Source organism: Streptomyces africanus, assembly GCF_030816955.1.
In the GTDB taxonomy this organism is placed as follows: domain Bacteria; phylum Actinomycetota; class Actinomycetes; order Streptomycetales; family Streptomycetaceae; genus Streptomyces; species Streptomyces africanus.
This window is the reverse complement of sequence record NZ_JAUSYP010000001.1, coordinates 8,081,333-8,137,938: the sequence shown is the minus strand read 5'-3', so window position 1 is coordinate 8,137,938 and position 56,606 is coordinate 8,081,333. Positions and strand designations below refer to the sequence as shown.

49 protein-coding genes and 8 pseudogenes (2 of these 57 running past the window's edge) are annotated in these 56,606 nt (G+C 71.8%); 30 read left to right on the top strand and 27 right to left on the bottom strand.

What is annotated here, in order from left to right:
• On the top strand, positions 1-337 hold the 3' portion of the coding sequence (locus QF034_RS37065; RefSeq protein WP_307179028.1) for an SH3 domain-containing protein. It extends 38 nt beyond the left edge of the window; 337 of the gene's 375 nt are visible here — the last part of the coding sequence; its start codon lies beyond the left edge, outside the window; it ends in the stop codon at positions 335-337.
• Positions 338-389: 52 nt separating this feature from the next.
• Complete coding sequence (locus QF034_RS37060) at positions 390-767, top strand: peptidase M23 (protein ID WP_307179027.1); 378 nt, start codon at positions 390-392, stop codon at positions 765-767.
• A 258-nt stretch (positions 768-1,025) separates the two neighbouring features.
• Here the strand turns inward: QF034_RS37060 and QF034_RS37055 are convergent, their stop codons facing one another.
• Positions 1,026-1,475, bottom strand: a complete 450-nt coding sequence (locus tag QF034_RS37055) for a hypothetical protein (protein WP_307179026.1) — start codon at positions 1,473-1,475, stop codon at positions 1,026-1,028.
• 264 nt (positions 1,476-1,739) lie between these two features.
• Here QF034_RS37055 and QF034_RS37050 point away from each other — a divergent pair, with 264 nt between their 5' ends.
• On the top strand, positions 1,740-2,927 hold the full coding sequence (locus QF034_RS37050; RefSeq protein WP_307179025.1) for a hypothetical protein: 1,188 nt from the start codon (positions 1,740-1,742) through the stop codon (positions 2,925-2,927).
• Here QF034_RS37050 and QF034_RS37045 read toward each other — a convergent pair.
• From QF034_RS37045 to QF034_RS37030, 4 genes and pseudogenes are all read right to left on the bottom strand, one after another.
• Positions 2,903-3,184 (bottom strand): hypothetical protein, encoded by a 282-nt coding sequence (locus QF034_RS37045; protein ID WP_307179024.1) that lies wholly within the window; start codon positions 3,182-3,184, stop codon positions 2,903-2,905. The genes QF034_RS37050 and QF034_RS37045 overlap by 25 nt on opposite strands.
• A pseudogene (locus QF034_RS37040) lies at positions 3,184-3,642 on the bottom strand (FHA domain-containing protein); the annotation flags it as partial. The gene QF034_RS37045 and the pseudogene QF034_RS37040, both read right to left, overlap by 1 nt.
• A gap of 88 nt (positions 3,643-3,730) precedes the next feature.
• Positions 3,731-4,468 (bottom strand): class I SAM-dependent methyltransferase, encoded by a 738-nt coding sequence (locus tag QF034_RS37035; protein ID WP_307179023.1) that lies wholly within the window; start codon positions 4,466-4,468, stop codon positions 3,731-3,733.
• Between the two features lie 14 nt (positions 4,469-4,482).
• A complete protein-coding gene (locus tag QF034_RS37030; protein WP_307179022.1) occupies positions 4,483-5,469 on the bottom strand; it encodes an SCO2400 family protein in 987 nt (328 codons plus the stop codon).
• 370 nt (positions 5,470-5,839) lie between these two features.
• Between QF034_RS37030 and QF034_RS37025 the strand changes: the two genes are divergently transcribed.
• A complete protein-coding gene (locus QF034_RS37025; protein ID WP_307179021.1) occupies positions 5,840-6,289 on the top strand; it encodes a spore-associated protein in 450 nt (149 codons plus the stop codon).
• A gap of 111 nt (positions 6,290-6,400) precedes the next feature.
• Here QF034_RS37025 and QF034_RS37020 read toward each other — a convergent pair whose 3' ends face one another.
• Positions 6,401-7,762: an APC family permease gene (locus QF034_RS37020; protein ID WP_307179020.1), complete on the bottom strand. Its 1,362-nt coding sequence runs from the start codon at positions 7,760-7,762 to the stop codon at positions 6,401-6,403.
• Positions 7,763-7,958: 196 nt separating this feature from the next.
• On the opposite strand from QF034_RS37020, the gene QF034_RS37015 reads away from it, so the two are divergent.
• Complete coding sequence (locus QF034_RS37015) at positions 7,959-8,741, top strand: DUF899 domain-containing protein (protein ID WP_307179019.1); 783 nt, start codon at positions 7,959-7,961, stop codon at positions 8,739-8,741.
• Positions 8,742-8,744: 3 nt separating this feature from the next.
• On the opposite strand, the gene QF034_RS37010 is transcribed toward QF034_RS37015, so the two are convergent.
• Entirely contained in the window at positions 8,745-9,641 is an 897-nt protein-coding gene (locus QF034_RS37010) for a helix-turn-helix transcriptional regulator (RefSeq protein ID WP_307179018.1), read from the bottom strand.
• 118 nt (positions 9,642-9,759) lie between these two features.
• Here QF034_RS37010 and QF034_RS37005 point away from each other — a divergent pair, with 118 nt between their 5' ends.
• The 3 genes from QF034_RS37005 to QF034_RS36995 are packed head-to-tail and all read left to right on the top strand — an operon-like array spanning position 9,760 to position 12,123.
• Complete coding sequence (locus tag QF034_RS37005) at positions 9,760-10,359, top strand: non-oxidative hydroxyarylic acid decarboxylases subunit B (RefSeq protein WP_503167808.1); 600 nt, start codon at positions 9,760-9,762, stop codon at positions 10,357-10,359.
• 57 nt (positions 10,360-10,416) lie between these two features.
• Entirely contained in the window at positions 10,417-11,841 is a 1,425-nt protein-coding gene (locus tag QF034_RS37000; protein WP_307179016.1) for a non-oxidative hydroxyarylic acid decarboxylases subunit C, read from the top strand.
• A gap of 36 nt (positions 11,842-11,877) precedes the next feature.
• Complete coding sequence (locus QF034_RS36995; RefSeq protein ID WP_307179015.1) at positions 11,878-12,123, top strand: non-oxidative hydroxyarylic acid decarboxylases subunit D; 246 nt, start codon at positions 11,878-11,880, stop codon at positions 12,121-12,123.
• A gap of 2 nt (positions 12,124-12,125) precedes the next feature.
• Here QF034_RS36995 and QF034_RS36990 read toward each other — a convergent pair whose 3' ends face one another.
• Positions 12,126-12,665, bottom strand: a complete 540-nt coding sequence (locus QF034_RS36990) for a phenolic acid decarboxylase (protein WP_307179014.1) — start codon at positions 12,663-12,665, stop codon at positions 12,126-12,128.
• 108 nt (positions 12,666-12,773) lie between these two features.
• On the opposite strand from QF034_RS36990, the gene QF034_RS36985 reads away from it, so the two are divergent.
• Together QF034_RS36985 and QF034_RS36980 are read left to right on the top strand one after the other, a co-directional pair.
• On the top strand, positions 12,774-20,816 hold the full coding sequence (locus tag QF034_RS36985) for a type I polyketide synthase (protein WP_307179013.1): 8,043 nt from the start codon (positions 12,774-12,776) through the stop codon (positions 20,814-20,816).
• The gene (locus QF034_RS36980; RefSeq protein WP_307179012.1) at positions 20,813-22,306 is read left to right on the top strand and encodes a tryptophan 7-halogenase; all 1,494 of its coding nucleotides are present in this window, start codon (positions 20,813-20,815) and stop codon (positions 22,304-22,306) included. The genes QF034_RS36985 and QF034_RS36980 overlap by 4 nt, the downstream gene beginning before the upstream one ends.
• Before the next feature lie 38 nt (positions 22,307-22,344).
• Here the strand turns inward: QF034_RS36980 and QF034_RS36975 are convergent, their stop codons facing one another.
• Complete coding sequence (locus QF034_RS36975) at positions 22,345-22,758, bottom strand: (R)-mandelonitrile lyase (protein ID WP_307179011.1); 414 nt, start codon at positions 22,756-22,758, stop codon at positions 22,345-22,347.
• 50 nt (positions 22,759-22,808) lie between these two features.
• Positions 22,809-23,129 (bottom strand): carboxymuconolactone decarboxylase family protein, encoded by a 321-nt coding sequence (locus tag QF034_RS36970; protein WP_307179010.1) that lies wholly within the window; start codon positions 23,127-23,129, stop codon positions 22,809-22,811.
• A gap of 150 nt (positions 23,130-23,279) precedes the next feature.
• Between QF034_RS36970 and QF034_RS36965 the strand changes: the two genes are divergently transcribed.
• From QF034_RS36965 to QF034_RS36955, 3 genes are all read left to right on the top strand, one after another.
• Complete coding sequence (locus QF034_RS36965; RefSeq protein ID WP_370880985.1) at positions 23,280-24,161, top strand: helix-turn-helix transcriptional regulator; 882 nt, start codon at positions 23,280-23,282, stop codon at positions 24,159-24,161.
• A 75-nt stretch (positions 24,162-24,236) separates the two neighbouring features.
• Entirely contained in the window at positions 24,237-25,349 is a 1,113-nt protein-coding gene (locus QF034_RS36960) for an ABC transporter substrate-binding protein (protein WP_307179008.1), read from the top strand.
• 183 nt (positions 25,350-25,532) lie between these two features.
• A complete protein-coding gene (locus QF034_RS36955; RefSeq protein WP_307179007.1) occupies positions 25,533-26,261 on the top strand; it encodes a leucine-rich repeat domain-containing protein in 729 nt (242 codons plus the stop codon).
• Positions 26,262-26,267: 6 nt separating this feature from the next.
• Here the strand turns inward: QF034_RS36955 and QF034_RS36950 are convergent, their stop codons facing one another.
• The 3 genes from QF034_RS36950 to QF034_RS36940 all read right to left on the bottom strand — a co-directional run bounded on the left by QF034_RS36950 (position 26,268) and on the right by QF034_RS36940 (position 28,692).
• Complete coding sequence (locus QF034_RS36950; protein ID WP_307179006.1) at positions 26,268-26,804, bottom strand: hypothetical protein; 537 nt, start codon at positions 26,802-26,804, stop codon at positions 26,268-26,270.
• 101 nt (positions 26,805-26,905) lie between these two features.
• Positions 26,906-27,568, bottom strand: a complete 663-nt coding sequence (locus QF034_RS36945) for a response regulator (RefSeq protein WP_307179005.1) — start codon at positions 27,566-27,568, stop codon at positions 26,906-26,908.
• Positions 27,565-28,692 (bottom strand): sensor histidine kinase, encoded by a 1,128-nt coding sequence (locus QF034_RS36940; RefSeq protein ID WP_307179004.1) that lies wholly within the window; start codon positions 28,690-28,692, stop codon positions 27,565-27,567. Before QF034_RS36940 ends, QF034_RS36945 begins: the two co-directional genes overlap by 4 nt.
• Positions 28,693-28,911: 219 nt before the next feature.
• On the opposite strand from QF034_RS36940, the gene QF034_RS36935 reads away from it, so the two are divergent.
• Positions 28,912-29,274: a DUF6223 family protein gene (locus tag QF034_RS36935; protein WP_307179003.1), complete on the top strand. Its 363-nt coding sequence runs from the start codon at positions 28,912-28,914 to the stop codon at positions 29,272-29,274.
• Positions 29,275-29,298: 24 nt separating this feature from the next.
• Here the strand turns inward: QF034_RS36935 and folE are convergent, their stop codons facing one another.
• Positions 29,299-29,985 (bottom strand): GTP cyclohydrolase I FolE, encoded by a 687-nt coding sequence (gene folE / locus QF034_RS36930; protein ID WP_307179002.1) that lies wholly within the window; start codon positions 29,983-29,985, stop codon positions 29,299-29,301.
• Between the two features lie 53 nt (positions 29,986-30,038).
• Positions 30,039-30,740 (bottom strand): helix-turn-helix transcriptional regulator, encoded by a 702-nt coding sequence (locus QF034_RS36925; RefSeq protein WP_307180069.1) that lies wholly within the window; start codon positions 30,738-30,740, stop codon positions 30,039-30,041.
• 86 nt (positions 30,741-30,826) lie between these two features.
• Between QF034_RS36925 and QF034_RS36920 the strand changes: the two genes are divergently transcribed.
• A complete protein-coding gene (locus QF034_RS36920) occupies positions 30,827-31,264 on the top strand; it encodes a DoxX family membrane protein (RefSeq protein WP_307179001.1) in 438 nt (145 codons plus the stop codon).
• Between the two features lie 83 nt (positions 31,265-31,347).
• Here the strand turns inward: QF034_RS36920 and secD are convergent, their stop codons facing one another.
• From secD to QF034_RS36905, 3 genes are all read right to left on the bottom strand, one after another.
• Positions 31,348-33,606 (bottom strand): protein translocase subunit SecD, encoded by a 2,259-nt coding sequence (gene secD / locus QF034_RS36915; protein ID WP_442480578.1) that lies wholly within the window; start codon positions 33,604-33,606, stop codon positions 31,348-31,350.
• 991 nt (positions 33,607-34,597) lie between these two features.
• On the bottom strand, positions 34,598-35,281 hold the full coding sequence (locus QF034_RS36910; protein ID WP_307178999.1) for a response regulator: 684 nt from the start codon (positions 35,279-35,281) through the stop codon (positions 34,598-34,600).
• 2 nt (positions 35,282-35,283) lie between these two features.
• Positions 35,284-36,237 carry a HAMP domain-containing sensor histidine kinase gene (locus QF034_RS36905; RefSeq protein ID WP_307178998.1) on the bottom strand — a complete coding sequence of 318 codons (954 nt, stop codon included), beginning with the start codon at positions 36,235-36,237 and terminating at the stop codon, positions 35,284-35,286.
• 262 nt (positions 36,238-36,499) lie between these two features.
• Here QF034_RS36905 and QF034_RS36900 point away from each other — a divergent pair, with 262 nt between their 5' ends.
• Entirely contained in the window at positions 36,500-36,814 is a 315-nt protein-coding gene (locus QF034_RS36900; protein ID WP_307178997.1) for a TraR/DksA C4-type zinc finger protein, read from the top strand.
• Positions 36,815-36,873: 59 nt separating this feature from the next.
• Entirely contained in the window at positions 36,874-37,248 is a 375-nt protein-coding gene (locus QF034_RS36895) for a TraR/DksA family transcriptional regulator (protein WP_307178996.1), read from the top strand.
• A gap of 69 nt (positions 37,249-37,317) precedes the next feature.
• Here QF034_RS36895 and QF034_RS36890 read toward each other — a convergent pair whose 3' ends face one another.
• From QF034_RS36890 to QF034_RS36875, 4 genes and pseudogenes are all read right to left on the bottom strand, one after another.
• The gene (locus tag QF034_RS36890; protein ID WP_307178995.1) at positions 37,318-38,184 is read right to left on the bottom strand and encodes a potassium channel family protein; all 867 of its coding nucleotides are present in this window, start codon (positions 38,182-38,184) and stop codon (positions 37,318-37,320) included.
• A 158-nt stretch (positions 38,185-38,342) separates the two neighbouring features.
• Positions 38,343-38,504: pseudogene (locus tag QF034_RS41760) on the bottom strand (universal stress protein); the annotation flags it as partial.
• Between the two features lie 434 nt (positions 38,505-38,938).
• Positions 38,939-39,976, bottom strand: coding sequence for an SPFH domain-containing protein (locus QF034_RS36880; RefSeq protein ID WP_307178994.1), 1,038 nt, complete (start codon positions 39,974-39,976; stop codon positions 38,939-38,941).
• A gap of 4 nt (positions 39,977-39,980) precedes the next feature.
• Positions 39,981-40,412, bottom strand: a complete 432-nt coding sequence (locus QF034_RS36875) for an NfeD family protein (RefSeq protein WP_086558451.1) — start codon at positions 40,410-40,412, stop codon at positions 39,981-39,983.
• Between the two features lie 288 nt (positions 40,413-40,700).
• Between QF034_RS36875 and QF034_RS36870 the strand changes: the two genes are divergently transcribed.
• The 4 genes from QF034_RS36870 to QF034_RS36855 all read left to right on the top strand — a co-directional run bounded on the left by QF034_RS36870 (position 40,701) and on the right by QF034_RS36855 (position 44,649).
• Positions 40,701-41,585, top strand: a complete 885-nt coding sequence (locus QF034_RS36870) for a LysR family transcriptional regulator (protein ID WP_307178993.1) — start codon at positions 40,701-40,703, stop codon at positions 41,583-41,585.
• Between the two features lie 72 nt (positions 41,586-41,657).
• Positions 41,658-42,716 carry a tartrate dehydrogenase gene (locus tag QF034_RS36865; protein WP_307178992.1) on the top strand — a complete coding sequence of 353 codons (1,059 nt, stop codon included), beginning with the start codon at positions 41,658-41,660 and terminating at the stop codon, positions 42,714-42,716.
• A gap of 39 nt (positions 42,717-42,755) precedes the next feature.
• Entirely contained in the window at positions 42,756-43,892 is a 1,137-nt protein-coding gene (gene solA / locus QF034_RS36860; RefSeq protein ID WP_307178991.1) for an N-methyl-L-tryptophan oxidase, read from the top strand.
• A 76-nt stretch (positions 43,893-43,968) separates the two neighbouring features.
• Positions 43,969-44,649 (top strand): haloacid dehalogenase type II, encoded by a 681-nt coding sequence (locus QF034_RS36855; protein ID WP_307178990.1) that lies wholly within the window; start codon positions 43,969-43,971, stop codon positions 44,647-44,649.
• A gap of 62 nt (positions 44,650-44,711) precedes the next feature.
• Here QF034_RS36855 and QF034_RS36850 read toward each other — a convergent pair whose 3' ends face one another.
• Positions 44,712-45,449, bottom strand: a complete 738-nt coding sequence (locus tag QF034_RS36850; protein WP_307178989.1) for a flavodoxin family protein — start codon at positions 45,447-45,449, stop codon at positions 44,712-44,714.
• Positions 45,450-45,695: 246 nt separating this feature from the next.
• Here QF034_RS36850 and QF034_RS36845 point away from each other — a divergent pair, with 246 nt between their 5' ends.
• Both QF034_RS36845 and QF034_RS36840 read left to right on the top strand, forming a co-directional pair.
• A complete protein-coding gene (locus QF034_RS36845) occupies positions 45,696-46,400 on the top strand; it encodes a YqjF family protein (RefSeq protein ID WP_307178988.1) in 705 nt (234 codons plus the stop codon).
• A gap of 4 nt (positions 46,401-46,404) precedes the next feature.
• Positions 46,405-47,058 (top strand): hypothetical protein, encoded by a 654-nt coding sequence (locus QF034_RS36840; protein WP_307178987.1) that lies wholly within the window; start codon positions 46,405-46,407, stop codon positions 47,056-47,058.
• Here the strand turns inward: QF034_RS36840 and QF034_RS36835 are convergent.
• The 4 genes and pseudogenes from QF034_RS36835 to QF034_RS36820 form a co-directional block, all read right to left on the bottom strand.
• Entirely contained in the window at positions 47,042-47,485 is a 444-nt protein-coding gene (locus tag QF034_RS36835) for an SRPBCC family protein (protein WP_307178986.1), read from the bottom strand. The genes QF034_RS36840 and QF034_RS36835 overlap by 17 nt on opposite strands.
• 2 nt (positions 47,486-47,487) lie before the next feature.
• The gene (locus tag QF034_RS36830) at positions 47,488-47,838 is read right to left on the bottom strand and encodes an ArsR/SmtB family transcription factor (protein ID WP_307178985.1); all 351 of its coding nucleotides are present in this window, start codon (positions 47,836-47,838) and stop codon (positions 47,488-47,490) included.
• Positions 47,835-48,293 carry an SRPBCC domain-containing protein gene (locus QF034_RS36825; protein ID WP_307178984.1) on the bottom strand — a complete coding sequence of 153 codons (459 nt, stop codon included), beginning with the start codon at positions 48,291-48,293 and terminating at the stop codon, positions 47,835-47,837. Before QF034_RS36825 ends, QF034_RS36830 begins: the two co-directional genes overlap by 4 nt.
• Positions 48,294-48,389: 96 nt before the next feature.
• Positions 48,390-48,940 (bottom strand): annotated as a pseudogene (locus QF034_RS36820) (acyl-CoA dehydrogenase family protein); the annotation flags it as partial.
• Positions 48,941-49,108: 168 nt separating this feature from the next.
• On the opposite strand from QF034_RS36820, the pseudogene QF034_RS36815 reads away from it, so the two are divergent.
• From QF034_RS36815 to QF034_RS36785, 7 genes and pseudogenes are all read left to right on the top strand, one after another.
• Positions 49,109-49,189 (top strand): annotated as a pseudogene (locus QF034_RS36815) (hypothetical protein); the annotation flags it as partial.
• Between the two features lie 79 nt (positions 49,190-49,268).
• A pseudogene (locus QF034_RS36810) lies at positions 49,269-50,211 on the top strand (PDR/VanB family oxidoreductase).
• Between the two features lie 83 nt (positions 50,212-50,294).
• A pseudogene (gene icmF / locus QF034_RS36805) lies at positions 50,295-53,523 on the top strand (fused isobutyryl-CoA mutase/GTPase IcmF).
• Between the two features lie 56 nt (positions 53,524-53,579).
• Complete coding sequence (locus QF034_RS36800; protein WP_307178983.1) at positions 53,580-54,440, top strand: 3-hydroxybutyryl-CoA dehydrogenase; 861 nt, start codon at positions 53,580-53,582, stop codon at positions 54,438-54,440.
• Between the two features lie 13 nt (positions 54,441-54,453).
• Positions 54,454-54,858 (top strand): MarR family winged helix-turn-helix transcriptional regulator, encoded by a 405-nt coding sequence (locus QF034_RS36795; RefSeq protein ID WP_503167807.1) that lies wholly within the window; start codon positions 54,454-54,456, stop codon positions 54,856-54,858.
• A 141-nt stretch (positions 54,859-54,999) separates the two neighbouring features.
• Positions 55,000-56,432, top strand: a pseudogene (locus tag QF034_RS36790) (MFS transporter); the annotation flags it as partial.
• Positions 56,433-56,578: 146 nt separating this feature from the next.
• Positions 56,579-56,606: pseudogene (locus QF034_RS36785) on the top strand (MSCRAMM family protein) (its annotated part continues 403 nt past the right edge of the window); the annotation flags it as partial.

Genomic DNA, 56,606 nt, shown 5'->3' with positions numbered 1-56,606 from the left:
CGCCGGGGCGCTCGCACTGCTCGGCCCGCTCACCGCGGGGACCGCCGCCGCGTCGACCGCCGGCGAGCAGGGCGGCGCCCGCGTCATGGCCGCGCCGTACGCCGTCGTGCCGTACGAGACCGTCAACGTCCGCTACGGACCGGGCACTTCCTACGGAATCCTCGCCACCGTTCCGGCGGGCCGGCCGCTCGGCGCCTACTGCTGGACCCGCGGCGAGCGCATCACCGACAACGGCTACTCCAACGACGTCTGGGTGAAGCTCCTCGAGGGCTACGTCAGTGCCGTGTACCTCAAGGGCAACGAGTACGGCGACCTGCCCGCCTCGGCGCACTGCTGACCCGGACCATGACCACGCCCGACCACACCATCGTCCCACGGGGGACAGACACATGAAGCGAATGATCAGCCGTACCGCCATGGGCCTCGCCGTTGCCGCGCTCGCCGTCGGCGGCCTCGCCACCACCGCCCAGGCGGCCCCGGCCGCCGCTGCCAACAGCGGCGACCCGACCCTGACCGACGTCTACGTCTGGGCCACCGACGTCAACCTGCGCCAGCAGCCGACCTCCGACTCCCCTCGTCTCGCGGTCCGTTCGAAGTGGTGGGCGGACGCCGTGTGCCAGACGCAGGGCCAGACCGTGCACGACCCGGCCGTCGGCACCAACAACTGGTGGACGGCGGTGCAGGAGTTCGCCGGCAGTGACATCGCCTGGGTGAACAACCTCTACATCCGGGGCGGCCAGAAGATCGCCGGAGTCCCGGACTGCTGACGCCCCGTCCCCTCCACACGCCCGCGGCGGGCCACCGGGAAACCGGTGCCCCGCCGTGGGCTCGTGCCCGGTGGGCCGTCAGGTAGACCCAGTGGCCCGTCGGCGTTCCAGCAGTGCGCGGTGAACGTCTCGCGGAAGTAGCCCTGGCTACCTGCTGCGTGTCCGCCGCCGAAGCGGGCGCCTGCCCCTGCGCGCGGGCGGGTGCGCGAAGGGGGGCCGTCGGTGCTCCCGTCGGCCCCCCTGTGGCGTGTGTGCGGCTCAGTACCAGCCGGTCTCGGTCAGGTCGTGGCCGTCGCACGCGAGCAGGGCGCGCGAGACGCGGCCGTTGAGGTTGTTGCCCATCTGCGTGTAGGCGTAGGTGATGCCGGGGTCGACGGTCTCGGAGACCCAGCCGTCGACACGTCCCACGCCGCTGTCGGAACGCTGGAGCACGGCGGCGCAACCGGGCCGGGAGTTCTCGATCCGGGCGAAGGAACCGCACTTGTCGGAGTAGAAGTACTTCAGGGCCATGCCTTCGGCGTACTTGGTGGCCCCGACCTGCCGGAACGTGCCCGAGCAGTAGTTGGTGGTGGGGTACTGCCCCTCGTTACCGTAGGCCCCGTAGTCGCCGCCCGAGTGCGGCGCGGCGTGGGCGGCGGTCGGGAGGAGCGCCATCACCGCGGCGGCGCCCCCGGCGGCCAGCAGTGTCCTGAGCGATCGGCGGCTCATGAGCCCCCTCTTTCGTGTGTGTCGGCGGGTGTTCTGCTGGTGCGCGAGCCGGCCGGCGGTCCGTCCGGCACATCGCTCACCGGGGTGACCGTACGGGCGGTCACGAGGCCGGCGACACCTGACACTTATCAGGGTCGAACTCCCAGGTCGTCCCGTTTCGGCGGAGCCCTGACATCCGTCAGGACCGCCCGTACCGCCCTGGCTCCTACCGTGTTCGCGCGGGGCGGCGCTCCGCGTCCGGCCGGGTGATCGGAAAGGGCAACCATGCGCATGCTCCCGCGCGGCGCCGCCGCGCTCGCGACCCTCGTGACGGTCGCGTCGCTCACGGGCGGTGCGGCCGCGGCTCCCCGGCCGGGGACGGCCGCCCCCTCGGCACAGGCCGCCCGGATCCCGGACGGCGTCACCGCCGGGATCGCGGTCTTCGATCGCCGGACGGGCACGTTCACCGAACAGGTCGACGAGAGCGCGCGGTTCCGGTCCGCCTCGGTCGTCAAACTCCTGCTGACCCTGGACTTCCTGTGGGACCGCGGCCCCGCGTACACGGTCCCCGAGGCCGACCGGGCGCTGCTGGAGCCGATGCTGCGCGGCAGCGACGACGATGCCGCGAACCACTACTGGTCGGAGTACGGCGGCCCGGCGATCATCGACCGGATGACGGCCCGGCTCGGTCTGCGCGACACCGCGCCGCCGCCCGCCGGGTACGAGGGCTACTGGGGCTACACCGCCCTGTCGGCCCGGGACACCGTCGCCGTCTACCGCTACCTCCTGGACAAGGCGCCCGCCCCCGTCCGCGACTTCGTCATGGACAACCTGCGCCGCTCCACGCGCTGCGCCTCGGACCACTTCGACCAGCACTTCGGCATCGCGGGCTCGTTCGACCGCCCCTGGGCGGTGAAGCAGGGCTGGTCCGGTCAGTACGCGAAGGGGACGTGCGGCGCCTCGGAAACGGCGGCCGACACGCAACCGGCCGCCGCTCCCGCGACCAAGGCCGCCGCCGGCGTGGACCTCACCCGCCCGGCACTGCACACCACCGGCACGGTGGGCGCCGACGACCGCACGATCGTGGCCGTGCTGACGCTGCATCCGGTCGGTACTTCGTACGGGAAGGCGTACACCGACCTCGGCCGGCTGACCCGCTCGCTGAACGTGCCGGGCGGGGCGCGGCCCGCGGGGGCGTGGTTCGGCACCTGGGGCGAGTTCGTGAACGTGCGCAAGGGCCCGGCCACCGCTGACGCCCGGGTCACGCAACTCCCGGCCGGCGTCGAGGTGCTGGTGGGCTGCCAAGCCCGGGGCCAGGTGGTCAGCGTGCCGCCCTACACCAACGAGTGGTGGGCCTATCTGCCCCAGTACGGGGGCTACATCTCCAACATCTACATCAGCTCACCCGAGAACCGGGTGCCGGACGTCCCGGAGTGCGGGTCGGGAGGTCAGCGCTCGTATTCGGCGAGGTAGCCCAGCACCTTGTCCACGTGCGGGCGTACCCGTGCGGGGACGCCGCGATCCTCGATGACCGTGCGGTCGCTGGTGCGGTAGCCGGCCGCCACCAGCGCGGGCAGGTCCTTCTTCGGCAGTCCCGCCTGTTTGAAGCGCTGGTCGAGCCAGCACACGTACAGGCTCATGGTGGCGATCGCGTCCGGCGGCGACATGTGGTCCTTGTCGCCGTCCCCGTCACCGTCCACCGCCCAGACCCGGAACACCGACGGCGTCACTTCGATGTCGGGTCCAGGGCGAAGGGGTGGACGGTCAGCTCCCCGCCGCCCGGCGCGGACCGCTCGCCGAGGTAGGCGTGCTGGGGTGCGAACACCTTGAAGGCCGCTGTGCCGGAGAGGGCCGGAAGCACCACGCGGGAGAACTCGAACGGCACGGGCGCGCCGAGCCGCCCCGGGGCGACGGTCAGGTACTCGCCGGCTCCCTCCAGGTTCTCCACGACGTACGAGATGCTGCTGCTGAAGTTGGAGAGCCGCCATTAGTCCCCGGCCGCCTCCAACTGCCCGGCACGGCGCGAGACCCCGGGGTCGGGCAGCACGATGGGCACCCCGGCCGCACCGGGCGTGCCGCGGCCGAAGTCGGCGATGTCCCCGGGGCCCAGATGGATCAGGTCGGGCCTGCCCGGCTCGTCCCCGCCGCACTGGGCGGCCCCGGGCAACTGCACGATGATGGTTTCCACGCGGACTCCCCCGCTGCTGACGCCCCCGATTTGGTCGCCAGGATTGTACGGGCGGACTCCGCTTGTACGGAGGCGGCAGGGCCCCGCGTCAGCGGGCTGTTCGCAAACGCCGTGCGACGAACACGAACTCCCGGCCCGGCCGGTCGGGCGCGTCGCGCACGTCCTCCACCGCGTAGCCCTGCGCGACGAGTTCCGCCTCGACCTCGTCCCGCTCCCGGAAGCGCAGTGTCGAGTCGGACGTCAGCACCTGCCCGTCCGCGGCGAACACATAGGTCCACCGGAACGTCACCAGCGGCCCGCGCACCTCGAGCAGATCGACCCAGGACTCGACGGCGCCGACGCCGGGGACGTCCGTCACGGAGTGCGTGGCCTCGCGGTTCCACTCCTCCCAGGCGCGGCGGGCCGGCACCCGGGTCTCGAACACGAAACGGCCGCCGGGCCGCAGGGCCGCACGGGCCCCTCGCAGGGTCCTTCGCCAGTCCTCGGGATCGACGACCGCCTGGGCGGCGTTGCCCGTCATCGTGGCGAGGTCGGCGGTCAGGGGCGGAAGGGTCGTCGCATCACCGTGGATCCACCGCACCCGCTCGCCGCCCGGCTTGCCGCGGGCCACGTCCAGGGACGCGCCGGCGGGATCGACGCCGACGACGTCGGCACCGCGTTCCGCCAGGAGCAGCGCCAGCACGCCCGTGCCGCAGCCGATGTCGAGCACCCGGCGCGCCCCGAACTCCTCCGCCATGCGCAGGTACGGTTCGAGGTCGGCGCGGTCGGGGTCGAGCCGGTCGTAGACCGCGGCGAGCCGCGGATGCCGGAAGCACTCGTCTGCCATGCGTCCGAAGCTACTCAGCCCAGGCAGATGACCAGCAGGCAGAGCTCCTTGGAGTCGGAGCCGGAACCGGAGTTCGAGGGCGGCGTCGCGGACGGCGTGGGGCTCGCCGTGGACGGGGTCGTCTCGGGGGACGTGGCCTGCTGCGAGTCCTTGCCGGTACCGGCCGCGGGCGGGGTCGTCTGCTGCTCGGTCACCGTCGACGTGGGCTTGCCGGCGCCGCCGGTGGCGGTGCCGACGGTGTCCGGGACGCTGGTCCTCGGCTGCGTCGTCTTCGGCAGCTCGCGGGGCGCCGTGGCCGCGTCCGTCCGCGGGTCCGCCGGCGTGCTGCGGGGGGCGGTGGACCGGGGCTGCTCGCGCTGCGCGGTGCGGTCGGCGTGCGGCGGGGTGGTGGGCGTGCGCGAGGACCGCTGGGTCTCGCGCCGGGTCGACGTCGGTTCGGTGTACGTCGGCGCCTGACCGTCGGCGCCGCCCATGGTCGTGTCCCCGGGCGCCGTGGCCGACTGCACGCCGTTCGTCGAGTCGCCCTTCATGGCGGCGACGGTGAGACCGCCTCCGACCAGCGCGACGGCGGTCGCCACCACGGCCCGGCGCTGGTTCTTCTTCCAGCGGGCCATCTGACGGCGCCGTGCCGCGCGCCCCTGCTGCGGGGCCTGGTAGCCGTCGCTCCCGGTGGCGCCTGCGGCGTCGTGGCCGTCGGACGGGTCCGTGGCCGGCGTCTCCTGACCGTCGGACGGGCTGGGGCCCAGCGGCTCGCGGCGGCCGCCGGACGATCCGGTGTATGCGAGGGGCAGCTCGCGCGTGCCGGCGCGGTCCGTCTCCCACACGCTGCCGTCGTCCCACACGTTCCCGTCGCGCCATGCGCCGGAGGCGGCCGGGTACTCCCCTGCGGCCGGGCCGGTACGGCCGTCGGCGGCGGGGTCTATGTCCGGGGCGTAGGCGCCGCACCCCGGGCAGACCAAGGCGCCGTTGAGGTGCCTGCGGCACGAGGAGCAGTAGTCCATGTGTGGTCTTCCCGATCTGGCTGTGTCGGCGGCTCACCGGCCGCGGCTGGGTCACGATCGCACGTGGGATCGAGCCGTAACGCTAACGAGACTTTGGAAGGGGGATGTGCAGCATGTGTGACACCCCTGAGCAGATCCTCGGGATCTCGCGTGCACTGTAAGTGACTCGCGAGTAAAGACGCCGGAACCTGGGCATCCTCGGGCACCGGCCGCCGACGACGAGACACCGGCCCCCGGCCCGCCGAGCGGGATTCGCGCGCTCGCACCCCCAACTCCCCGAATTTTCCCGCGAACTGACGCACAACCCTTTGAGTGTCCGGCGGGTCACATCATGCAGGAGCAACCACTCGAAGAGTTGCAAGGGGGAAATATGCGATTCACCCGTTCCGTCCTGGCCGCGTCGGCCTTGGCGGCGCTGACCGTGGGGACCACGACCGCCCTGGCGTCACCCGCCTCCGCCGCGCCCAACACCACTCCGCAGAAGGTCTGCGGAAGCGCCTACAAGACCGTGAACTCGGCGGCCGTAGGCTCCCTGGGCACGGTCTACCTGACGTACAACGCCGCCAACGGACTCAACTGCGTCACGACCATCCGCAACAACCCGGGCACCGCCGTGGACATGTCCGCGTGGGTCTCCGTGCCCGACACCGAGGAGTTCCACGAGGACGCCGGGCGCTTCTCGTCCTTCGCCGGACCGACCTACGTCTACGGCAAGGGCCACTGCGTCGACTGGGGCGGCAGCATCAAGAACGTGTACGTGCAGGTGTACGGCTCGAACTGCGGCGCCCTGAAGGAACACCGGGTCACGTTCACCCGCTGACCGGACCGCCGTGAAACACCCCCTGCCGGGCCATCACGCTCCCTCCGCGGTCGCGCGGGAGCCGTGGTGGCCCGGCGCGGTTCGCGGCACACCGCCGGGCGGTCGCGCTGCTCACGCCTCGCCGCGTACCTTCAGCACCGCCTTGTTGAGCACCCACAGCCCGATGCCGATGGCCACCAGCACGCCCGCCCGGATGTAGACCTCCGCGGGCCGGTCGGACAACGGGCTGGCCAGGATCAGGGCGGTGATCGCGCCGAGCACCGGCAGGGCGGTCGGCGTACGGAAGTGCCGGTGCTCGACGCGGTCGCGGCGCAGGACGAGGACCGCGATGTTGACGACGGCGAAGACGCACAGCAGGAGGAAGGCCGTGGTGTCGCCGAGGCCCTCGATCTCCCCGGTGGAGACCAGGCCGATGGCCAGGAGCGAGACGAAGACGATGCCGACGACCGGGGTGCGGCGCCGGGGCAGTACCCGGCCCAGGGCACGCGGCAGGATGCGCTCGTTCGCCATGCCGTAGCAGAGGCGGGACGCCATCATGATGTTGATCAGTGCCGAGTTGGTGACCGCGAACAGCGCGATGAGGGCGAAGAGCTTGGGCGGGAAGTCGATCCCGCCGGCCTTGACGACCTCCAGCAGCGGGCCGCTGGAGTCCTCCAGTACGCGGTAGTCGACGAGGAGCGAGGAGACCAGGGCGACCAGGACGTAGATGGTGCCGGTGACGGCGACGCCGGTGAAGATGGCGCGCGGGAACGTCCGCACCGGATCCTTGGTCTCCTCGGCCATGTTGACGGAGTCCTCGAAGCCCACGAAGGCGAAGAAGCCGAGGGCCGTCGCCCCCAGCACGCTGGTGAGCAGTGTGTAACCGGTGCCGTCCGCCTGGAACTCACCGAGCCGGGAGGGTTCACCGTCACCGGTCAGGACGGCCCAGGCGCCGATCGTGAGGATGACGAGCAGGCCGGTCAGTTCGACCACGGTGAGGACCACGTTGGTCTTCACGGACTCCGACACGCCTCGCAGGTTCAGGCCCGCCAGGGCGAGGATGAACAGGATCGCGACGAGGGTGGGCGGGAGGAAGTCCGTGAACTCGGACAGGTAGTCGCCGCTGAACGCACGGGCCGCCGCGCTCGCCGAGGACAGGCCCGAGCACATGACCATGAAGGCGACGATGAACGTCAGGAACGGGACCTGGAACGCCTTTTGGGTGTAGAGCGCGGCTCCGGCGGCCTTCGGGTACTTGCCGACGAGTTCGACGTACGAGGCGGCTGTGAGGATCGCGACGACGAACCCGATGACGAACGGCAGCCACAGCGCCCCGCCGACCTTGCCGGCGACCTGACCGGTGGTGGCGTAGATGCCGGTGCCGAGGATGTCGCCGATCACGAACAGAATAAGGAGTTTGGGGCCTATGGCGCGCCGCAGCGGGGTGTCGTCCCCTCTCTCCGCGGCGGCTGCATCCCTGTCGGTTGTGGACACGAAAGCTCCCTGAGGCGTTCGACACGGACCGGAACACCGTCTCCCTGCCCGGAAGACCGGGAGTGATGCCTCGGTGACCGGGCGGGGGTGCCGGACCGGCCCTGCGATGAGTTCCGGCGGGGCCCGGAGTCTGTTCCGGTGAGCGTCGCAGGACGTCGTACGACGCTGCCCGGCACCCGACACCACGGAGGACACCATGACGACCACACCGGACGACCCGACCACCGCGCTGCCCGGCCGCCCGCCCGTCGTCGACCCGGCCACCTGGCAGGCCGCCCGTGACGAGCTCCTGGTCCGCGAGAAGGCCCACACCCGTGAGGGCGACGCCATCGCCGCGGCCCGCCGCCGGCTGCCCATGGTGGAGTTCGACGGGACGGTCGAGGTCGTCGGACCCGACGGCCCGGTCCCGTTCCTGGACCTGTTCCAGGGCCGCGACGAGCTCGTGGTCTACAAGCACATGTGGCACGACGGCGCGCCGCACCAGGGGCAGTGCGAGGGCTGCACCACCACGGCCTGGCATCTGAAGGACGCCGTCTATCTCAACGCCCGCGGCGTCTCGTTCGCCGTCCTGACCACGGGCCGCCCGGACGAGGTGGCCTCCTACGTCGAGTTCATGGGCTACACCCAGCCCTGGTACTCGGTGCGCGAGGTGGACGCGCCGGTCGGCGGAGACATGGGGTACCTCACCTGCTTCCTGCGCGACGGCGACCGCGCCTTCCTCACCTACTCCACGACGGGCCGTGGCAACGAGCGGGTCAACGGCTCCATGGGCCTGCTCGACATGACGCCCTACGGCCGCGGCGAGGCGTGGGAGGAGTCCCCCGAGGGCCGGCCGAAGGGGCGCGAGGCGTGCTGGTCCTGGCGCTCGGACGCGGACGGGAACGCGACCTGGGGCCCGACCAGCCGCCCGGTGCCGCAGTGGACCCGCCCCGGCGCGACGCCCGTGGAGACCCTCGGCCGGCAGGGCCACCACCACTGACGACTACTCACCCCGGGCGCCCCGGGCCCGGTCGCGGAAGGCTGCCGGGGTCTCCCCGGCCCGCTGCCGGAAGAAGCGGGCGAAGGCCGTGGGGCCGGGGAAGCCGACGCGTTCGCCGACGGCGGTGGTGGGCAGGTCGGTGTGTACCAGCAGGCGCTTGGCCTCCAGCAGCACCCGGTCGTCGATCAGGCGCTTGGCGCCGGACCCGGTCACGGCCCGGGTCGCGCGCGTGAGGGTGCGCACGCTGTAGCCCAGCTGCCGGGCGTAGTCCTCCACCCGGTGGCTGCGGGCGAAGTCACGCTCCACGGCCTGCCGGAAGCGCCGGAACGCCGCGCTGCCCGCCTCGTCGCCGTCCTGGGCGCCGCGCAGGTGGGCCAGGCGCAGCACGAGGACGGCGAGCAGCTGCCGGACCACCTCGATGTGCACGTCCAGGGGCAGTTCGGCGAGCCGGCGGTGCTCGCTCTCCAGCAGGTCGAGGACGCGTCGGACGGCCTGCCGCTGGTCGTCGTCCCGGGGCACGAGCGGCTGCCGCGGGGCCGGCTGGTCGACCCGGGCCGCCTCGACCGTGGGGCTGCCGAGGAAGCCGGACGGGAAGAGCACGACGGTGCCCCGGGCTTCGGCGAGGCCGGCGCCGAACTGGAGGATCTGGCCGGGCCGCGCCCAGAGCCAGTCGCCCGCGGACAGCGTGTGGTCGGTGAAGTCCAGCGAGCAGCGCAACGCACCGGAGCGCACCGTGATCAGGTGGTGGAAGGCGGGGCGCAGGGGGGCGAAGGCGTCGACCCCGTGGCCGTGCGCCCGGGCGAGCAACCCGGCGAAGTCCAGCACCTCGACTCCCGGCGGGGCGCCGACGGAGGGCCGGAACGGGAGGTCGGTGACGTCGTCATGTCCGTTTCTGTTCATAGCCTGTCGCCAGGATAGGCGCTTGAGCCTCACCTACGCACCTAGCGTGGAGTGGTCGGAGGTGAGCGGTGACCGAAAATGACACGCCGGTCGCCGTCGCCGCATCGCTGCGAGGGAGCTGACCGCTGTGCGACTGATCGTGGGAATGACGGGCGCGACGGGTGCCGCCTTCGGCGTCCGCCTGTTGGAGAACCTGCGCGAGCTGCCCGGGGTGGAGACCCACCTGGTGCTCTCCCGCTGGGCGCGCACCACCATCGAGCTGGAGACCGGGCTCTCCGTCGCCGAGGTCGGCGCACTGGCCGACGTCACACACCCGCCCGAGGACCAGGGCGCGACCATCTCCTCGGGCTCCTTCACGACCGACGGCATGGTGATCGTCCCCTGCTCGATGAAGACACTGGCCGGGATCCGGGCCGGTTACGCGGAGGGGCTGGTGGGCCGCGCCGCCGACGTGGTCCTGAAAGAGCGCCGAAAGCTGGTCCTCGTCCCGCGGGAGACCCCGCTGAGCGAGATCCATCTGGAGAACATGCTCGCCCTGGCGCGGCTCGGCGTGCAGATGGTGCCGCCGATGCCCGCCTTCTACAACCACCCGGCCTCCGTCGACGACATCGTCGACCACATCACCGCCCGCATCCTCGACCAGTTCGAGCTTCCCGCGCCCGCCGCCAAGCGCTGGGAGGGCATGCGCGCCGCCCGCGCCCTGAGGACCGCGGTCTGACCACCGCCCTCCCCGCCCCACAGACACACCCCGCCCATAGACAAGGACATCCTCGCCATGGCCTATGACGACCTGCGTTCCTTCCTGGAGACCCTCGACAAGGAGGGCCAACTGCTGCACATCGCCGAGGAGGTGAACCCCGAGCCGGACATCGCCGCCGCCGCCAACGCCGCCCCGCGCCTGGGCGACGCGGCCCCGGCCCTGTACTTCGACAACGTGAGGGGCTTCACCGACGCCCGGATCGCGATGAACGTGCACGGTTCCTGGGCCAACCACGCGCTCGCCCTCGGCCTGCCCAAGGAGACGGGTACCAAGGAGCAGGTCGAGGAGTTCATCCGCCGCTGGGCGGAGTTCCCCGTCGCCCCCGAGCGGCGGGACGACCCGCCGTGGTCCCGGAACACCCAGGAGGGCGACGACGTCGACATCTTCCAGGTGCTCCCGCTGATCCGGCTCAACGACGGCGACGGCGGCTTCTACATCGACAAGGCGGCGGTCGTCTCCAAGGACCCGGAGGACCCCGAGCACTCCGGCAAGCAGAACGTCGGCATCTACCGCATCCAGGTCAAGGGCAAGCGCAAGCTCGCCCTCCAGCCGGTCCCGATGCACGACATCGCCCAGCATCTGCGCAAGGCCGAGGAGACCGGCGAGGACCTCCCCGTCGCCATCACCATCGGCAACGACCCGGTGATCTCCATCGTGGCATCGACTCCGATGAAGTACGACGAGAACGAGTACGAGCTGGCCGGTGCCCTGCGCGGCGCCCCGGCGCCGATCGCCGAGGCCCCGCTGACCGGGCTGCCCGTGCCGTGGGGGTCGGAGGTCGTCATCGAGGGCGTGATCGAGGGCCGCAAGCGGGAGGTCGAAGGCCCCTTCGGCGAGTTCACCGGCCACTACTCCGGCGGCCGCAACATGACCGTCATCCGCATCGACCGGATCTCCTACCGCACGGACCCGATCTTCGAACACCTCTACCTCGGCATGCCGTGGACCGAGGTCGACTACCTGATCGCCGCGAGCACCTGCGTGCCGCTGTACGAGCAGCTCAAGAAGGACTTTCCCGAGGTCCAAGCCGTCAACGCCATGTACACCCACGGGCTGGTCGTCATCGTCTCGACGAAGAAGCGCTACGGCGGCTTCGCCAAGGCCGTCGGCACGCGCGTGCTCACCACCGCGCACGGCCTCGGCTACGCCGCCACGGTCATCGTGGTCGACGAGGATGTCGACCCCTTCAATCTCCCGCAGGTGATGTGGGCGCTGTCCACGAAGATGAACCCGTCCGGCGACCTGATCACCATCCCCAATCTGCCTGTGCTGGAGCTGGCCCCGCAGGCGCAGTCCCCGGGCATCGTCGACAAGCTCGTCATCGACGCCACCACGCCCGTCGAGCCCGACCGCCGCGGCAACTACAGCACCCAGGTCCACGACCTGCCCGAGGCCGCCGAGTGGCTCACCCGGCTGCAGCGGCTCTCCGCCCGCCGCTGACCACCGCCCGACCAACCCCCGGAAAGGACACCGGCCATGGCCGACCCGACCGCCACCATCTGCCCTCGCTGTGCCCACCAGAGCGTCGACCTGGTCTTCAGCTCGCCCGTCCCGGGTGTCTGGGACGTGTTGCAGTGCCCGCAGTGCCTGTACATGTGGCGCACGAGCGAGCCCGACCGCCGCACCCGGCGCGACGCGTACCCCGAGCCGTTCCGCATGACCGCCGAGGACATCCGCAACGCTCCCGAGGTACCCGCCGTCCCGCCGCTGAGGACGCCCTGAGCTCAGTTGGTGCGGTCGGACCAGCCCCGCGGGAGGTCTCCGGGGGCCGTGGAGACGACCGTGTCGTCGTCGGGGCCGACGTACTCGAAGAGCGTGATCTTGGCGAATTCCGGGACGACGTAGATCGGATAGGTCGGGCCCTCGTCGCGGTACTTGCGCATCTCGTCGAGGTGGTCGTTCTGGTAGACGACGGTGCGTTCGCCGTGTTCCTCCACCCAGCGCGGGAAGAAGATCACGCCGTGCAGCCGGCGCTTGCCGGGCATGACGTTGACGGAGACCGACGTCCCGGTCGGCTCGTTCCAGGAGATCTTGTAGTGGTCGTCGTCCAGTTGGACGAGGTCGACCGGCTGGTCCTTGACCCAGCGGCCGCCCACCATGCCGGAGTGGATCCGGTAGTCGATGGTGGTCGGGTTCTTCACGTACATCTCGTACTGCCAGCCGTTGGCGTAGGTGTAGATGAAGCGGTGGCCGACGATCCCGGCGAGCTCCTGCGCGGGGACAGGGTTCTCGACGGTGGTCACGTGTGCTCCGTTGCTGGCCATGGTGGTACCTCCTTGCTGCCGCGCGGTGCCCATGCGGCGAACCGTACGAGTAGCCACGTTCGCATAGGCTCAACATCGTTGCGGAGCGGGGATTCGGAAGGCGGAGACATGAGGCGTGACGAGCTGATACGGCCGGTGCCGGAGCTGTTACGGCGGCACGCCGAGGCGGCCGGGCAGCGGGTCGCCTACTCCGACTCCGCGCGCAGCGTCACCTACGCCGAGCTGGAGCGGCGCACGCGCTCACTGGCCGTGTACCTCACCGGGACAGGGCTGCGGCGCGGCGACCGGGTCGCGATCTGTCTCGGCAACCGCGTGGAGACGGTGGAGAGCTGCCTCGCCGTCCTGCGGGCCGGGATGGTCGGCGTCCCGCTCAACCCGCGGTCCTCCGACGCCGAGTTGGCCCACTTCCTCCAGGACAGCGGCGCCGCGTTCGTCATCACCGACGCCGCGCACCTCGCACAACTGCGGCGCCTGGGACGGCCGTACGACGACTTGGGCGCCCTGGTCACCGGGAGCGGACCGGTCCCGGACGGCGCCCGGTCGTTCCGGGACGCGGCCGAGAGCGGCCAGGACGTGGAGACCGGCGGGGCGGCGGAGATCGACACGCTCGGTCTCGACGATCCGGCCTGGATGCTCTACACCTCCGGCACCACGCACGGTCCCAAAGGTGTGCTGTCCACGCAGCGGGCCGCGCTGTGGTCCGTGGCCGCCTGCTACGCCCCGATCTTCGGTCTCTCGCCGGACGACCGGCTGCTCTGGCCGCTTCCGCTGTTCCACAGCTTCAGCCACTCGCTGGCGATCCTGGGCGTGACGGCCGTGGGCGCGAGCGCCCGGATCGCCGGTGACCTGCTGCCGCCGGGCGGTCTGCGGCAGGAGCTGCTCGCCGCGCACGCCGGGCTCGGCGGGCCCTTCACCCTGCTGGCCGGCGTCCCCGCGACATATCACCGGCTGCTCGACTCGGGCGGCGGTACCCCGCCGGCGCTGCGGCTGTGCCTCGTGGCCGGCGCGCCGAGTGGTCCCGCTCTGCGCGCGGCCGTGGAGGAGACCCTGGGGGCGCCGCTGCTGGACGCGTACGGCAGTACCGAGACGTGCGGCATGATCGCGGTGAACCGTCCGGACGGGCCGAGGGTCGACGGTTCCTGCGGGCCGCCCGTTCCGGGCACGGACGTACGCCTCGTCGATCCGCGGAGCGGCGAGGACGTCCCGGACGGGGCCGAGGGCGAGGTCTGGGTGCGGGGGCCGGGCCTGATGAGCGGGTACCACGGGCAGTCCGAGGCGACGGCCGCCGCGCTGCGGGACGGCTGGTACCGCACGGGCGACCTCGGCCGCCGCGTCGAGCACGGCCATCTCCGGCTCACCGGCCGGGTCAGCGAGCTGATCATCCGCGGCGGCGAGAACATCCACCCGACCGAGATCGAGCAGGCGCTGTCGCAGTGCCCCGGCGTGTCCGAGGCCGTGGTCGTGGCGGTGCCGCACGACGTGCTCGGCGAGGTGCCGGTCGCCTACGTCGTACCGGGTCCGGACGGGTTCGACGCCCGGCAGGTGCTCGCCGCGTGCCGGAGCCGGCTGGCCGACTACAAGGTGCCGGCCGAGATCCGCGAGATCGCCGCCGTCCCGCGCACCGCGTCCGGCAAGATCGCCCGGCACGAGCTGACCGCCCCGGCCCCGGCCGCGGCCGGCACCGCCCCCGCCGCCCTGCGTGAGCGGCTTGCACCCCTCTCGCGCGACGACCAGGAGCGCGCGTTACGCGAAACGGTGCTCGCCGAAACGGCCGAGGTCTGCCGGCGCGCACCGGGCGATCTGCCCGACGCGGACAGCCCCTTCACCGATCTCGGCATGACCTCCGTCGGCGTCGTCGAGCTGGTGGACCGGCTCGGCGCGCTGACCGGTCTGAGCCTGCCGTCGACGCTGGTCTTCGACCACCCGACACCGGCCGAGGTGGCCCGGCACCTGCGCGAGGCGCTCTTCGAGGGCGGGCCCGTCGGGCATCCGCAGGCGTACGGCGGACCGGGCCGGTCTCCCGAGGACGACGATCCCGTCGTGATCGTCGCGATGAGCTGCCGGTACCCCGGTGGCGTCGACTCCCCCGAGGACCTGTGGGAGTTGGTGTCACAGGGGCGGGACGCCATCTCGGAGTTCCCGGCCGACCGCGGCTGGGACCTGGACGCCCTGTACGACCCCGATCCCGACCGGACCGGCACGTCGTACACGCGACACGGCGGCTTCCTGCACCGGGCCGCCGAGTTCGACGCCGGGCTGTTCGGGATCTCGCCGCGCGAGGCGCTCGCGATGGATCCGCAGCAGCGGCTGCTCCTGGAGACGTCCTGGGAGGTGTGGGAGCGGGCCGGGATCGACCCGGCGTCGGTGCGCGAGAGCGACACCGGTGTCTTCGTGGGCGTGATGTACGGCGACTACTCCGCCCGCTTCACGCGCCCCCACGAGCTGGAAGCGCACCTGGGGCTGGGCTCGGCGGGCAGCGTGGCCTCCGGGCGGATCTCGTACGTGTACGGTCTGCGCGGGCCCGCGATCACGGTCGACACCGCCTGCTCGTCCTCACTGGTGGCACTGCACTGGGCGGCGCGTGCGCTGCGCTCGGGCGAGTGCTCGCTGGCGCTGGCCGGCGGGGTCACGGTGATGGCGACGCCCAAGCCGTTCCTCGCCTTCAGCCGGCAGCGCGGGCTGTCGCCGGACGGGCGCTGCAAGTCGTTCTCGGCGGCTGCCGACGGTACGGCCTGGGGCGAGGGCGTGGGACTCGTCCTGCTGGAGCGGTTGTCCGATGCGCGACGCAACGGCCATCCGGTCCTGGCCGTGCTCCGCGGCTCCGCCGTCAACTCCGACGGCGCGTCCAACGGGCTCGCCGCGCCCCACGGACCGGCCCAGCGGCGGCTGATCGCGCAGGCACTGGCGGACGCGGGGTTGCGCGCCGGTGACGTGGACGCGGTGGAGGCCCACGGTACGGGCACCCGGCTGGGCGACCCCATCGAGGCGCAGGCCCTGCTGGCCACGTACGGGCAGGGCCGCGAGCGGCCGCTGTGGCTCGGGTCGGTGAAGTCCAACCTCGGGCACACGCAGGCGGCGGCCGGAGTCGCCGGCGTCATCAAGATGGTGCAGGCCCTGCGCCACGGCGAACTGCCCCGGACCCTGCACGCCGACTCGCCCACGCCGCACGTCGACTGGTCCGCCGGCCGCGTGGAACTGCTGACCGCACCCCGGCCCTGGCCGGCCTCGGACCGGCCGCGACGTGCGGGGGTCTCGGCCTTCGGGATCGGCGGGACCAACGCGCATGTGATTCTGGAGGAAGCGCCGGAGCAGGAGACCGCGGTCTTCCCTGAGACAGCCGCGGCGCCGCCCGTTCCGTGGCTGCTCTCCGGCGCCGACGAAACCGCTCTGCGTGCCCAGGCCCAGCGGCTCGCAACCGCCGGAGTGGTGAACCGGCCGACCATACCGCCCTCCGACGTCGCCCACTCGCTGGCGGTGTCGCGCTCCGCCCTCCCCCACCGCGCGCTCGTACCGGCCGGTGACCGGGCCCGGATGCTGGACGCGCTGAACGCTTTCGCGCAGGGCCGGGACACCCCGGGAGTCGTCCGGGGACTGGCCGATCCGGAGATCCGTACGGCCTTCCTGTTCACCGGGCAAGGCGCACAGCGTCCCCGGATGGGCGCCGAACTGCGCGCCGCCTTCCCCGTCTTCGCCGACGCCTTCGACGAGGTCTGCCGGTACCTGGACGACCGTCTCCCCCAGCCGCTGAGCGCGATGCTGTCGGCCGAGCCGGGCTCGCCGGAAGCGGCTCTGGTGGACCGTACGGACTTCACCCAGGCGGGACTGTTCTCCTTCGAGGTGGCACTGTTCCGGCTGCTGGAGTCGTGGGGCGTGCGGGCCGACCGCCTTGTGGGCCACTCCGTCGGTGAGCTGACGGCCGCGCATGTCGCCGGCGTGCTCGATCTGCCCGACGCCGCGAGACTCGTCGCCGCTCGCGGCCGGCTGATGCAGGCCTTGCCCGACGGGGGTGCGATGGCGGCGCTGGACGGGACCGAGGAGGAAGTCGCCACCGCGCTCGCGGAGTCAGGGGCACAGGTGACCGTCGCGTCCGTCAACGGGCCCCGTTCGGTGGTGATCTCCGGGGAACGGGACGCCGTGCTCGCGGTCGCGGCCGGCTTCGAGGCGCGCGGCCGCAGGGCCGTCCGGCTGCGGGTGAGTCACGCCTTCCACTCGCCCCTGGTGACGCCGATGCTCGACGAATTCCTGGGCGTGGCCCAGTCGTTGACCTTCCGACCGCCGCGCATTCCGATCGTCTCCACCGTGACGGGCCGGCTCGCCGAGCCCGCGGAACTGTGCTCGCCCGAGTACTGGGCGCGGCACGCCCGGCTGCCCGTGCGCTTCGCCGACGCCGTGCGCCGGCTCGCGGACGACGGGGTCTCGGCCTACCTGGAACTCGGCCCCGGGCCCGTACTCACCGCGGCGGCCGCCGACTGTCTTCCCGACGCGCCCACGAGCGGCTCCGTTCTCGCCGTGGCCACACGCGGCGGTGCGTACGAACCGGAGACGCTCCTGTCGGCCGTGGCACGGCTGCATGTGGCCGGGGCCGCTGTCGACTGGGCGGCGGTGTACGCGGGTTCCGGCGCACGCCGCGTGGATCTGCCGACGTACGCCTTCCAGCGGCAGCGGTACTGGCTGGACGCGCCGCGCCCGGGGACGGCCGACGCCGGGGCCCTGCTGGGGCCGGCCTTCCCGGTGCCGGACACCGGCCGGACGGTGCTGACCGGGCTGTTGTCCCTCGCGTCTCATCCGTGGCTCGCGGACCATGTCGTCGCCGGAAGGGTCGTCGTGCCGGCGACGGTGTTCGTGGAGATGGCCCTGCGGGCGGGCGAGGAGGTGGGCTGCGGGACGGTCGACGAACTCGTGATGCTGTCGCCGCTCGCCCTGCCCGGTTCCCCGGGGGTACGGGTCCAGGTCGTGGTGGGTGCGAGGGACGACGACTCGGGCCGGAGGCCGGTGGACGTCTACTCGCGACCGGAGGAGCCGGAGCCGGAGGAGTCCGCGGCCACATGGACCCGGAATGTCTCCGGGCAGCTCGGCCGGGTCCGCGCTCCGCGGGAGGAGCCGGCTCAGTGGCCGCCCCAGGGCGCCGAGGCGGTGGAGCTCACCGGCGCGTACGCGGCCCTCGCCGACGCCGGGCTCGCCTACGGGCCCGCCTTCCAGGGGGTCGGCGCGCTGTGGCGGCGCGGCGACGACGTCTTCGCGGAGGTCCGGCTGCCCGCGTCGCACACGCCGGAAGCGGGCCGTTTCGGACTCCATCCGGCGCTGTTCGACGCGGCGTCGCACGCGCCGCTGCTGGCCGCGTCCGCCGGCACGGGCACGGTCCGGGTGCCGTTCGCGTGGAGTGGGGTGAGCCTGCACGCCTCGGGAGCCACGGAGGTGCGGGTCAGGGTGACGCCGAAGGGCCCGGACACGGTTTCGCTGACCCTGGCCGACCCGTCCGGCCGGCTCGTGGCACGCGTGGACTCGCTGACCACCAGGGAACTCCCGGCCGACCGGGCAGAGCGGGCCGACATGCCGGACGGCCTCGTCGGAAGGGCCCTGCTGCGTCCTGAGTGGGACCGCCTCGACGTCTCCGGCGACGCCGATCGGCGCGCGTGGGCCGTGCGCGGACCGGACGAGCTGGACCTCGCCGCGTTCCTGCCCGGCGGCACGGATCCCGAAGTCGTCGCCGTCACAGCCGTCGCCCGTGTGACCGGCTCCGATCCGCTGTCGGCCACGCACGAGTTGACGGGGCGCGTCCTCAAGGCGCTCCAGGACTGGCAGGACGACCCGGCCACGGCCGGCTCACGGCTGGTCGTGGTCACGCGGGACGCCACCGGCCCAGTGCCGGACCTGGCCGGCGCGGCGGTCTGGGGGCTGGTGCGCACGGCGCAGTCGGAGCTGCCCGGTCGTGTCGTCCTGGTGGATGTCGACGGGCGGCCCGAGTCACTGCGGATGCTGCCGTCGGCCGTCGCCACCGGCGAGTCGCAACTCCGGGTGCGGGGCGGTCAGGTGACGATTCCGAGGCTGGCTGCGGCCGGTGATGCCTCGGGCACCGGGGCCTTCAGCGGCCCGGACGGTACGGTGCTGATCACCGGAGGCACCGGCGCGCTGGGCGCGGAGCTGGCTCGTCACCTGGTCGCCGAACACGGCGTACGGCATCTGCTGCTGACCGGACGCCGCGGGCCGCAGGCGCCCGGAGCAGCGGAACTGCGCGACGCCCTGGAGGAGTTGGGGGCCCGGGTCGGCATCGTCGCCTGTGACGCGGCCGACCGTGCCGCGCTGGGAGAAGTGGTCAAGCGCTGCGAGCCGACGCTGACCGCTGTGGTGCACGCCGCCGGGGTTCTCGACGACGGCGTGCTGGACGCACTGACCCCCGAACGGCTCGCGGCCGTGCTGCGGCCGAAGGCCGACGCGGCCTGGAATCTGCACGAACTGACCCGGGACATGGGTCTTTCGGCGTTCGTCCTGTTCTCCTCCGTCTCCGGTCTGCTGGGCCGGGCGGGACAGGGCAATTACGCGGCCGCGAACTCGTTCCTCGATGCCCTCGCCCTCCGCCGCACCGCCGAGGGGCTGCCGGCGCTCTCGCTGGCGTGGGGTCCGTGGGAGCACGCCGGGGGCATGGCGGCGGGGCAGCCCTCACAGCGCCCACAGGCACGTGATGTGTTGATGCCGCTGTCCACCCAGCAGGGCCTGGCCCTGTTCGACGCGGCGCTGCGCTCGGCGGAGCCGGTCCTGGCGCCGATGCTGTTGGACCGGGCGGCCCTTCGGTCCGGCCGGACCGGTGCGGGGCACCTGCCGCCGCCGTTGCGCGGCCTCGTCCGGCAGCGCCGGCCGACCGCAGCGGCGACGCCCTCGGGTTCCGCCGCCTCCCCCGGTTCCCCCGGCCAGATGCTGGAGCCCGGAGCCTGGCGGAAGCGGCTGGCCCCGCTGCCCCCCGGCGAACGGGAGCCGGTGCTCGTGGAGTTGCTGCGGGCCGACGTGGCGGCGGTGCTCGGCTACCCGCACGCCGACGCGCTCCCGGCCGGTAAGTCCCTCGCCGACCTGGGGTTCGACTCCCTCACCGCCGTGCAGATCCGCAACCGGCTGAGCATGGCGCTGAAGCTCCGGCTGTCGGCCGCGGTGGTGTTCGAGCACCGTACGGCCGAGGAACTGGCACGCCACCTGCTCGGCCTGCTGGACGGCGAACCGGCCGCCGCAGCCGCCCCTGAGGCCGCAGGAGCCGTTGGGGCCACGGGGCCCGAGCGGCCCGCGTACACCCTCTCCTCGCTGTTCCGGACGGTCAGTGCCGCCGGGCAGCCGGTGGCGGCGATGCATCTGCTCGTCACCGCGTCCTGGGCGCTGCCCACCTTCACGGCCGCCCGGGGGCGCGAGCATGCGCTGCCCCCGATCCGCCGCTCCCCCGGCCGCTCCGGTTCCGGAGGGCCGACGGTCGTCTACTTCCCGGCCTACCATCCGTCGCTCGCGTCGGACGGCGGGGACTTCCCTCGCTTCCACCGCGCTTTCCAGGACGATCTGGAGGTCCTGGAGTTCCCGCACCCCGGGATCGGCGCCGGTGCGGCCGTACCGCAGGACCGCGACGCGCTGGCGCGTACGCAGGCCGAGAACGTGCTGCGGCACGTCGGGGGCGGGCCCTTCGTGGTCGTGGGACGGTCGGCGGGCGGCAACGTGGCGCACGTGGTGGCCCACGAGCTGGAGAACATGGGCCGGGCACCGGCGGGTCTGGTGCTGCTGGACACCTACCACATCACGCCGGACAACAGCGGCAAGGACTGGCTGCTGTCCCTGGCCGCCCCACCGCCGGGGGACAGTCGGCCGCCGGGCACCGGGGAGCCCCTGGTCACCGGGGACGACGACAGCGCCCTGGCCGCGATCGGTGCCTACAACCGGATCTTCCTCGGCTGGGACCCCGAGCCGGTCGCCACGCCCACGCTCCTCGTACGCGCGCTGCGGCCCACGGCCGCCATGGCGGCCTCCGCCGACGCGGACGACTGGCGGACGTCCTGGCCGGCGGCGCACGACGTCGTGGACGTCCCCGGAGACCATCGGACGATGATGCGGGAACACGCGGAGACAACCGCGTCGGCGGTCCGCACCTGGATCGACGCGCGAACGGCGAAGGGAGAACGGTGAGTTCCGCCAACCCCCGACAGGACTTCGACGTCATCGTGGTCGGCGGCGGCCCGGCCGGGGCCACCGTCTCGGCGGCCGTCGCCCTGCGCGGCCATCGCGTCCTCCTCGTCGAGAAGGAGACCTTCCCCCGGTACCAGATCGGCGAGTCCCTGCTGCCCTCCACCGTGCACGGGGTGTGCCGGATCCTCGGCGTCGAGGACGAGATGGCGCGTGCGGGCTTCAAGCCGAAGCGCGGCGGCACGTTCCGCTGGGGCCGCAATCCGGAGCCCTGGCAGTTCTCCTTCGCGCTGTCGCCCCGGCTGGCCGACCCGACCTCGTTCGCCTACCAGGTCGAGCGGTCCCGGTTCGACGCGATCCTCCTGGACAACGCCCGCCGGGTCGGCGTCGACGTACGGGAAGGCTGCCGTGTGACCGGCGTGCTCGCCGACGAGGAGCGGGTCCGCGGGGTGCGCTGGACCGGGCCCGGCGGTGAGGTCCGCGAGGCCGGTGCCCGGTACGTCGTGGACGCCTCCGGCAACGGCAGCAGGATCCACCCGCACGTCGGCGGGAAGCGGATCCACTCCGACTTCTTCCGCAACATCGCGGTGTTCGGCTACTTCGCCGGTGGCGCGCGGCTCCCGGCACCGAACGAGGGCAACATCTTCTGTGCCGCCTTCGACGAGGGCTGGCTCTGGTACATCCCGCTCCGGGACGACCTGACCAGCGTCGGAGCCGTGGTCGCCCGCGAGCACGCCGAGGCCGTCCAGCGGGACCCGGCGACCGCCTGGCGCCGTCTGATCGACGCCTGCCCGGAGGTACGCGGCTTCCTCGACGGCGTCCCGCGGGCCACACAGAGGCCCTACGACCAGGTCCGCGTCCGCAAGGACTGGTCGTACTGGAAGTCACGGCTGTGGCGGCCCGGCATGGCACTCGTCGGGGACGCGGCGTGTTTCGTCGACCCGGTCCTGTCCAGCGGAGTCCACCTCGCGACCTACGGCGGGCTGCTCGCCGCCCGGTCCATCAACGGCTGTCTCGCCGGAGACCCGGACGAGAGCCGTCTGTTCGCCGAGTTCGAGGCCCGCTACCGGCACGAGTACGGCCTGTTCCACGAGTTCCTGGTGTCCTTCTACGACCTGCACCAGGACGAGCGGTCGTACTTCTGGAAGGCACGCAAGGTCACCAGCGTCGGCACGACGGAACTCGAGGCGTTCGTCGAGCTGGTGGGCGGCCTGGCGTCCGGCGACGCCTCGCTCACCGGAGCCGGGCCGGCGGGCGAACGGCTCACCGCGTCCGCCGGCGACTTCGAGCGAGCCGTGCGCCGTCTCCCCGACGCCGACGACCTGCGCAATCCCCTCTACGAGTCCGAGACCTTCCGGCAGGTGTTCCAAGAGGGAACCGTCCTGCAGGAACGCGGCCTGTTCGGCGGCCCGTTGGAACCTGAGGCACCGCTGCGCCCCGGCGGCCTGGTGGCGTCGGAGGACGGGCTGGCCTGGGTCGAAGCCGAGGCGTAGGCGAGTCGTGTGCGCCCGGTGCGGCCGGACGGCCGCCGTCAGTGGCCGATGGCGGCCAGGGCGGCGGTGTACTGCTCGTCGGTGACGGGCTCCAGCCAGGTCGTGCCGTCGCCGCTCTCGTCGCCGACGACCATGGCGATGTGGGCCATGAGGGTGGTGTCGGTGGCGCCGTGCCAGTGCTCCTCGCCGGGCGGGCATTTGACGGTCTCACCGGCGGTGATCCGCACCACATCGCCGTCCCGGGTGCCGACCAGGCCGACGCCGTCGGTGACGTAAAGGACCTGGCCCTTGGCGTGGGAGTGCCAGTTCGTCCGGGCACCGGGGGTGAACCGCACCAGCGCGGACGCCAGGCGGGCCGGCTCGGCGGGCGCCTCGATCATGTTCAGGTGGACCTCGCCGGTGAAGCGCTCGGCCGGGGCTTTGACGGTGGGGGTTTCCGTGATGTGTTCCACGACTGTTTTCCTTGCTCCGATGAGGTGGCTGGATGCGGGCGGCTCGGGCGTCAGGAGGCTCGCTCGTCGGCGATCTTCTTCAGCTGGGTGATGGCCGTCATGGCGTTGGGCCAGCCGGCGTAGAAGGCCAGGTGCGTGATCGCCTCGGACAGCTCCTGCACCGTGAGGCCGTTCTCCAGCGCGACACCCAGGTGGTAGGGCAACTGCTCGCTGCGGTACAGCGCGGCCAGCACGCTCACCGTCACCAGGCTCCGGTCCCGCGGGGACAGCCCGGCGCGTTCCCACACGTCACCGAAGAGCACGTCGTCGGTGACCTCGACGAGCTTCGGCGCGATCCGGGCCAGCTCCTGAGGTGCGGACTGCTTCGGCATCTCATGACTCCCTGTGATGACTTCGCGTACGTTCCGGTGGATCCACGACGATCCGCCGACTTCGAGGAAACCGCAGGTCAGCTGGGCGGGGAAGGCACGGTCGTTCCAGGTACTGACAGGACCCCCCTCATCCGGGCCGGCCGTCCTAGCCTGGAATGCGTGAGTACCGAGAGCGACATCCGCGGGTTCCTCGCCTCCCGGCGCGCGAAGATCACCCCGCAGCAGGCCGGTCTGCCCGCCTACGGAGGCAACCGGCGCGTGCCGGGGCTGCGGCGTGAGGAGGTCGCGCTGCTCGCCGGGGTCAGCGTCGACTACTACGTCCGTCTGGAGCGCGGTCACCTCGCCGGGGCGTCCGAGGAGGTCCTCGACGCCGTCGCGAACGCCCTGCGGCTGGATGACGCCGAACGCGCCCACCTGTACGACCTGGCCCGCGCCGTCGCCAGACGTCCCGCCCGCCGCGCGAAACGCGCCCGCGGCCCGCTGCCGGACAGTGTGCTGCGTGTCCTGGACTCCATGACGGACTCCCCGGCCTTCATCCGCAACGGCCGCCTCGACATCCTCGCCGTGAACCGCCTCGGACGCGCGCTGTACGCGCCCCTGTTCGCCGATCACGGGGTTCAGACGGTCAACATCGCCCGCTTCCAGTTCCTGGACCCCGCGGGCAGGGACTTCTTCCCCGACTGGGAGGAGTCCCTCAACACCACGGTGTCCCTGCTGCGCACGGAGGCCGGACGGGCTCCCGGCGACACCGATCTGACCGGGCTGATCGGCGAACTCGTCACCCGCAGCGAGGAGTTCCGCACCGCCTGGGCCAAGCACAACGTGCGCCTGCACCACACCGGCCGCAAGGCCTTCCGCCACCCGGCCATCGGCGAGATCACCCTCGACTTCGACGCGATGGAACTGCCCTCGCAGCCGGGCCTGACCCTGACCGCCTATTCCGCCGAGCCCGCCACCCCGGCCCACGACACGCTGCAACTGCTGGCCGCGTGGGCGTCCACCGAGGACGCGTCCGCTGCCGACCGCGGGTGAACAGCGCCCCGACCATCTGGACCCGGGGTGATGTAGGTTTCGGCAACGGAACCGTCGCGCGGGAGGCGCCCACCCATGAATTCGCCGCCATGGCCCCCTGCAGCGGAGCGGACTGACGGATCGGCCGTCCGGATCGGCGCTCTCGTTCCGCTGACCCGGCCCGGCTGGGTCGAGGCGGGCCGGCACCTGCTCGCCGGGCTCGACCTGGCCGTGGGCGAGGCCAATGACGCGGGCGGGATCGCCGGAAGGCCTCTGGAGCTGGTGGTCCGGGACACCGCGGCTGATCCCGAGAGGGCCGCGGCGGCCGTGGACGAGTTGGCCGGACTGGGCGTGGCCGCCCTGGCCGGGGAGTATCACAGCGTCGTGGCCCGCGCCGCTGCCGCCAGGGCGGACGCGCTCGGGCTGCCGTTCCTCTGTTCGTCGGCGGTTCTCGACGGCCTCACCGAACAGCCGACGGAATGGGTCGCGCGCCTCTCCCCGCCGCAGTCCCGCGGCTGGCAGGTCTACGCGGACTTCCTCCTCGGCGCGGGCCACAGCCGCATCGCCGTAGCCGCCCAGCCGAGTGTCTACTGGGCGTCCGGAACCCGCGTTCTGCGGGATTACCTCACTCCGCGCGGCGGCACCGTCATCGAGCTCGACATGAGCGTGCTCACCCCCACGGCCGTCCGCGACGAACTCGTCGGTCATCGCGCGACGGCCCTCCTCCTTCTGGTCGGCCACCCGGAGCCGGCCGTGTCGATCGTCCGGTCCGTCCGCCGCGACCAGCGCCTCGCCCGGATCATGATCGGTGCTCCGGCCGGGCAGCCGGAGTTCGCGGAATGGGTGACGCTGCTGGGCGACGACGGCGCCGCGATCCCGTTCCTGCGCTACCGGCCCGAGCGCCTCGGCGCACTCGGTACACGAGTCGAGACGACCCTTTGCGAACGCCTGGCCGAAGCGCCCTCCTTCGTGGCCTTCGAGGGCTATGACACGATCGCCGTCCTCGCCGACCTGCTGCGCACGCACGGCAAGGACCGGGCGCGCACGGCCGCATCCTGGCCGCGCGTGGACGTGGCAGGCACCCGCGGCCGGATCCGGTTCTCGCGCGTGCCGGGCGTCAATGTGTGGCAATGGGCCGTGCCACCGGTCCAAGTCGTGGACCGAGACCCGGCGAGTCCCGATCGCTTCCGGATCCTCCACGCCGGTTGAGCCTCCGCGCGCCTGTGAAACACCACTTGCGCTGGATGGTTGGCTCGTCTTCATCATCGTCGTGGGCATCCTCTGGTCGATCTATGAGTACGCCCGGCCCCTCCCTCCCGACGCGTGCCTCGACTGCCGAGGCAGGGGGAGGACGCTGACTGGGCTCGGGGAAGACGCGGTAGCGTCGGCGCCGTGCAGCCCTCACCCACCACGCTCAGCCTCTGGCGTCACCAGCTCGGGGAAGTGCCCGCGTCGGTCTGGCGACGGACCGAACTGGAGGTGCTGATTCTGGCGGACAACGGGCTCACGGATCTGTCCCCCGAGATCGGGCGACTGCGCCGTCTCACGACCCTGGACCTCGGCCACAACAAGCTCACGTCGCTTCCTGACACTCTCGGCGACCTGGCCGAACTCAGCGGCTGCCTCTATCTGCACGACAACCGCCTGACCCAACTCCCTGACACCCTGGGGAATCTGACACGGCTGCGCTATCTCAATGTCGGGGAGAACCCTCTCACCGCCCTGCCCGAAACCATCGGCCGGATGGCGGATCTGGTCGAACTGCGTGCCCAGCACAGCCTGTTGAGTAGGTTGCCCGTCGCCATCGGCTTCCTCCGCACGCTGCGCGAACTCTGGCTCCGGGGGAACAAGCTGACCAGTCTGCCGGACTCGGTCAGCGAACTGGCCGAGCTACGCCACCTGGACCTGCGGGAGAACGCGCTCGGCGAGGTGCCGGAGCCCCTGATGCGCCTGCCCCGGCTCCGCCAGCTCGACCTGCGCGGCAACCGCGTCGTCCAACTGCCGGACCGGGTGGCCCGGATGCCCGCGCTGGAGAAGCTGGATCTGCGCTGGAACCCCTGTACGCCCTCCCCGCATCTGCTCGCGGAGCTGGAGCGGCGCGGCTGCGTGGTCCTGCTGTGAAGTGCGTCAGGCCTCGTCCGCCCTGGTCAGGGCTTCGGTGATCATGCGGGTGGCGAAGTCGCGGTCGTCGGTGAGCCGGTTGATGTGCTCCGCGAGCAGGAAGGCGGTGGCTTCCAGGGGATTCATCTCGTCCATGGTCCAGTCTCCGTACTGCTTGCGCCACAGGCTGGGGCTCAGGCCGGTGCCTGCCGCGACGAGCAGTCCCGCCATGGTGGGGATGGCTTCGGGCCGGACGCTCCTGGGCATCATGCGCATCGTGGCCACGACGTTGGGCACCACGCACTCGACGACGTCCTTGCCGTGATCCTCGTAGGCCATCCGCAGCCACTGCATGAACATGTAGATGAGCGTGCAGGCGCCGTCGAGGAGGTCGTCGGCCCCCCGCGGGCCCAGGGACACGGCGAACTGGTCGGTCAGCGCCTGTTGCTCGGCGTCGGTCCCGGACCTGCCGTCGTGGACGGCCTTGAGCCGAGAGTCGATCATCATGAGTGCTGCGCCCACATCTCCGGCGGGAGCGTGCTCGGGATCGCAGGGCGATGACACAGTTTTTCCTCCTCGGTTGACCGAGAGCAGCGCGGCGTGTTCGTACAGTAGCCCGCCGGGGGTCGGGGGGGCCGACGAACCCCCGTGACGGGCTTCCGGTGTCAGGAGTCGCGTGGGGCCACCAGGCCGGATTCGTAGGCGAGGACCACGAGCTGGGCCCGGTCACGGGCGTGGAGCTTGGTCATGGCCCGGTTGATGTGGGTCTTCGCGGTGAGCGGGCTGATCACCAGACGGTCGGCGATCTCGTCGTTGGACAGGCCGCGCGCGACGAGGACCACAGCCTCGCGTTCGCGGGCGGTCAGCTCCTCCAGCGCCGAGCCGGTGTGGGTGGGGAGCGGCTGGGTGACGTACCGGTTGATCAGTTTGCGGGTGATCGAGGGGGCGAGCAGGGCGTCGCCGCGCGCCGCGACGCGTACGGCGTGCAGGAAGTCCTCCGGCACGATGTCCTTGACCAGGAATCCGGCAGCGCCGGCGCGCAGCGCGTCGAACACGTACTCGTCGAGGCCGTAGTTGGTCAGGATGACGACGTGCACTCCGGCCAGATCCGGGTCCGCGGCGATGCGCCGGGTCGCCTCGATGCCGTCGACGACGGGCATCTGGATGTCGACGAGGGCGACATCGGGCAGGTGCTGTCGGGCGAGTTCCAGGCCCGCGCCGCCGTCGGCGGCCTCCGCCACCACCTCGATGTCGTCCTCCAGGTCGAGGAGCGCGCGGAATCCGCTGCGGATGAGCGGCTGGTCGTCGACGAGCAGGACGCGGATCATGACGCCCCGTCCAGGGGGAGTTCGGCCTGGACGGTGAAGCCGCCCTCGCCGCGCGGCTCCGCCCGCAGCCGGCCGCCGAGGGCGGTGACGCGCTCACGCATGCCCTGCAGCCCGACGCCGGGCGTCGGCGCGACGGCCGGGGTGGCCTTGCCGTCGTCGTCGACACGGAGGGCGAGGGTGTCCGGACGGCAGTCGATGCGGACCGAGGCCGTGCCGGCGTCCGCGTGCCGGGCGATGTTGGTCAGCGACTCCTGGACGATCCGGTAGACGGTCCGGCCCACCGCGGCCGGCACGTCGTGCCGCTGTCCCTCGATCGTCAGGGTCGCCTTCAGACCGGTTCTGCCGGCCCGTTCCACCAGTTCGGGTATGTCGTCGAGGCCGCGCGGCGGCGTCGTGTCGTCGTCGCGCAGCGCTTCCAGCGTCACGCGCAGCTCCCGGGCCGCCTCACGGCCGGCCTCCCGGATCGCCAGCAGGGCCTCCGACACCTCTTCGCCTCGTCTGCGGGCCACGTGGACGGCCACGTCGGCCTGCACCTTGATGACCGAGATCTGATGGGTCAGCGCATCGTGCAATTCCCGTGCGATGCGCAGCCGTTCCTCGTCGGCGCGGCGTCGCGCGGTCTCTTCCCGGGTGCGTTCGGCCTCGTCCGCCCGCCGCTCGGCCTGCCGCAGCGCCTCTCCCGCGGCCCCGGCGGCGATCAGCCAGGCGATTTCGAGGGCCCCCCGGGCCTGCGCGAACGCCTCGCCGGTGTCGTGGAGGCCGGAGGTGAGAGCCGCGAGCGGGAGAGCAGCCAGCACGGTCAGGCTGGCCGCGACGGCGGCGACCCGGTGTCCCGCCCGCACGGCGGCGTACACCGCGAACAGGTAGGCGACGGCGGGCACATCGAAGCCGGCCGCCTGATACGCCACCGCGCACAGCCCGGTGACGGCCAGGACGGCGACCGGGGCCCGGCGGCGCGCGGCCAGTGCCAGGCCGCCGACGGCCAGCAGCGCGTACCCGAGTACGTCCCGGTCCGTGACGGAGGGTTGCCCGGACACTCCCGTCACCAGCAGCGCCCCCGCCACGCCCACGGCGATGACCCAGTCTCCGACCAGGGCCCGGACGCGGGTCTCACCTGCATTCATGCGCGCACCCTAACCGGCCGCGGCCCAGGGCGAGTCAGCCTCGCGGGCGAGTGGCCGGCTACCGCACGCGCAGTACGCGCGCGCCTCCTGCGGCTTTCGCGGTAGGCCGCTGCGGCGTCGGCGGCAGGGCGAAGTGTCCGCGTCCGCCGGACGCCCGGGCCCGGCCCGGGCGGACATGCTCGGACGACATCCAGTCACGGGAAGAGAAGGAGCATCTCGATGTCCGCTCACCACCTGTTCGCCGCCGGCGTCTACGACTTCGGTATCGGGCGCCTCGGGGCCACCACAGGCGCGCTGCTGGGGCTGGCCGGCCTCGTCGTCGCCGGGCTGGCCCTGGCCCGCCCGGCCGGCCGTATCGGCTCCGCCAACCGCTCTCTCGTGGCCGGGGCGGCCATGGTGGCGGGGCTGGTCGGCATGGCCCTCGGCGGGCTGGTCGCGGCCACCGCCGACGGTGGTCTGGGCACCGGCAACGGGCTGGGCGGGGCCTATGTGGCGATGCTGGTGGGGCTGATCGCCACGGTCCTCGGCGGGCTGGCCCTGACCCGCTCGCGCCGCAACACGAGCGTACGTGCGGGTTCTTGAGGGCCAACGCCCCCCCACGGCGCTTCAGGAGTGCAGCCCCGTCAGGGAGAGGAACTCGGCGCGTGAGCGGGCGTCGTGGCGGAGTGTGCCGAGGAGGGTGGAGGTGAGCGTGCTGGACCCCGTGGCCTGGACGCCGCGCAGGGTCATGCAGCTGTGCTCGGCTTCGATGACGACGCCGACGCCCTTGGGTTCGAGATGGGCCTGGAGCCAGTCGGCGACCTGCTTGGTCAGGCGTTCCTGGACCTGGGGCCGGCAGGCGAAGTGCTCGACCACGCGGGCCAGTTTGGACAGGCCGAGGATGCGGTGGCCGGGGAGATAGCCGACGTGGGCGGTGCCGGTGAAGGGCAGCAGATGGTGCTCGCACACGGAGCGCACCGGGATGCTGCGCGCCAGCACGAGCTCGTCGTAGCCCTCGTCGTTGGGGAAGGTCGTCAGGTCGAAGGGGCGGGGGCTGAACAGTTCGGCGTAGGCGCGGGCCATGCGGCCGGGGGTGCCGCGCAGGCTCTCGGTGCTGGTGTCGATGCCGAGTGCGGCGAGGAAGCGTGCGGCGGCGCGTTCGGCTTCGGCCAGGTCTATGCCGTCGGTGTCGTGAACGACGCGCAGGGGGCTGGGAGCGGGTGCCGAGGCCTGCGGGCGGGGAATGCTCGCGGAGGGGGCGGGCAGGTCGGCAGTGCTCGATGCGTGGCTGTTGATCGATCCGGCGAGATCCATGACGTGCCTCTCGTGTGACGGGGGAAGGGGGCCGGCGGGCGGCGAGTGGTGGGTCAGGGACTCGCAGTCGCGGGCGGGGAGGAAGCCGGCTCCAGACGGACACAGCAGTGGCCGGGGCTGGGCGCCAGGCATGCGTGGCGGCTGCTGTCCTCGAGTCCTTCGAGGACGCCCCGGAGCAGGTGGAGGTTCATGCCGCACACCGTCTGGGTGTGTTCGCGGGCGAGCGCGTGGAAGGGGCAGTTCCCCAGCACGATCGCGTCCCCGTCGAGGCGAGGCTCGAACCCGTACCGCTCCAGGAGGTCGAACACGTCCGGGCCGCCCTGCCCGGCGAGCCGGGCGCCGAGACGGTGGGCCTTTCGGTGCAGGACGGCGCGGACCGGTTCGCCCGTGGCCTCGGATTCCTCCAGGGCCTGGGCGAGGAGCCGTCCGGCCAGCTCGTAGTTCCGTTCGGGCAGGCTGACGGTGACCTGCTTGGCGGAACGCTTGTAGAGCTTGGCCGGCCTGCCCGCTCCGGGACCGGTGCGTCCGCTGCGGCGTTCGTAGACGACGTCGAGGAGCGCTTCGTCGGCCAGGCGGTCCAGGTGGAAGGCCGCCGTCTGGCGCGCCAGGCCGAGGGCGGCGGCGGCTTCGTCGCGGCTGACCGGTCCCGACTGGCGCACGACGTGGTCGTACAGCCGCCTGCGGGTCGGCTCGTCCAGGGCGGCGACGGCGGAGACGTCGGGGCGGGGTGCTTCTTTCGGGTGGTCCACGAACACCAGTGTAAAACCCATGGGCCTTGACTAAAGAAGCTACCGCCGCTTCTATTGATAGCAAGAGTTGTCGATAGAAGGAACGGTGCGTCATGACGTCCACAAGCCACCCCTCCCCGTCCGTCGCGTCCCGGCGGGCCGCGCTCGGCGACCCCGGCTACCAGGCGTTCGTCATCCTGCGCGTCGGGTTCACGGTGGCGCCGATCCTGTTCGGGCTGGACAAGTTCGCCAACCTGCTCGTGGACTGGCCCGCGTACCTGGCGCCGTGGATCAACGACATCGTGCCCGGCAGCGCCCAGGCGGCCATGTACGCCGTCGGAGTCATCGAGATCGTCGCCGGTCTCGCCGTCGCTCTCGCCCCGCGCTTCGGAGCCTGGCTGGTGGCCGGATGGCTGGCCGGCATCATCGTCAACCTGCTGACCATTCCGGACTACTACGACATCGCGCTGCGCGACTTCGGCCTCCTGCTCGGCGCGGTCGCCCTCGCCCGGCTCGCCCAGCGCTACCACGGCGAGCGGCAGCCGCACTGACACGGCGGCGCGGACGGACGGGGGAAGGCGGGTGAGCCGCTTGATGCTCACCCGCCTCACCCGCGCCCGGTCCCCCGCCGGGGTCAGGCGCGCTCCGGCTGCCGGGCTGCCGGGTTGCCGACGGGACGGGTGCGGCGATCGAGCCGGATCGCGACGGGGGCGGCGGTGAGGACGGAGGAGTACGTACCGACCACGAGGCCGATGAGCAGGGCCAGGGCGAAGTCGGTGAGCGAGGACCCGCCGAGCACGGCGAGGGCGGTGAGGATGAACGCGGCGCCCATGCCCGTGTTCACGGTCCGGGGCAGGGTCTGCTCGATGGCCCGGTCGGTGAGGTCGGGCAGCGGCGCCTCGGGAGTCCTGCGGGCGAGTTCCCGCACGCGGTCGAAGAGGACCACGGAGTCGTTGACCGAGTAGCCGATGACGGTGAGCAGCGCCGCCAGGAACACCCCGTCGACGGGCCTGCCGAGCCAGGCGAAGACGCCGACGAGGATCACCACGTCGTGGGCGAGGGCGACGACCGCCGCCGTGCCGAACACCCACCGGAAGCGTGCCGCGAGGTAGACGAACTGGGCGCCGAGCGCCACGGCGAGTGCGATCAGGGCACCCCGGCGCAACTCCTCCCCCAGGCTGGGGCCGACCAGTTCGTCACGGACCTTGTCGGCTCCGCCCGCGAGATCGCGCACGGTACCGGTGACCTCCGTCTCCTCGGTGTTGGTCAGCGGGTCGGTGCGCACGGTCAGGCCCGTTGCGCCGGAGGACTGGACGACGGCCCGGGGGAACCCGGCGTCGGCGAGGGCCGTGCGGACCCGGTCGGGGTCGACAGGGCTGGTGGTGGCGTACTCGATCAGGCGGCCACCGGTGAACTCCACACCGAGGTCGATGCCGCGCACCGCGATGCCCGAGCCGGCCAGGACCAGAGCGACGGCCGACACGGCCAGCCAGCGGTGCGGCCGGCGCATCAGCCGGGGCGTGCGGCGGGTGAGGCGGTCGCGGACCGCGCCGGTGGTGGCGATGCCGGTGAGGCGGGGGCGGCGGCGTACCCGGGGGCGGCTCACGGCGGCCTCGGCGAGCACGCGGGTGATCACCAGCGCGCTGAACATGGAGGCGAGCACACCGATGCCCAGGGTGACGCCGAAGCCCCGCACCGGCCCGGAGGCGAGGAAGAACAGCAGGGCGGCCGCGATCAGCGTGGTGATGTTGGAGTCGGCGATCGCGCCGAAGGCGTTGCGGAACCCGGCCGCCAGCGCCGAGCGCGTACTGGGCCGGCGGCGGGCCGCGTACTCCTCGCGGGCCCGTTCGAAGACCAGCACGTTGGCGTCCACGGCCATGCCGATCGCCAGGACGAAACCGGCCAGGCCCGGCAGGGTCAGGGTGGCGCCCAGCGCGGCCAGGGCGGCGTAGGAGACGAGGCCGTAGCAGACCAGGCCGAGGGCGGCCAGGACACCCATCAGCCGGTAGACGCCGATGATGAACAGCGAGGTCAGCGCGGTGCCGATGGCCGCCGCCCAGGCGCTCGCGGTGATGGCCTGCGCACCGAGGGTCGGACCGACGGTGCGTTGCTCCACGGTCTCGACGGGCACGGGCAGGGCCCCGCCGTTGACGAGCAGGGAGAGTTCCCGGGCCTCCTCCGGGGCGAAGGAGCCCGTGATCTGCGTGGCACCGTCGCGGATGCCGGTCCGGCAGGCGACGGACGGCTCGACCTGCGGCGAGGAGATGACCTTGTCGTCGAGGACGATGGCCACGCGCCGCGCCGGGTCGCCCGCCGGGTGACAGGCGGCCTCACCGGTCAGCCGGGCCCAGCCGGCCCGGCCGGCCCCCTCGAAGCCGACGGTGACGTGCCATCCGGCTCCGCCCTGCTGGTCGAACCGGGCGGCGGCCTCCTTGACGTCCTCGCCGGTCAGCGCCGCGGCCCCGAGGCGCAGCGGGGTGCCGGACTCGTCGGGCAGGGCCTGTTCCCGGGGGCGCTTCGGCAGCGGCCGGGAGGCCTCGCTGGTGCGGTCTGCGATGCCGAGCACCGGGTGGAAGGTGAGCTGTGCGGTACGGCCCAGCACCTCGGCCGCCTTCTTCGGGTCCTGCACGCCGGGCAGTTCGACGATGATCCGGTTCTCGCCGGAGCGGACGAGGGTGGGTTCGGCGACGCCGAGTCCGTCGATACGGCCGCGCAGCACCTCCAGGGTGCGGTCGGTGGCCTCACGGCCGGCGTCGGTGGTGGGAGTGGAGCGGGTTTCCAGCACGAGCTGCGTACCGCCGCGCAGATCGAGTCCGAGGCGGACCGGCACGGTGACGGCGATGTAGAGGGAGAGGGCGATCACGGCGAGGGCGAGCAGCGCCCTCACGCGCATGGAACGGTTCAACGGGGCCTCCGGCAGGCGCGACCGCGGCCACGCGGGCGCGGCCGGGGTGCTGTCGAGGAGAGGGAGGGGAAGGGGTGTCAGATGCCGGAGGCCGCAGGGGGTGCCCGCCCGCGGTCACGGGGTGCGTGAGGATCCGAGGAGGGGGTGTGCGCGGCCGGTGCGGGGAGCCGCGCGGCGCTGTCGGCTGGGGCGACGTCGGTGCCGACGAGGTGCCCGCGGGGCGCGGGATGCTCGCTGTGCGACTCCGGGCGGGTTGCCGCGCGGATGGCGAGGACGGTGTCGGACCCGTCGCCGGCACGCGGCCCGTGGGCCTCGACGGTGTCGCCGTCGCCGGCACATGGCCCGGCGCCCCCGACAGCGTCACACCCGTCGCCGGCACGCAGCCCGTGCGCCCGGAGGTCACACCCCTCGCCAGTGCCCGGACCGTGGGCCCCGACGGCATCGCACCCGTCCCCGGCACTCGGCACGGCGCCCCCGACAGCGTCACACCCGTCGCCGGCACGCGGCCCGTGGGCCCGGAGGTCACACCCCTCGCCGGCACATGGCCCGGCGCCCCCCACAGCGTCACACCCGTCGCCGGCACGCAGCCCGTGGGCCCCGACGGCGCCACATCCCTCGCCGGCGCATGGCCCGCTGGCCCCGACGGCGCCACATCCCTCGCCGGCGCATGGCCCGCTGGCCCCGACGGCGCCACGCCCCTCGCCCACCCACGGCCCGTGGGGCCGGACGGCGCCACACCCCTCCCCCACGCCCGGGCCGGTGGCCCCGGGCCGGGCGGCCGTTGCCGCCGCTGTGGCCACCGGCTCGGCCGTCGTGCCGGGCGGCGGAGCCGTGATGCCGAGCGCGGCCAGCAGCGCCAGGAGGACGGCTGCCAGGGCCGTGACGCGGGGCCGGGCGCCGCCGGTAGCGGGGGCGGTGCGCGCGGTGCGGTGCATGCGCCGTCCCCCTTTCATGGTGGTGCTCGGTGCGAACCGCCCGCTCAGGCTTCGATCAGGCCGGCGCGGATGGCGTACCGCGTGAGGTCCAGGCGGTCCCGCAGGCCGAGTTTCTGGAGCAGGTTGGCGCGGTGCCGCTGGACGGTCTTGATGCTGATGAACAGCAGGTCGGCGATCTCCTTGGACGAATGCCCCTCGGCCACCAGCTTGAGGACCTCTTCCTCACGGGGCGTGAGGATCTGGTCGGGCGTCTCCTCGCCGTGGCGGGCCCGGTCGAGGTAGTTGCGGATCAGCGCGGTGACCGCGCCCGGATACAGGAAGGGCTCGTCCCGCATCGCGGCCCGGCACGCGGCGACCAGGTCCCGGTCGGCGACGGACTTCAGCACGTACCCGTTCGCACCGGCCTTCAGGGCCTGGAAGAAGTACTGCTCGTTGTCGTGCATCGTGAGCATCATGATCCGCAGGCCCGGCTTGAGGGCGGCCAGTTCCCGGGCGGCCTGGAGGCCGGTCAGACGCGGCATGGCGATGTCCAGCACGGCCAGGTCGACATCGCGGGTGCGGGCCATCTCGATGGCCTCGGCGCCGTTCCCGGCCTCGGCGACCACTTCGAGGTCCGGTTCCCGGTCGAGGATGAGCCGCACGCCGCGGCGCACCAGCGCATGGTCGTCGGCGAGCAGGATGCGGATCGGGCTCGTTCCCGGCGTGGCGGTCGAGGTCGCTTCGGGCATGGTCAGGGCTGCTTCCTGGATACGGGCGCGGTGAGCTGGACCCGGGTGCCGGTGTCGGGTGCCGGGGTGATCTCGAGACTGCCGCCGATGAGCAGCGCCCGCTCGCGCATGCCGCGGATGCCGGCGCCTTCCCGGGGGGCCTCGACGCCGCAGCCGTCGTCGGTGACGGCCAGCACCACGCGGTCGTCGGTGTGGCGCAGGGCGACGGTGACCTGGGTGGCGTCCGCGTGCCGGGCGACGTTGGTCATCGACTCCTGGGCGACGCGGTACAGCACCAGTTCCGTCTCGGGCTCCAGAGCCGGCAGGTCGGCATCGAGACGGCGGGTGACCTGCAACCCGGTGTGGATGGCGAAGTCCTCGGTGAGCGAGATCAGCGCGCTGACCAGGCCCAGGTCGTCCAGCACTCCGGGCCGGAGCCTGCGGGCCAGGCGGCGCACCTCGTCCAGGCTCTCGCGGGTGATCTCCTGAACCTCGTGCAACTGCTCGCGCAGCGGGGGCGGTGCCTCGTCCGAGGCGCGCTTGAGCTCCAGCAGGATCGCGGTCATGCTCTGGCCGACCTCGTCGTGGAGTTCCTGCGCGATGCGGCGCCGTTCGGCCTCCTGGGCCAGCAGGGCCCGGGCACTGCTGGTGGCCCTTTCGTGCTCCAGCCGCTCCAGCATGGCGTTGAACGTACGGATCACCTCGGTGATCTCGCCGCCGCCGGATGCGGGCAGGCGCTGGCCGGGACGCAGCAGGTCCACGGTGGTCATCAGCTTCGTGAGCCGGCCCAGGGGGGCCAGGCCGAGCCTGAGCAGCGCGGCGTTGGCGACCAGCATGACGACCAGCCCCCCGACGAGGATGATCGCCTCGGTGAGCAGGACGGGCACGGAGACGGTCACCGGGGCCCACAGCAGCAGGGCCGTGGCCGTGCCCAGCACCACGGCGTTGAGGGCGAAGATCCGCCAGAACAAGGACAACCGCCCTCAGCCTCTCTCCTGGAAAACCCCTGGAAACCCTGGACACCCCCGGAAAGAGCCTGCCCGGTCCCGGGCTCCCCGTCGATGGGGTCCGGCCCCCATTTCCCCGGTGGTGCACCACCCATGACGCGGCCGCGTGGATCCCCCGCCCCGGCACAAATGGGTCCCGCGCCCGATAGGTATCCGTCACCGGCCCGGCCAGGGTGGAAGACACCCGAACCGCCCAGGTATGCCGCCTGTGCCGCCGAGAAAGGGACCGACCATGTCGCTCGATGTCACCCGGGCCGAGCCCCACCTTCACGACGCCCGTCAACGCCTGGAACACGCCCGCACCTCACGGCTGGCGCAGTTGCAGGCCCTCGACGAGGCCGGGACCAGCGCGGACGACGAGCACCTGCTGGCCGTCCAGAAGACCGCGATGGAGCGGGCCCTCAAAGAGATCGAGGAAGCTTTCGCCCGCATCGAGGACGGCACCTACGGAACGTGCCTGGGCTGCGCCAAACCCGTCCCCCCGGAACGCCTGGAGATCCTCCCCTACACCCGCTACTGCGTCGCCTGCCGGCGCCGGGCCGCCTGACCGGCCCGACTGCCCGACGCCCGTACCGACCTCCTACGCCCTGCCTCAAAAGGGGTGACGTGGTGACCCACCAGACCATCGGCGAGAGCACGGCCCATCTGTCGGCCGCCGACCTCGCGGCGCTGCGCGAGAACCTGCACGAGCAGCGCCTGTTCCGCCAAGAGCAACTGCGTCAGCTCGCCGGACCGGCCACCTCCCGGGCCGAGGACCGGCGCGGGCGGCAGGCCGCCGCGCAGATGGAGGTCCGCGTCAAGCTCGCGGCGTCCGCCCGTATGGTCCTCGCCGACGTCGAGGCGGCCCTCGCCCGCATGCAGGAGGGCTCCTACGGCACCTGCCACCTGTGCCGGCGCCCCGTCGACCGGCAACGGCTGATGATCGTGCCGCAGGCCCGCTACTGCGCCCGCTGCCAGCAGGTCAAGGAGGCCACCTCATGACCGGCGCACACCACCTGTCGGGCACCGCTGCCCGCACTCCAAAACCAGGGGGCGTCCTGCGTCCGGAGATCACCTCTTGCCGTGGTCATGGGCGTAGGCGGCCAGAATGTGCTGCCGGGTGCCTGCGGTGTGCAGGAAGCGTTCGTCGAGTACGGCGGCGAGGTCATCGAGTGAGACGGCGAGCACGGCTGCGGCGCCCCGGGTGTCCGGGTGCTCGGTCAGTCGTGCCTCCTTGGCGAGGTCTGCGGCGTAGCCGAGGTTGAGGGCCAGCGAGATGTCTCCGAGGCCGTCGTGGAAGTAGTACGACTCGGGGTACTGGAGGAAATCCACGCATGCGCGTGCGAGGTCGGCGGCGAGTTGGTCGACGACGGCGCCCCCTGCGCCGGAGGCCGCATGTCCGGCCGCCGGGCCGGCGCGGCGCAGCTGGGAGATGCGCAGCGCCAGCGCCCGTCGCCGCGCGAGGGCCGGATAGATACCGAGGATCCAGGAGACCGTGGCGGTCAGCAGCGCGAAGCCGACCAGTGCCTCCAGTGGCGCGACGATGCGCACCCAGTCGGCGGAGGGCGCGATGTCGCCCAGGCCGAGCGTCGCGACGGTCACCAGGGAGAGGTACATCGCGTCCACCGGCCCGGAGTGCTCCGACGGCTTCAGCGCGCCGGAGAAGGAGAAGGCTTCCGGCATGTGCGGCCAGTAGACCAGGGCCCAGCCCACGGCCATGGCGCAGGCCCACGTGGCCACCACGGTCACCATGCCGACGGGCCCGGCCAGCCCTGCGGCTCTCCGGCTCGTACGGCCCCGGGTGGACAGCCGCCACAGCAGCGTCATGACGAACCTGCTCAGACCCCCGTGGCGGGTGGGGTGCCACAGGGTGTGGAACACGTCCCGCAGGATGATCAGCACCAGCACCGCGCCGATCAGTGTGACCAGCCATTCCATGCAGCCTCCCGCAGACGCGCCGGCCGGTCACCGTTCTTACACGCGTTGGGGCACCACGGCGACCGGACACGCGGCGTGATGCAGCGGCGTGTGAGCGACCAGGCCGAGTCGCAGCCCCGCAGATCCGCGCCGTGGGACGCGTCCAGGAGCACCGACCCGTCGTCGTGTCCGCCGCGTACCACGATCACGGGGCAGTCAGCCCGGCCGGCCACGGTCAGACTGACGGAACCGAGCAACAGCTCGGCGACATCGCCGCGACCGCGGGACCCGAGGATCAGCACGGTGGCAATGTGCCCCTCGCGCACCAGAACAGTCGTCGGCACGCACGGCTCTCGGACGAGCCGTCGAGGCCCACGGTGACGTTGCGGGACATACGGTCCACCTCCTGGATCGGGGTTCTGATCGCAGGATGCGGGCGCGGAGGGAGACAGGGCAGAGGCCGCAGGTCCCCATCGAGGGCCGACGGGCCCATGACGAGTTACTCGCGGGCCGTTCGGCGTCTCGGGAGGGCAATCCACTGCCCCACGACGCCATCGTGTTCCTGTACGGCCCGCTGCCGCTCACGGGCGAGGTGCGCGGGCATCTGCTGCGTGGCGGCGTCCCGGCCCGGCCCATCCGATACGAGGTCCTGGCCCCGACCTGTGGCTGCCCGGCCCGACGGCTCGCGGAGTCCCCCCCCCCCGGGTACCGGCGGCGCAGAACGTACGGCCGGTCACGGTGGTGGGCCGTCCCACGGCGAAGGCGCCGCCGGCCGTCAGCGGGGCGGGTGAGACGGGAGGGCATCGGGGGTGACGCCCTCGGCCTTGGCGGCGTCGGCGAGGGCCGCGGCAGCGGCTTGAGCTGCCTGTGCCGTGTCGTCGGCGGTCTGGGCGGCCATGTCGTCCGAGGGCTTCTCAACGGTGGCCGGCGACGGGGGCAGCACCTCGGTGAAGGCGCGGGACATGCCCTGGAGTGCGGCGGTGATCTCGCTGGGGATCACCCAGAAATTGTTGCCCTGGCCCTGCGCGAGCTGGGGCAGCGTCTGGAGGTACTGCCAGGCGAGCAGCTTGGGGTCGGGGTCGTTGCGGTGCACGGCCTGGAACACCTCGTCGATGGCCCGGGACTGGCCCTCGGCCTGGAGGATCGCGGCCGTGCGGTTTCCCTCCGCGCGCAGGACGGCGGCCTGCTTGTCGCCTTCGGCGGTGAGAATCTGCGACTGGCGTTGTCCTTCCGCCCCGAGGATCGCGGCTCGCTTGTCCCGCTCGGCTCGCATCTGCTTCTGCATCGCGTCCTTGATGGACTGCGGGGGGTCGATGGCCTTGATCTCCACCCGGTTGACCCTCAGTCCCCATTTGCCGGTGGCCTCGTCCAGCACGCCGCGGAGCTGGCTGTTGATGGTGTCCCGGGAGGTGAGGGTCTTTTCCAGGTCCATGGATCCCACGACGTTGCGCAAGGTGGTGACGGTGAGCTGCTCGACCGCCTGAAGAAAATTCGCGATCTCGTAGAAAGCGGCTCGCGGATCCGTGACCTGGAAATACAGAACGGTGTCGATCTCGACGACAAGATTGTCCTCGGTGATGACCGGCTGCGGTTTGAAGGAGACGACCTGTTCCCGTAGGTCGATCACCGGATGAACCCGGTCGATGTAAGGGATCACGAGACTGAGACCGGGATTCAGGGTCCGGTGGTAACGGCCGAGCCGCTCGACATTACGAGCGCGTGCCTGGGGAACGATACGGACCGCCCGCACCACGGTGAAAACCGCGATCAGCGCGACGATCAGGCCGGCAATCAAGAACGCCGAGGTTTCCATGGTTTCAGTCCCGGGGGTAGACGATCGCTGTCGCGCCGCTGATCTCCATGACGTCGACGGTCTTTCCGGCAGGAATCACCAGCGTCTCGTCGTAGGCGCGGGCCGTCCACTCCTCGCCGTCGATGCGGACCCTGCCGCCCAGGCCCGTCACCTCCGAGACGACATAGGCAGCCCTGCCGACCAGTGCGTCGACGCCGAAGCGCTCCGTTTGGGGCTGGAAGACGTGGCGCAGCGCGATGGGGCGTACGAACAGCACGGTGACTGTCGCGACGACGGTGAACACCAGGAATTGGAACGGCACCGGCAGCCCGACCGCGGCGGACCCCGCCGTGACCAAAGCGGCCGCACTCAGCATTCCGAGTGCAGCTGTAAGGGTGAAGATCTCCGCCGCGGCCAGCACGGCTGCGATGATCAACCAGATCAGCCATGGATCCATTGCGTGCCTCTCCTGACCGGCGCTGCACGGAGAGCCTGACTCCCTACCATTGGACCCCGTACGGGACGGCCGCGATACCCCTCGGAAAGGAAATCCTGCCGGCGGAATTTCAGGGCGTGCATATCGGAGATGCACAGTCGGCAGGGCAAGAGGACACTGGTGGCGCCGGGTCCGGTGCTCCTGGAGGGACGGGCGCGTCTGGCCTGTCCCGCCCCGCCGTGACGGACCGCTGTCAGCCTTGTTCTGATGTGAGTCGTCGGTTGATTTCTTCAGGGGCAGAGGGCGCACATGGACATTCGGCAGCTGGAGTACTTCCTCGCGATTGTTGATCACGAGGGGTTCAACCGTGCGGCCTCGGCTCTGTACGTGTCGCAGCCGTCGCTGTCGCAGGCCGTGCGGGCGCTGGAGCGTGATCTCGGCTCGGAGTTGTTCCATCGCATCGGGCGCAGGGCGGTCCTGACGGAGGCCGGAAGGGCCCTGATCGAGCCTGCCCGGGAGGCCGTGCGGAGTCTGGAGACGGCGCGGGCGAGTGTCGCAGCTGTGCGTGAGCTGCGTGAGGGGCGCCTGGATGTGGCGTCGATGCCGTCGCAGGCGGTGGAGCCGCTGACGACCTTGGTGAGTGCCTTCAGCGACCGGTATCCCGGCGTCTCTGTGGCCATCAATGCGGCGTTCACGTCGCGTGATGTGATCGACATGGTGCGCACGGGTGCCGTGGAGTTGGGGCTCCTGGCGTCCGCCGGTCCGGTCTCCGACCGGGAGGTCGTCTCGCATGTGCTGGGGCGGCAGCGTTTTGTGCTGGTGGTGCCGGCCGACGGCCCGTTCGCCGGCCGGACGGCGGTGGAGTGCCGGGAGCTCGCGGGACAGCGGCTGATCGTCGGGCAGCGGGGTACCGGGATGCGCGCCTACGTGGACGCGGTGCGGGAGCAGGGCATCGAGTTCACCGTCGCGGCCGAGACCGAGCACCGCGTGTCGCTCATGCCGCTGGTACTGGCCGGGGTCGGGCTCGCGGTGGTCACGGATTCGTGGCGGGACCTCGCCCGGCGACTGGGCGCCCGCGTCCTGGACATCGAGCCGGAGACCACCTTGGACATCGCCCTGGTCAGCCGGCGCGGCAGCCTGTCGCCCGCAGCCGCCGCGTTCGTCAGGAGCGCGACCACGGCCGCCGACGGCTGATAGGCACCCCTTATAAGGGAGATCCGCTTTGCGTCTTGGACGCCCCACGGGCCGCCTTGCTGCAATCAGGGCATGACGACGAACCACCGCATTGCCCTGATCCCCGGCGACGGCATCGGTGCCGAGGTACTGCCCCCGGCACAGCAGGTGCTCGATGTTCTCGGCCGCCGCCACGGCTTCAGCCTGTCCTACACGTCGTACGACTGGTCGTGCGAGCGGTACCTGCGGGAGGGCGCCATGATGCCCGCCGACGGGATCGACCAGCTGCGAGACAAGGACGCGATCCTGCTGGGCGCGGTGGGATACCCGGGGGTGCCCGACCACGAGTCGCTGTGGGGGCTGCTGATCCCGATCCGGCGCAGCTTCCGCCAGTACGTCAACCTCCGGCCCATCCGTGTCTTCGAAGGCATCGACAGTCCGGTGCGCGGCGCACGGGCGGGCGAGGTCGATTTCGTCGTCGTGCGCGAGAACATGGAAGGCGAGTACAGCGAGGTCGGCGGCCGGCTCAACCGGGGCTTCCCGGACGAGATCGCCGTGCAGGAGGCCGTGTTCACCCGGGCCGGCGTCACACGCCTGCTGGACTACGCTTTCACGCTCGCCTCCCGGCGCGGCGGCCGCCTGACCTCCGCGACGAAGTCGAACGGCATCGTGCACACCATGCCGTTCTGGGACCAGCTCGTCACCGAGCGGGCCGCCTCGTTCCCGCAGGTCGCCTGGGACCAGGAGCACATCGACGCGCTGGCCGCCAAGTTCGTCCTCGACCCCGCCCGCTTCGACGTCGTCGTCGCCTCCAACCTCTTCGGCGACATCCTCAGCGACCTCGCGGCCGCGGTCGCCGGATCCATCGGGATCGCCCCGGCGGCCAACCTCAACCCCGAGCGGGACTTCCCCTCGATGTTCGAGCCGGTGCACGGCTCCGCGCCCGACATCGCGGGCCAGGGCATCGCCAACCCGCTGGGCGCGATCTGGTCCGCGGGGATGATGCTCGACCACCTCGGCCATCCCGCCGCGGCCAGGGACATCACGGACGCGATCGCCTCGGTCCTGGCCAAGACCGATATCCGCACCCGTGACCTGGGTGGAACCGCGAGCACCGCCGAGTTGACCGACAAGCTGATCGAGCTCCTCTGAGCCATCCCCCCGACCACACCATCGAAAAGGAGCGACCTCATGCGCCTCCCGAAGCGCGTCGCCGTGATCGGTGCCGGCACGATGGGCAGCCAGGCCATGTGGCGCCTCGCCGCCCGCGGAGCCGAGGTCATCGGCTACGACCGGTACGCGCCGGGTCACGACCGTGGCGCGGCCGGGGGCGAGAGCCGCATCTTCCGCGCGGTGCACCTCGGTGAACCCGGCTACATTCCGCTGCTGCGGCTCGCCGACCGGATGTGGGAGCGGCTCCAGGCGGAGACGGGCCGGTCGCTGCGCCGCCGCAGCGGCTGTCTCGTGATGGGGGAGACCGCGTCACCGGCCATGCGCCTCCTCCTGTCTTCCAGTGCCACCCATCGTCTGGATCACGAGGTACTGGACCGGGAGGAACTCGCCCGCCGCTACCCGCAGCACCGCCTCCCGGACGGCCACACCGCCGTACTCGACCGCGAGGGCGCCATCATCAGGCCCGAGGCATCGGTCCAGGCGGCGGCCGCCCGCGCCGAACAGCTGGGCGCCCGGCTGCACCGCTACGCCCCGGTGCGGGAGATCGTCCCCGCGGCGGGCGGCGGCGTGCACATCGTCACCGACCACGGCACGGACCACGTGGACACCGCGGTGGTGACCGTGGGCCCCTGGATCAACACCCTGCTCCCGGACCTTCCCCGGAGCGTCGACGTGCGCCGGGTGGTCTGCTCCTGGCACCTGCCCACCCGTCACGACTGGTTCGCGGGCGGGGCTCCCCCCTTCGTGCGCGCCACACCCCACGACTGCTTCGGGATCCCGTCGCCCGACGGCATATCCGTCAAGCTCGGTCTCTCCTTCGCACGCCATCTGCCGGTGCCCGAGCCCGAACGGCTCGACCGTACGGTCCGGCCCGAAGAACTCGGCATCTTCCGCGAGCTCATCGCCGAGCTGGTGCCCGATCTGAACCCCGACCCCATCAGGATGCAGGCCTACATGGAGGGCTACACGGAGTCCGGAAACCCGCTCGTCGGTCATCTCCCCGGCGAGGACGACATCATCGTCATGGCCGGATTCTCCGGCAGCGGCTTCAAACTCTCCCCCGCCATGGGCGAGATCGCCGCTGACCTGGCACTCGACGGCAGCACGGACCACCCCATCGGCTTCCTCGCTCCGGCAGGAGTGGGCGCCGCCTGATCCCCGTCATGGGCATGCCCGAAAAGGCACGCACCGGCCGTAACCCGTTCCCCGCAGCAAAGACAGGAGCATCCTCATGCCCATTCCCTCGTTTCAGTTCCGCCCGAAGTACGTCTCCTTCGACTGTTACGGCACGTTGATCGAGTGGCCGATGACCCCCATCACGCGTGAGCTCGTCGGCGACCAGGTCCCCGCCGAGCACTGGGACCAGTTCGTACGGGAGTTCCGCGGCTACCGCTACGACCAGGTCCGCGGCGAGTACTACCCCTACGAGCAGGTGCTGCAGGACTCCTTCGAGCGGGTCTGCCGCAAGTGGGGCCTGAAGGCGGCCCCGGACGCGGGCAAGCGGTTCGCCGACGGCGTCCGCAGCTGGGGCCCGCACGCCGACGTGCCGGAGCCGCTGAAGAAGATGGGCGAGAACTACAAGCTCGTGATCCTGTCCAACGCCGACGACTCCTTCCTGGAGGAGAGCGTGCCCCGGCTCGGCGCGGACTTCCACGCGGTCCTCACCGCGGAGCAGGCCGGCTACTACAAGCCCCGCTACGCCGCGTTCGAGTACATGCTCGACCAGCTCGACGCGTCCCCCGAGGACTTCGTGCACGTCTCCTCGCACACCCGCTACGACCTGATGCCGATGCACGACATGGGCTTCCGCAACCTCATCCTCCTGGACCGCGGCTGTGATCCGGTCACCCACGGCTACGACTACGTCACCGTGAAGTCCCTCGACGAGCTCAACACCATGCTCGGCATCTGACACCCGACGCGCATCGTCCTGGGCCGGGAAGGGATCGAGGCGATCTTCGCCGAACGCCACGCTCAGCGGTGCTCGGGGTTGTCGGCCCCCGGCCGGCAGCCCGCGTCCCACTCCGTGCGCTGGTTGCCGTGGGCCGGGATCCCTCCGGCGCGTTTGAGCAGGGCCGCCAGGTGCATCAGGTTCCAGGTCATGAAGGCGGTGTTGCGGTTGGTGAAGTCGTTCTCCGGGCCGCCCGAGCCGGGGTCCAGGTACGAGGGGCCGGGCCCCGCGGCACCGATCCAGCCCGCGTCCGCCTGCGGCGGGACGGTGTAGCCGAGGTGCTGAAGGCTGTAGAGGACGTTCATGGCGCAGTGCTTGACACCGTCCTCGTTGCCGGTGATCAGACACCCTCCGACACGACCGTAGTAGGCGTACTGTCCCTGGGAGTTGAGCAGGCTGGAGCAGCTGTACAGGCGCTCGATGACCTGCTTGGTGACGGAGCTGTTGTCGCCCAGCCAGATGGGTCCGGCCAGGACCAGGATGTCCGCGGCCATCACCTGCCCGTACAGCGCCGGCCAGGCGTCGGTGGCGAAGCCGTGTTCGGTCATGTCGGGGTAGACGCCCGGCGCGATGTCGTGATCGACCGCGCGGACGAGCTCCGTGCTCACCCCTTGCGCGTCCATGATCGCCCGGCTCTTGTCGATGAGTCCCTGGGTGTGACTGAGCTGGGGCGACGGCTTGAGCGTGCAGTTGATGAAGAGAGCACGCAGGTCGTCGAAGCGGTATCCGTCCTCAGTGGACGACGCCGGCGATGCTGCCATGGCGGACTCCGGGGGGGAGAGGGGTCAAGGGGTGAAGGGCGGGTGCCGACGGCAGCGTCTCGCGTAAACCGCGCGCTGTCCGGTTACGACGCACCGGCACCCGTGTGCTACCCCGACGACCGGCGCCTCGCCGTTCTCGTCCAGGATCCCCAAGATGATCACGGAGCCGTGCCGGCCGGCCTTGCGTTTCCGTCCGCCACCCCGGGAAACCCGCCGTGTGTGGTCGCGTATGGAGCCGAGCAGCGGGTGCGCGTTCCCGCGCTTCGGGCCGGCTGGGTGAGGCAGACGTTCGTCCACTGGGCCTTCCCGCCGGACGCGGTCCAGGCGCTGCTGCCCGGGGAACTGGTGGTGGACGAGTACGAGGGGGCGGCCTGGGTGGGGCTCACCCCCTTCGTGATGGCGGATGTGCGCCCTTCCGGGGTGCCCGCCCGGGTGCCCGGGCTCCCGACATTCGCGGAGACCAACCTGCGGACCTTCGTGCGGCACCGGGACGGGACGGACGGGCTGTGGTTCCTGTCCATCGAGGTGGCCTGCCCACTGATGCTGGCGGCCCGGGCCGTCGGCGCGCCGTACCACCCGGGCACGCTGAGCGTGTCCCTGGACGGGGACGCCGTGTCGTACGCCGGGTCCAGGTGGACCGGCGAGGCCTCCTACCGCCTGGTGGTCCGGCCCGGCGACCCGATCACCCCCACCGAGCGGGACGTGTGGCTGACCTCGCGCTGGCGGGCGTACACCCATCGGTTCGGCATGCTCTGGGAGACGCCGGTGGAACACGAGCCCTGGCCGCTGGCGGACGCCGCCGTCGACGTGCTGGAGGAGACGCTGACCGCCGCGGCAGGCCTGCCCGCGCCCACCGCCGAGCCCCTGGTGCACTTCTCGGAAGGGGTACGGCACGTGCGGCTGGGGGTGTCGAGGCCGCGTGTCCCGACGCCGGGCCGGTCCGGGGAGTAGCACCGTGAGCCGCACGCGCGGCACCCGCGGAGGGCGCTCGCGGCTGCGCTTCGACGGCTGGATCGCGGGCGTGGGCACCTCCTCCGGGACGCGCGTCGTGGTGGGGCACTGGCAGCGCTCGCCGTTCGGGCCGTTCAGTGACGTGATGATCGAGCGGGCGGACGGGGAACGGCTGCTGCTCGCCCCCTCGCACCCGACGGCGGACTTCGTCAGTGGCACCTACGGCTTCGACACGGTACGTGTCGTGCCGGTCGACGTGAGCGTCGCGGACGACACCTGGACGGTCACCGCGGGGCCGCTCGAACTGCGCTTCACCGTCGGCCGGCGACGGCCGGCGGGGGTCCTCCTGCGGGCCGTACCCGGCGTACTCGCCGCCCGCCCGGCATGGGCCGCCCTGACGAACGGGCCCGCCCACCTGCTGCCGACCCACGTGCGAACCCGCGGCCGCAGCGGCGCGCGACGCCGCGAGTGGTACGGCGTCCGCGACATGCGGCCGGTCGGTACGGTGTCCGCGGTCTTCGAGGGCGTCGACCTCGGGGGCATGGCGCCGGTCGCACCGCCCGTGCGCTTCGGGTTCGGTTCGGTGCCCCGGAAACCCACCCTCACGCGGGTCACGACGACGGTGGAGCTGGGGGGTGCCCCTAGTGCCAGTCGCTGATCCGGACGTCGTCGGGTGCCGGCCTGCCGTGTCCGGTCTCCACGAAGTCCTTGAGGCTCATCAGGAAGGTCGCCCACTTCGTGCTGCAGTGGTGCATGAACTCGACCGGCTCACGCCAGCCCTCGTGCTTGAACAGGACGATCGTGTACGCGTCGCGCCGGCTGAGGCTCCAGTCGATCTCGGTCCCGATCCACTCCGCGGGGCCGCCCGTGACGCGCCACCGCACCCGGCCGACGGGGTCGAGCTCGAGGATTTCCATGTCGAAGCCGCCGACGTCGCCGAAGCGGAACGCCAGCCGACCGCCGACCTCGCTCTTGCCGGTGGTGTCGGTCGTCCACCAGCCGGCGATGCCCTCGGGCGTCGCGATGGCACGGTAGACGTCGTCCAGCGGCGCGACGGCGCCGACGCGATGCAGGATGTCGGGCATCTTCATGCTCCTTCGGTGTGGTCGCGGCGGCGTTCGATCGCCTCCGCGATGTGCTTGATCCGGCGCAGCCGGGCGTCCCAGGACGTGCCGACCGCGGCCAGTTGCGCGGCCGCGCGGGCGAGTTGTGCCTCGTCGACCCGGTAGCGCCGCTCGCGGCCGGCCGGCTCGGCACGGACCAGCCCGACCCGGCCGAGGACGGCGAGGTGTTTGGACACGGCCTGCCGGGTGAGGGGCAGGTCCGCGCTGAGCGATGTGGCCGTTCCGGCTCCGGACGCGAGGAGCAGGTCGATCAGGGTGCGCCGGGTGGGGTCACCTATCGCCGACCACAGTGCGTCGTCGACCGGCGTGCTCATGAGGCCGACTCCAGCCGCGCGATGTACGCGCCCAGCCGGGGGATGTAGTGGTCCCACGCGGTCGCGTGATCGCGGTAGTGCTCCTCGAGTACGGCGATCTCCCAGCCCATCTCGCGGAACCCGGTCTCGGTCATCCGCACCCGGGTCCCCCGCTCCGTCGGCGCCAGGTCGAAGGTGACCAGCAACGAGTCCCCGCCCCGTTCGGCGTCGGTGTAGCACCACCTGAACGAGAACCGCGACGGCGGATCGACCTCGACGACGGTGAGCGCGACGGTCATCGTCTCGCCGGTCGTCCCGTCCCGCCAGAAGAGCTCACCGGGCGCCCCTGCGACGGACTCGAACCGGGCATCGTCCGGCCACCACTCCCGCATGTGCTCCGGTCGGCTGACGACCTCGAAGACCACCTCCGGTGATGCGTCGACGTGGATCTCGCGCTCGATACTGCCGTACTCCATGGCCGGACCCTTTCGCAACCTTTAGTTGCGTATCAGCGTACGACAGGAAGCGGCGACGCGCAATGTTTGGTTGCGCGTGAGGCCCGACTGCCGTTGTCAGCCGTCGGCGACACCCGTGCGCGACTGCCGGTAGGGCCGCACCGCGCGGCGCGTTATGGCGAAGCGGTGCGTCTCCGACGGGCCGTCGTAGATGCGGAACGGCCGCACCTCCCGGAACAGGCGGGCCGGCGGGGCGTCGGCGGCCGAGATGCCGAGCGCTCCGCAGATCTGCACCGCGCGGTCGACCACTCGGTTCACCGCCTCCGCCACGAAGGTCTTGGAGACCGAGGTGAGCTGCGAGGCAGCGGCTGAGCCGGTGTCCAGCTCCCAGGCGGTGCGCAGAATCAGGGCCCGGCTCGCCTCGATGTCGATCTCGGAGTCCGCCAGCATCTGCTGGACCATGCCGAGGTCTCCCAGCGCCGAGCCGAACGCCATCCGGCTCCCCGCCCGCTCCAGCGCCACGTCCTGGGCGCGGCGGGACTGAGCCGGACCTGGGCGCCGTCGAAACCGTGGTCCACCGCGCCGAGCACCTGCTCCTCCCCCACCAGGCACCCCTCGAAGGCGATCTCGCTGTGCCCGGCGAAGAGCGACTCGTCCAGCGTCTCGATCCTCGACCGCGCGCCCCGGCCGGTGCTGTGCCTCAAGCGGTACGGCCGCGGCGAGGTCTGCTACCGGGCGGACCGGCTCCTTCTGTGTCGGGGTCAACCTCGCGGTGGACGGCGGGCTGCTCACCCGCGTCCAGTACTGAGCCGTGGCGGGCCCGGCCGGCCGCCTGGATGCCCGAGATCAACGAGGCGTTCGCCGGAGTGGCCCTGGCCTCCGTACGGGAGCTGGACATCCCTCTCGACAAGGTGAACGTCAACGGCGGAGCGATCGCGCTCGGCCACCCGGTCGGCATGACCGGAGCCCGGCTGGTCGGTCGACACGGCCCTTGTCGTGGCGGCCCGTACCCTCGCCGCCGACGGCGTCGTCTCCCTCACCCTGCGCCGCCCCGACGGCGGGATGCTCCCCGCCTGGACACCGGGCGCCCACATCGACGTACTCCTGGCCGGCGCCGACGGGCAAGACGGAGATCTGATCCGTCAGTACTCCCTGTGCGGAAACCCGGCCGCACACGACTTCTGGCAGATCGCCGTGCTGCGCGAGCCGCAGGGCCGCGGCGGCTCCGCGTACGTCCACGACCACCTGCGCGAAGGCGCCGCCGTGCGGGTCCGCGGACCGCGGAACACCTTCCCACTGCGGCCCGCCGCACGCCACCTGTTCATCGCCGGTGGCGTCGGTATCACGCCCATCCTTCCCATGGTGGAGGCCGCCGAGGCCGCGGGGGCCGACTGGCGTCTGCTGTACGGCGGGCGCATCCGTACCTCCATGGCGTTCCTGGACCGCCTCGCCCCGCGCGGGGACCGGGTGCTCGTCCGTCCGCAGGACGAGCACGGCCTGCTGGACCTCACGGCCCTCCTCGGCGTGCCCGAGGAGGGCACCCTGGTGCACGCCTGCGGTCCCGAGCCCCTGCTGCAGGCGGTGCAGGAGCAGTGCGCGGGCTGCCCCCCCCCCCGGCACGCTGGGCGTCGAACGGTTCACCCCGGTGCGGACGGCCACGACCGGCCCGGCCGGGGCCTTCGAGGTGGACCTCGCCCGATCCGGGCTCACCCTCACCGTGCCGGCGGACCGCTCGATCCTCGAAGCCGTGGAGCAAGCCGGTGTCGCGGTCGACTTCTCCTGCCGGGAAGGCACGTGCGGCACCTGCGAGACCGACGTGCTCGACGGCAAGCCCGACCACCGCGACTCGCTGCTGACCGAGGACGAGCGGGCCGCCGGCGACACGATGCTCATCTGTGTCTCCCGCTCGTGCGGGACGCGCCTTGTCCTCGATCTGTGACGGCGATCACCCCCAGCAATTTACTAGGACGTCCTAGTATCTCTGTGTCGGCAGTACCCCCGCCCCGTCCGGGAAGGCCCCCCATGAGCGATCTGCACCGGCCCGCGCACCCTGTCCGCCTGGTCACGGCTTCGGCTCTGTTCGACGGGCACGACGCGTCGATCAACATCATGCGGCGCATCTTCCAGTCCCAGGGCGCCGAGGTGATCCACCTCGGACACAACCGGTCGGTGCGGGAGGTCGTCGACGCCGCTCTGGAGGAGGACGCCCACGGAGTCGCCGTCTCGTCGTACCAGGGCGGGCACGTGGAGTACTTCGAGTACCTGGTCGAGTCGCTGCGCGCGGCGGGAGCCGACCACATCCGTGTGGTGGGCGGCGGAGGCGGCGTCATCGTGCCCGAGGAGATCGCCCGGCTGCGTGACAGCGGGGTGGCCATCTTCTCCCCCGAGGACGGGCAGCGGATGGGCCTGGCCGGGATGGTCAACTCGGTCGTGAAGGACTGCGACTTCGACCTCTGGGACGGCAAGCCGGCCGACGCGGCTGCCCTGCTGGCAGGCGACCGGTTCGCGATCGCCCGCGCCATCACCGGCGCGGAACTGGGCAAGCTGCCCCCGGATCTCCTGGAGCGGCTGCGTGCCGCAGCCGCGGCACGGGTCGTGCCGGTGCTCGGCATCACCGGCACGGGCGGCTCGGGCAAGTCGTCACTCACGGACGAGCTGGTGCGCCGCTTCCGCCTCGACCAGCAGGACAAGCTGCGGATCGCCGTGATCGCGGTCGACCCGACCCGCCGGCGCGGCGGCGGGGCACTGCTCGGGGACCGGATCCGCATGAACTCCCTGGACGGGAACCGGGTCTTCTTCCGCAGTCTGGCCACCCGTGGCAGTCGCGAGCTGCCCGAGCACCTGTCCGACGTCATCGACGTGGCCAAGGCCGCCGGATTCGATCTGGTGATCGTGGAGACGCCGGGCATCGGCCAGGGCGACGCGGCGATCGTGCCGTTCGTCGACACCTCGCTGTATGTGATGACACCGGAGTTCGGTGCCGCCTCGCAGCTGGAGAAGATCGACATGCTCGACTTCGCCGACGTGGTGGCGATCAACAAGTTCGAGCGGCGCGGCGCGCAGGACGCGCTGCGCGACGTGGGCCGCCAACTGGTCCGCAACCGTGAGGCGTTCGGCATGCGGCCCGAGGACATGCCGGTGTACGGCACGTCGGCGGCGACGTTCAACGACGACGGTGTCACCGCGCTCTACCAGCACCTGAAGACGGGCCTGGCCGAGAAGGGCCTGCCGCTGTCCGAGGGCGCGCTGGCACCGGTCGGGGTACGCCACTCCTCCGGCATCCGGCAGGTGGTCCCCGCCGCCCGGGTGCGCTACCTCGCCGAGATCACCGACACGGTCCGCGCGTACCACGCCGAGACCGAGCGCCTGGTGGACGCGGCCAGGAGGGTGCAGCACCTGGAGGCGGTCAGGGACGAGCTCGTCGAGGCCGGCTCCGACGCGGCGAACGTGCAGGCGCTCCTCGACGACGCCCGCAAGCAGCTCCCGCATCAGATCGCGGAGCAGATCGGGAACTGGCCCGCCGTCATCGCCTCCTACTCCGGCGACGAACAGGTGGTGAAGGTCCGGGACAGGGAGATCCGCACCAAGCTGACCCGGGAGTCCCTGTCCGGCAACAAGGTCCCGCGCGTCGCCCTGCCCCGCTTCACCGACCACGGGGAGCTGGTGCGGTTCTGGCGCGGGGAGAACCTGCCGGGCTACTTCCCCTTCACAGCCGGGGTGTTCCCCTTCAAGCGCGACGGCGAGGACCCGGCGCGGATGTTCGCCGGTGAGGGCGATCCGTTCCGCACGAACCGGCGCTTCAAGCTGCTCTCCGAGGGCCAGCCGGCCACCCGCCTGTCCACCGCCTTCGACTCGGTCACGCTCTACGGCCGGGACCCGGACGAACGCCCCGACATCTACGGCAAGGTCGGCACGTCCGGGGTGTCGGTGGCCACGCTCGCGGACATGAAGGCCCTCTACGACGGCTTCGACCTGACCGCGCCCACGACCTCGGTCTCCATGACCATCAACGGCCCCGCGCCGACGATCCTGGCGTTCTTCCTCAACACCGCCATGGACCAGCAGACGGAGAAGTTCCGAGCCGCCGAGGGCCGTGACCCGTCGCCCGAGGAGGCGGCCGAGCTGCGGGCCCACGCGCTCGCGAGCGTGCGCGGCACCGTGCAGGCCGACATCCTCAAGGAGGACCAGGGCCAGAACACCTGCCTGTTCTCCACCGAGTTCTCGCTGCGGATGATGGCCGACATCCAGGAGTGGTTCATCGCCCACAAGGTCCGCAACTTCTACTCCGTGTCCATCTCCGGCTACCACATCGCCGAAGCCGGCGCGAACCCCATCAGCCAGCTCGCCTTCACCCTGGCCAACGGCTTCACCTACGTCGAGGCCTACCTCGCCCGGGGCATGCACATCGACGACTTCGCCCCGAACCTGTCGTTCTTCTTCTCCAACGGCATGGACCCCGAGTACAGCGTCCTCGGTCGCGTCGCCCGCCGCATCTGGGCCGTCGCGATGAAGGAGAAGTACGGCGCGAACGAGCGCAGCCAGAAGCTGAAGTACCACGTCCAGACCTCCGGACGCTCCCTGCACGCCCAAGAGATGGACTTCAACGACATCCGCACCACCCTCCAGGCCCTCACGGCCCATCTACGACAACGCGAACTCGCTGCACACCAACGCCTACGACGAGGCCGTCACCACCCCGTCCGAGGAGTCGGTGCGGCGGGCGCTGGCGATCCAGCTCGTCATCAACCGCGAGTGGGGCCTGGCGATGAACGAGAACCCTCTCCAGGGATCGTTCATCATCGACGAACTCACGGACCTGGTGGAGGAGGCCGTCCTCCAGGAGTTCGAGCGGATCAGCGAGCGCGGGGGCGTACTCGGCGCGATGGAGACCGGCTACCAGCGGGGCCGCATCCAGGACGAGTCGATGCTGTACGAGCAGCGCAAGCACGACGGCACCCTGCCCATCATCGGCGTCAACACCTTCCTCCGCCCCGGGGGCGACAGCCGGCCTCAGGAGCTGGAACTCGCCCGGGCCACCGAGGAGGAGAAGCAGTCCCAGCTGGAGCGCGTGCGGGACTTCCACACCGGCCACCGCGACCAGGCCCACGACGCCCTGGCCGCTCTCAAGCACGCGGCGACGAGCGGCGACAACGTCTTCGCCGTCCTCATGGACGCCACCCGGGTCTGCTCGCTCCAGCAGATCACCGAGGCCTTCTTCGAGGTGGGCGGCCAGTACCGCCGCAACGTCTGACCCGGCCCCGTAACCCCAAAAGCCACCCCGCAGCGACTCAGCAGATAGGACCTCACATGGATCCCGTTACTCGTCTCGGCGTGGTCGGATGCGGCCTCATGGGCTCCGGCATCGCCGAAGTCGCGGCCCGCAGCGGCATCGACGTCCGAGTCGCCGAGGCCACGCCGGACGCCCTCGACGCAGGCCGCCGCCGGCTCACCGCCTCACTCGACCGAGGCGTACGGCGTGGCAAGCTCAGCGAGGAGCAGCGGGACCAGGCCCTCGCCGGGCTTTCCTTCACCCACGACCTCAGCGACTTGGCCGACCGCCAGTTCGTCGTCGAGGCGGTCGCCGAGAACCGCGACATCAAGACGGACGTCCTGCGCACCCTCGACAAGGCGGTCGAAGACCCCGCGGCGGTCCTGGCCACCAACACCTCCTCGATCCCCGTCGTCGATCTCGCCGTGGCCACGGAGCGGCCCGCGCAGGTCATCGGCATGCATTTCTTCAACCCCGTGCCCGTGCAGCAACTGGTGGAGCTCATTCCCGCCCTCACCACCAGCGCGGACACCGTGCGGCGCACCCGCGGCTTCGCCGAGCAGCTGGGCAAACAGGCCATCCAGGCGCCCGACCGCTCCGGCTTCGTCGTCAACGCCCTCCTCGTGCCCTACCTGCTCAGCGCGGTACGGATGGTGGAGTCGGGCTCCGCGCAGCCGGAGGACATCGACCGTGGCATGGAACTCGGATGCGCCCACCCCATGGGGCCGTTGCGGCTGCTCGACCTCATCGGCCTCGACACCGCCCAGGCCGTGGCCGAGTCGATGTACGAGGAGTTCAAGGAGCCGCTGTACGCACCGCCCGCCCTCCTGCGCCGCATGGTCGCCGCGGGTCACCTCGGCCGCAAGAGCGGCCGGGGCTTCCACACCTACGACGCCTGAACGACGGGCGCGCCTGCCGGTTCACGCATTCAGTTGGGCGATTGCCGGTCAATCGCCCTATCCCGCGCTCCCCGAGCGGCAGTTGGCCCTGCTTCAGTACGTCGCCGAGCACGACGGCGCGACCGTCCACCAGGCGGCCGAGGCGCTGCGGATGATGCCGAACAACGTCAGCGCCCTGGTCACCCGCCTCACCGAAGCGGGCCTGCTGGAGCGGCATCGGGACGACACCGACAGGCGTGTGGCGCACCTGTGCGTCACCACCAAGGCGCGGCAGCGCATCGGCGAGGTGGAGAACATCGCGGCGACGCAGCTCGCGTCCGCGCTGCGTACCCTCACCGACGGCGACCGCGACGCCCTCGGCTCGGCGCTCGGCGCCCTGGAAGCTCTCACCCGGCACCTGCGCGACCACTCCGCCTGACCGGTCCGGCTCGCCGTACGCCCACTGCCGTTGCCGCTGCCGCGGCGGGGGCTGGGTGTGCTGCTCGCATACTCATCTCCCCCTCATACACACGTCCACGCGCCCCAGCCGCGCGCCGCACGTCCCGAGGACAGCTCACCCATGTCTGTCACCGCTGTCTCCACAGCGTCCACTCCCGTATCCGACCCCCACCCCCGCGGTCTTCGCGCCAACCCCTGGCTGACGCTGGTCGCCGTCGCGTTCGGCCTGTTCATGGTCGGCCTCGACGGCTCCGTCGTCTCGATCGCCAACGCCGAGATCGCCCGTGACCTGAACGCCTCCACGGCCGAACTGCAGTGGGTCACCAACTCCTACCTGCTCGCCCTCGCCGCCGCCCTGATCCTCGGCGGCAAGCTCGGCGACCGCCTCGGGCGCCGTACGGTCTACCTCGTCGGCGTCGTCGGATTCACCGCCGCGTCCGTCGCGATCGGCCTCGTCGGCTCGATCGAGGGCGTCATCGCCTTCCGTGCCGTACAGGGCCGATCGTCGGCGGACTGCTCGTCGAGCACGTCAACTGGGAATCGGTCTTCTACATCAACGCCCCCATCGGCGTCATCGCCCTCGTCTTCGGCCTCGTGGTGCTGCCGCAGTCCAGGAACGAGGCGGCCGCGAGCGAGAAGTTCGACGTGCCCGGCGTCGTGCTGCTCGCGCTCGGACTGCTCGCCGTCGTCTTCGGCGTCGTCAAGGGCGAGACGTGGGGCTGGACTTCGGCCGGCACGCTCGGCGCGATCGTCGGCGGTGTCGTCGTCCTGGCCCTCTTCGCCTGGTACGAGACCCGCGTCGCGCACCCGCTCCTGCCCATGCGGCTGTTCCGCAACCCGGCCCTGACCATCGGTACGTTGGTCACCGCGCTGAACTTCTTCGTCCTGCTCGGTGTGATCTTCTTCGTGATGCTGTACCTGCAGAACGTACGCGGCTTCTCGCCCGACGAGTCCGGTGTGCGCACCCTGCCGCTCAGTCTCGCCTCCATGGTGGCCTCGCCGCTCGGCGCGAAGCTCACCGAGAAGTTCGGCGCGCGCCTGACCATGCCGCTCGGGATGGTGCTCCAGGCCGGCGCCGCGTTCACGATGCTCACGTGGAGCGACGACTCCTCGTACGCCACCCTGTGGCCGCCGTTCGTCGCGCTCGGTCTCGGCGTCGGCATGGTGATGTCAGCGTCCTCCGATGCGATCGTCGGCAACGCCCCCGTCGAGGACGGTGGCATCGCGGGCGGCCTCTAGGCGACCTCGCTGCAGGTCGGCGGGGCACTCGGCACCTCGGTGCTGGTCTCCCTCATCAGCAGCCGCGTCGGCTCCACCCTCACCGACTCGCTGACCGACGCCGGCGTGCCCCACTCGGCGGCCGCTCGCTTCGAGGAGGCGAAGGACGCGGTCGCCATGGGCGTCGGCCCGGTCTCCGAGGCGGTGCCGGCGCAGCTCAGGGCGGCCGTGGTGGAGGGCAGCCACAGCGCCTTCATGAACGGCGTCCACACCGCCGTCCTGGTCACCGGCGTCCTCGCCCTCGTGGGCGCGGCCCTGGCGGCGTTCGGCCTTCGAGGCCGGGAGGACGAGACGGACGAGACTGACGGGGGCACCGAGAACGACGAGAACGTGCCGAGCCCGGCCGCTGCCGCGGTCCGGCCCTCCGGCGGCATCCCGGTCAGCGGCCACGTCATCGGCGGCACCAGCGGCCTGGCCGGCACGTGCGCGGCGACGTGCTCGCCGCCGGAC

Coding starts and splice junctions, on each gene's coding strand:
- QF034_RS37060 (WP_307179027.1), top strand. CDS start 390: ATGAAGCGAATGATCAGCCGTACCGCCATGGGCCTCGCCGTTGCCGCG.
- QF034_RS37055 (WP_307179026.1), bottom strand. CDS start 1,475: ATGAGCCGCCGATCGCTCAGGACACTGCTGGCCGCCGGGGGCGCCGCC.
- QF034_RS37050 (WP_307179025.1), top strand. CDS start 1,740: ATGCGCATGCTCCCGCGCGGCGCCGCCGCGCTCGCGACCCTCGTGACG.
- QF034_RS37035 (WP_307179023.1), bottom strand. CDS start 4,468: ATGGCAGACGAGTGCTTCCGGCATCCGCGGCTCGCCGCGGTCTACGAC.
- QF034_RS37030 (WP_307179022.1), bottom strand. CDS start 5,469: ATGGACTACTGCTCCTCGTGCCGCAGGCACCTCAACGGCGCCTTGGTC.
- QF034_RS37025 (WP_307179021.1), top strand. CDS start 5,840: ATGCGATTCACCCGTTCCGTCCTGGCCGCGTCGGCCTTGGCGGCGCTG.
- QF034_RS37015 (WP_307179019.1), top strand. CDS start 7,959: ATGACGACCACACCGGACGACCCGACCACCGCGCTGCCCGGCCGCCCG.
- QF034_RS37010 (WP_307179018.1), bottom strand. CDS start 9,641: ATGAACAGAAACGGACATGACGACGTCACCGACCTCCCGTTCCGGCCC.
- QF034_RS37000 (WP_307179016.1), top strand. CDS start 10,417: ATGGCCTATGACGACCTGCGTTCCTTCCTGGAGACCCTCGACAAGGAG.
- QF034_RS36995 (WP_307179015.1), top strand. CDS start 11,878: ATGGCCGACCCGACCGCCACCATCTGCCCTCGCTGTGCCCACCAGAGC.
- QF034_RS36990 (WP_307179014.1), bottom strand. CDS start 12,665: ATGGCCAGCAACGGAGCACACGTGACCACCGTCGAGAACCCTGTCCCC.
- QF034_RS36985 (WP_307179013.1), top strand. CDS start 12,774: ATGAGGCGTGACGAGCTGATACGGCCGGTGCCGGAGCTGTTACGGCGG.
- QF034_RS36970 (WP_307179010.1), bottom strand. CDS start 23,129: ATGCCGAAGCAGTCCGCACCTCAGGAGCTGGCCCGGATCGCGCCGAAG.
- QF034_RS36960 (WP_307179008.1), top strand. CDS start 24,237: ATGAATTCGCCGCCATGGCCCCCTGCAGCGGAGCGGACTGACGGATCG.
- QF034_RS36945 (WP_307179005.1), bottom strand. CDS start 27,568: ATGATCCGCGTCCTGCTCGTCGACGACCAGCCGCTCATCCGCAGCGGA.
- QF034_RS36940 (WP_307179004.1), bottom strand. CDS start 28,692: ATGAATGCAGGTGAGACCCGCGTCCGGGCCCTGGTCGGAGACTGGGTC.
- QF034_RS36935 (WP_307179003.1), top strand. CDS start 28,912: ATGTCCGCTCACCACCTGTTCGCCGCCGGCGTCTACGACTTCGGTATC.
- folE (WP_307179002.1), bottom strand. CDS start 29,985: ATGGATCTCGCCGGATCGATCAACAGCCACGCATCGAGCACTGCCGAC.
- QF034_RS36920 (WP_307179001.1), top strand. CDS start 30,827: ATGACGTCCACAAGCCACCCCTCCCCGTCCGTCGCGTCCCGGCGGGCC.
- secD (WP_442480578.1), bottom strand. CDS start 33,606: ATGCGCGTGAGGGCGCTGCTCGCCCTCGCCGTGATCGCCCTCTCCCTC.
- QF034_RS36910 (WP_307178999.1), bottom strand. CDS start 35,281: ATGCCCGAAGCGACCTCGACCGCCACGCCGGGAACGAGCCCGATCCGC.
- QF034_RS36900 (WP_307178997.1), top strand. CDS start 36,500: ATGTCGCTCGATGTCACCCGGGCCGAGCCCCACCTTCACGACGCCCGT.
- QF034_RS36890 (WP_307178995.1), bottom strand. CDS start 38,184: ATGGAATGGCTGGTCACACTGATCGGCGCGGTGCTGGTGCTGATCATC.
- QF034_RS36880 (WP_307178994.1), bottom strand. CDS start 39,976: ATGGAAACCTCGGCGTTCTTGATTGCCGGCCTGATCGTCGCGCTGATC.
- QF034_RS36875 (WP_086558451.1), bottom strand. CDS start 40,412: ATGGATCCATGGCTGATCTGGTTGATCATCGCAGCCGTGCTGGCCGCG.
- QF034_RS36870 (WP_307178993.1), top strand. CDS start 40,701: ATGGACATTCGGCAGCTGGAGTACTTCCTCGCGATTGTTGATCACGAG.
- QF034_RS36865 (WP_307178992.1), top strand. CDS start 41,658: ATGACGACGAACCACCGCATTGCCCTGATCCCCGGCGACGGCATCGGT.
- solA (WP_307178991.1), top strand. CDS start 42,756: ATGCGCCTCCCGAAGCGCGTCGCCGTGATCGGTGCCGGCACGATGGGC.
- QF034_RS36855 (WP_307178990.1), top strand. CDS start 43,969: ATGCCCATTCCCTCGTTTCAGTTCCGCCCGAAGTACGTCTCCTTCGAC.
- QF034_RS36850 (WP_307178989.1), bottom strand. CDS start 45,449: ATGGCAGCATCGCCGGCGTCGTCCACTGAGGACGGATACCGCTTCGAC.
- QF034_RS36835 (WP_307178986.1), bottom strand. CDS start 47,485: ATGCCCGACATCCTGCATCGCGTCGGCGCCGTCGCGCCGCTGGACGAC.
- QF034_RS36830 (WP_307178985.1), bottom strand. CDS start 47,838: ATGAGCACGCCGGTCGACGACGCACTGTGGTCGGCGATAGGTGACCCC.
- QF034_RS36825 (WP_307178984.1), bottom strand. CDS start 48,293: ATGGAGTACGGCAGTATCGAGCGCGAGATCCACGTCGACGCATCACCG.
- QF034_RS36800 (WP_307178983.1), top strand. CDS start 53,580: ATGGATCCCGTTACTCGTCTCGGCGTGGTCGGATGCGGCCTCATGGGC.